General features: G+C 49.9%; 56 protein-coding genes and 2 pseudogenes. 22 read left to right on the top strand and 36 right to left on the bottom strand.

The features are described 5' to 3' along the window. The 8 genes from DI44_RS18650 to DI44_RS12310 all read right to left on the bottom strand — a co-directional run. Window positions 1-3,213: RHS repeat-associated core domain-containing protein (locus DI44_RS18650; protein ID WP_277813379.1), on the bottom strand; the 3,213-nt coding region annotated here is incomplete at its 3' end. Beyond that, the gene (locus DI44_RS17585; RefSeq protein ID WP_021321989.1) at window positions 3,210-6,599 is read right to left on the bottom strand and encodes a DNRLRE domain-containing protein; all 3,390 of its coding nucleotides are present in this window, start codon (window positions 6,597-6,599) and stop codon (window positions 3,210-3,212) included. The genes DI44_RS18650 and DI44_RS17585, both read right to left, overlap by 4 nt. Before the next feature lie 328 nt (window positions 6,600-6,927). Then, the gene (locus DI44_RS12285; protein ID WP_021321988.1) at window positions 6,928-7,656 is read right to left on the bottom strand and encodes a YwiC-like family protein; all 729 of its coding nucleotides are present in this window, start codon (window positions 7,654-7,656) and stop codon (window positions 6,928-6,930) included. 5 nt (window positions 7,657-7,661) lie between these two features. Continuing rightward, a complete protein-coding gene (gene moaD / locus DI44_RS12290; protein ID WP_021321987.1) occupies window positions 7,662-7,892 on the bottom strand; it encodes a molybdopterin converting factor subunit 1 in 231 nt (76 codons plus the stop codon). Further along, the gene (locus DI44_RS12295) at window positions 7,889-8,356 is read right to left on the bottom strand and encodes a molybdenum cofactor biosynthesis protein MoaE (RefSeq protein WP_021321986.1); all 468 of its coding nucleotides are present in this window, start codon (window positions 8,354-8,356) and stop codon (window positions 7,889-7,891) included. The genes moaD and DI44_RS12295 overlap by 4 nt, the downstream gene beginning before the upstream one ends. Continuing rightward, window positions 8,353-8,853 carry a molybdopterin-guanine dinucleotide biosynthesis protein B gene (mobB, locus tag DI44_RS12300; protein ID WP_021321985.1) on the bottom strand — a complete coding sequence of 167 codons (501 nt, stop codon included), beginning with the start codon at window positions 8,851-8,853 and terminating at the stop codon, window positions 8,353-8,355. Before mobB ends, DI44_RS12295 begins: the two co-directional genes overlap by 4 nt. Continuing rightward, window positions 8,850-10,109, bottom strand: coding sequence for a gephyrin-like molybdotransferase Glp (glp, locus tag DI44_RS12305; RefSeq protein WP_021321984.1), 1,260 nt, complete (start codon window positions 10,107-10,109; stop codon window positions 8,850-8,852). Before glp ends, mobB begins: the two co-directional genes overlap by 4 nt. A gap of 49 nt (window positions 10,110-10,158) precedes the next feature. Beyond that, window positions 10,159-11,115 carry a methyl-accepting chemotaxis protein gene (locus tag DI44_RS12310; protein WP_020279769.1) on the bottom strand — a complete coding sequence of 319 codons (957 nt, stop codon included), beginning with the start codon at window positions 11,113-11,115 and terminating at the stop codon, window positions 10,159-10,161. A gap of 287 nt (window positions 11,116-11,402) precedes the next feature. Between DI44_RS12310 and ric the strand changes: the two genes are divergently transcribed. After that, entirely contained in the window at window positions 11,403-12,110 is a 708-nt protein-coding gene (gene ric, locus DI44_RS12315) for an iron-sulfur cluster repair di-iron protein (RefSeq protein ID WP_033024873.1), read from the top strand. An 88-nt stretch (window positions 12,111-12,198) separates the two neighbouring features. Here ric and moaA read toward each other — a convergent pair whose 3' ends face one another. Continuing rightward, window positions 12,199-13,224, bottom strand: coding sequence for a GTP 3',8-cyclase MoaA (moaA, locus tag DI44_RS12320; protein ID WP_021322313.1), 1,026 nt, complete (start codon window positions 13,222-13,224; stop codon window positions 12,199-12,201). A 54-nt stretch (window positions 13,225-13,278) separates the two neighbouring features. Beyond that, entirely contained in the window at window positions 13,279-13,941 is a 663-nt protein-coding gene (modB, locus tag DI44_RS12325; protein ID WP_021322314.1) for a molybdate ABC transporter permease subunit, read from the bottom strand. A 217-nt stretch (window positions 13,942-14,158) separates the two neighbouring features. On the opposite strand from modB, the gene DI44_RS12330 reads away from it, so the two are divergent. After that, window positions 14,159-14,857 carry a Crp/Fnr family transcriptional regulator gene (locus DI44_RS12330; protein ID WP_021322315.1) on the top strand — a complete coding sequence of 233 codons (699 nt, stop codon included), beginning with the start codon at window positions 14,159-14,161 and terminating at the stop codon, window positions 14,855-14,857. A 316-nt stretch (window positions 14,858-15,173) separates the two neighbouring features. Here the strand turns inward: DI44_RS12330 and DI44_RS19380 are convergent, their stop codons facing one another. From DI44_RS19380 to DI44_RS12355, 5 genes are all read right to left on the bottom strand, one after another. Then, complete coding sequence (locus DI44_RS19380) at window positions 15,174-15,446, bottom strand: hypothetical protein (RefSeq protein ID WP_021322316.1); 273 nt, start codon at window positions 15,444-15,446, stop codon at window positions 15,174-15,176. Between the two features lie 245 nt (window positions 15,447-15,691). Continuing rightward, complete coding sequence (locus DI44_RS12340; protein WP_021322317.1) at window positions 15,692-16,867, bottom strand: nitrate/nitrite transporter; 1,176 nt, start codon at window positions 16,865-16,867, stop codon at window positions 15,692-15,694. Window positions 16,868-17,146: 279 nt separating this feature from the next. Beyond that, window positions 17,147-18,226 (bottom strand): ABC transporter permease, encoded by a 1,080-nt coding sequence (locus tag DI44_RS12345; protein ID WP_023633804.1) that lies wholly within the window; start codon window positions 18,224-18,226, stop codon window positions 17,147-17,149. Continuing rightward, window positions 18,213-19,169 (bottom strand): ABC transporter ATP-binding protein, encoded by a 957-nt coding sequence (locus tag DI44_RS12350; protein ID WP_023633803.1) that lies wholly within the window; start codon window positions 19,167-19,169, stop codon window positions 18,213-18,215. Before DI44_RS12350 ends, DI44_RS12345 begins: the two co-directional genes overlap by 14 nt. 2 nt (window positions 19,170-19,171) lie before the next feature. Further along, complete coding sequence (locus DI44_RS12355; protein ID WP_014195097.1) at window positions 19,172-20,338, bottom strand: NEW3 domain-containing protein; 1,167 nt, start codon at window positions 20,336-20,338, stop codon at window positions 19,172-19,174. A gap of 127 nt (window positions 20,339-20,465) precedes the next feature. Here DI44_RS12355 and DI44_RS12360 point away from each other — a divergent pair, with 127 nt between their 5' ends. Both DI44_RS12360 and DI44_RS12365 read left to right on the top strand, forming a co-directional pair. Continuing rightward, window positions 20,466-21,047, top strand: coding sequence for a sigma-70 family RNA polymerase sigma factor (locus DI44_RS12360; RefSeq protein ID WP_033024872.1), 582 nt, complete (start codon window positions 20,466-20,468; stop codon window positions 21,045-21,047). After that, window positions 21,037-21,786, top strand: a complete 750-nt coding sequence (locus DI44_RS12365) for an anti-sigma factor (protein ID WP_198527187.1) — start codon at window positions 21,037-21,039, stop codon at window positions 21,784-21,786. The genes DI44_RS12360 and DI44_RS12365 overlap by 11 nt, the downstream gene beginning before the upstream one ends. Window positions 21,787-22,146: 360 nt before the next feature. Here DI44_RS12365 and DI44_RS12370 read toward each other — a convergent pair whose 3' ends face one another. From DI44_RS12370 to DI44_RS12410, 10 genes and pseudogenes are all read right to left on the bottom strand, one after another. Then, a complete protein-coding gene (locus DI44_RS12370; RefSeq protein WP_033004621.1) occupies window positions 22,147-23,265 on the bottom strand; it encodes a TIGR04053 family radical SAM/SPASM domain-containing protein in 1,119 nt (372 codons plus the stop codon). 195 nt (window positions 23,266-23,460) lie between these two features. Further along, the gene (locus DI44_RS12375) at window positions 23,461-24,102 is read right to left on the bottom strand and encodes an ATP-binding cassette domain-containing protein (protein ID WP_033004622.1); all 642 of its coding nucleotides are present in this window, start codon (window positions 24,100-24,102) and stop codon (window positions 23,461-23,463) included. A gap of 15 nt (window positions 24,103-24,117) precedes the next feature. Then, the gene (locus DI44_RS12380; RefSeq protein ID WP_020753630.1) at window positions 24,118-25,611 is read right to left on the bottom strand and encodes a hypothetical protein; all 1,494 of its coding nucleotides are present in this window, start codon (window positions 25,609-25,611) and stop codon (window positions 24,118-24,120) included. After that, window positions 25,604-26,383 carry a hypothetical protein gene (locus DI44_RS12385; RefSeq protein WP_020753631.1) on the bottom strand — a complete coding sequence of 260 codons (780 nt, stop codon included), beginning with the start codon at window positions 26,381-26,383 and terminating at the stop codon, window positions 25,604-25,606. Before DI44_RS12385 ends, DI44_RS12380 begins: the two co-directional genes overlap by 8 nt. An 81-nt stretch (window positions 26,384-26,464) precedes the next feature. Continuing rightward, window positions 26,465-26,842, bottom strand: a complete 378-nt coding sequence (locus DI44_RS12390) for a hypothetical protein (RefSeq protein ID WP_020753632.1) — start codon at window positions 26,840-26,842, stop codon at window positions 26,465-26,467. Window positions 26,843-27,111: 269 nt separating this feature from the next. Continuing rightward, window positions 27,112-27,307 (bottom strand): annotated as a pseudogene (locus DI44_RS19375) (hypothetical protein); the annotation flags it as partial. Window positions 27,308-27,417: 110 nt separating this feature from the next. After that, window positions 27,418-27,786: a hypothetical protein gene (locus DI44_RS12395; RefSeq protein ID WP_033024870.1), complete on the bottom strand. Its 369-nt coding sequence runs from the start codon at window positions 27,784-27,786 to the stop codon at window positions 27,418-27,420. Window positions 27,787-27,805: 19 nt separating this feature from the next. Continuing rightward, entirely contained in the window at window positions 27,806-28,456 is a 651-nt protein-coding gene (locus tag DI44_RS12400) for an ATP-binding cassette domain-containing protein (RefSeq protein WP_033004627.1), read from the bottom strand. Between the two features lie 19 nt (window positions 28,457-28,475). Beyond that, window positions 28,476-30,458: a hypothetical protein gene (locus DI44_RS12405; RefSeq protein WP_033024869.1), complete on the bottom strand. Its 1,983-nt coding sequence runs from the start codon at window positions 30,456-30,458 to the stop codon at window positions 28,476-28,478. A gap of 98 nt (window positions 30,459-30,556) precedes the next feature. Beyond that, the gene (locus DI44_RS12410; protein ID WP_020753638.1) at window positions 30,557-30,928 is read right to left on the bottom strand and encodes a lactococcin 972 family bacteriocin; all 372 of its coding nucleotides are present in this window, start codon (window positions 30,926-30,928) and stop codon (window positions 30,557-30,559) included. A gap of 348 nt (window positions 30,929-31,276) precedes the next feature. Between DI44_RS12410 and DI44_RS12415 the strand changes: the two genes are divergently transcribed. Beyond that, window positions 31,277-31,879, top strand: a complete 603-nt coding sequence (locus DI44_RS12415) for a response regulator transcription factor (RefSeq protein ID WP_081823161.1) — start codon at window positions 31,277-31,279, stop codon at window positions 31,877-31,879. A 109-nt stretch (window positions 31,880-31,988) separates the two neighbouring features. Here the strand turns inward: DI44_RS12415 and DI44_RS12420 are convergent, their stop codons facing one another. Together DI44_RS12420 and DI44_RS12425 are read right to left on the bottom strand one after the other, a co-directional pair. After that, complete coding sequence (locus tag DI44_RS12420; RefSeq protein ID WP_020753641.1) at window positions 31,989-32,570, bottom strand: molybdenum cofactor guanylyltransferase; 582 nt, start codon at window positions 32,568-32,570, stop codon at window positions 31,989-31,991. 104 nt (window positions 32,571-32,674) lie between these two features. After that, window positions 32,675-32,908 (bottom strand): DUF2249 domain-containing protein, encoded by a 234-nt coding sequence (locus tag DI44_RS12425; RefSeq protein ID WP_011230264.1) that lies wholly within the window; start codon window positions 32,906-32,908, stop codon window positions 32,675-32,677. Between the two features lie 129 nt (window positions 32,909-33,037). Between DI44_RS12425 and DI44_RS19105 the strand changes: the two genes are divergently transcribed. Both DI44_RS19105 and DI44_RS12430 read left to right on the top strand, forming a co-directional pair. Continuing rightward, window positions 33,038-33,205, top strand: a complete 168-nt coding sequence (locus DI44_RS19105) for a hypothetical protein (RefSeq protein WP_011230263.1) — start codon at window positions 33,038-33,040, stop codon at window positions 33,203-33,205. 428 nt (window positions 33,206-33,633) lie between these two features. Next, entirely contained in the window at window positions 33,634-34,368 is a 735-nt protein-coding gene (locus tag DI44_RS12430; RefSeq protein WP_033024868.1) for a hypothetical protein, read from the top strand. Between the two features lie 337 nt (window positions 34,369-34,705). Here DI44_RS12430 and DI44_RS12435 read toward each other — a convergent pair whose 3' ends face one another. After that, window positions 34,706-37,069, bottom strand: coding sequence for a nitric-oxide reductase large subunit (locus DI44_RS12435; protein ID WP_033024867.1), 2,364 nt, complete (start codon window positions 37,067-37,069; stop codon window positions 34,706-34,708). Here DI44_RS12435 and DI44_RS12440 point away from each other — a divergent pair. From DI44_RS12440 to DI44_RS12465, 6 genes and pseudogenes are all read left to right on the top strand, one after another. Continuing rightward, a pseudogene (locus tag DI44_RS12440) lies at window positions 37,049-37,564 on the top strand (Crp/Fnr family transcriptional regulator); the annotation flags it as partial. The gene DI44_RS12435 and the pseudogene DI44_RS12440 sit on opposite strands and share 21 nt — an antisense overlap. 237 nt (window positions 37,565-37,801) lie before the next feature. After that, window positions 37,802-38,035: a DUF2249 domain-containing protein gene (locus DI44_RS12445; protein WP_033024866.1), complete on the top strand. Its 234-nt coding sequence runs from the start codon at window positions 37,802-37,804 to the stop codon at window positions 38,033-38,035. 3 nt (window positions 38,036-38,038) lie between these two features. Further along, window positions 38,039-38,248, top strand: a complete 210-nt coding sequence (locus tag DI44_RS12450; protein WP_013146125.1) for a DUF2249 domain-containing protein — start codon at window positions 38,039-38,041, stop codon at window positions 38,246-38,248. Further along, window positions 38,245-39,495, top strand: a complete 1,251-nt coding sequence (locus DI44_RS12455) for a membrane protein (RefSeq protein ID WP_033024865.1) — start codon at window positions 38,245-38,247, stop codon at window positions 39,493-39,495. The genes DI44_RS12450 and DI44_RS12455 overlap by 4 nt, the downstream gene beginning before the upstream one ends. A 22-nt stretch (window positions 39,496-39,517) precedes the next feature. Next, window positions 39,518-39,820 carry a metal-sulfur cluster assembly factor gene (locus DI44_RS12460; protein ID WP_033024863.1) on the top strand — a complete coding sequence of 101 codons (303 nt, stop codon included), beginning with the start codon at window positions 39,518-39,520 and terminating at the stop codon, window positions 39,818-39,820. Window positions 39,821-40,010: 190 nt separating this feature from the next. Further along, entirely contained in the window at window positions 40,011-40,760 is a 750-nt protein-coding gene (locus DI44_RS12465; protein WP_033005429.1) for a Fic family protein, read from the top strand. Window positions 40,761-40,840: 80 nt separating this feature from the next. On the opposite strand, the gene DI44_RS12470 is transcribed toward DI44_RS12465, so the two are convergent. The 4 genes from DI44_RS12470 to DI44_RS12485 all read right to left on the bottom strand — a co-directional run bounded on the left by DI44_RS12470 (window position 40,841) and on the right by DI44_RS12485 (window position 44,774). After that, entirely contained in the window at window positions 40,841-41,026 is a 186-nt protein-coding gene (locus DI44_RS12470; RefSeq protein ID WP_241766369.1) for a hypothetical protein, read from the bottom strand. A 290-nt stretch (window positions 41,027-41,316) separates the two neighbouring features. Beyond that, complete coding sequence (locus DI44_RS12475; protein WP_033024859.1) at window positions 41,317-43,443, bottom strand: heavy metal translocating P-type ATPase; 2,127 nt, start codon at window positions 43,441-43,443, stop codon at window positions 41,317-41,319. Beyond that, the gene (locus tag DI44_RS12480; RefSeq protein WP_033005425.1) at window positions 43,433-43,804 is read right to left on the bottom strand and encodes a metalloregulator ArsR/SmtB family transcription factor; all 372 of its coding nucleotides are present in this window, start codon (window positions 43,802-43,804) and stop codon (window positions 43,433-43,435) included. Before DI44_RS12480 ends, DI44_RS12475 begins: the two co-directional genes overlap by 11 nt. Window positions 43,805-44,006: 202 nt before the next feature. Next, entirely contained in the window at window positions 44,007-44,774 is a 768-nt protein-coding gene (locus DI44_RS12485) for an alpha/beta fold hydrolase (protein WP_011230250.1), read from the bottom strand. Between the two features lie 116 nt (window positions 44,775-44,890). On the opposite strand from DI44_RS12485, the gene DI44_RS12490 reads away from it, so the two are divergent. The 4 genes from DI44_RS12490 to DI44_RS12500 all read left to right on the top strand — a co-directional run bounded on the left by DI44_RS12490 (window position 44,891) and on the right by DI44_RS12500 (window position 47,438). Beyond that, window positions 44,891-45,697, top strand: coding sequence for a Cof-type HAD-IIB family hydrolase (locus DI44_RS12490; RefSeq protein ID WP_033024858.1), 807 nt, complete (start codon window positions 44,891-44,893; stop codon window positions 45,695-45,697). A gap of 345 nt (window positions 45,698-46,042) precedes the next feature. Continuing rightward, window positions 46,043-46,195 (top strand): hypothetical protein, encoded by a 153-nt coding sequence (locus tag DI44_RS19100; RefSeq protein WP_011230248.1) that lies wholly within the window; start codon window positions 46,043-46,045, stop codon window positions 46,193-46,195. Between the two features lie 2 nt (window positions 46,196-46,197). Then, window positions 46,198-46,398, top strand: a complete 201-nt coding sequence (locus DI44_RS12495; protein WP_033024857.1) for a DUF3813 domain-containing protein — start codon at window positions 46,198-46,200, stop codon at window positions 46,396-46,398. Between the two features lie 176 nt (window positions 46,399-46,574). Further along, a complete protein-coding gene (locus DI44_RS12500) occupies window positions 46,575-47,438 on the top strand; it encodes a DegV family protein (RefSeq protein WP_033024856.1) in 864 nt (287 codons plus the stop codon). A gap of 56 nt (window positions 47,439-47,494) precedes the next feature. Here the strand turns inward: DI44_RS12500 and DI44_RS12505 are convergent, their stop codons facing one another. Beyond that, the gene (locus tag DI44_RS12505) at window positions 47,495-48,589 is read right to left on the bottom strand and encodes a Fic/DOC family N-terminal domain-containing protein (RefSeq protein WP_013146137.1); all 1,095 of its coding nucleotides are present in this window, start codon (window positions 48,587-48,589) and stop codon (window positions 47,495-47,497) included. A gap of 237 nt (window positions 48,590-48,826) precedes the next feature. On the opposite strand from DI44_RS12505, the gene DI44_RS17800 reads away from it, so the two are divergent. The 3 genes from DI44_RS17800 (at window position 48,827) to DI44_RS19370 (ending at window position 51,472) form a co-directional block, all read left to right on the top strand. Next, on the top strand, window positions 48,827-48,958 hold the full coding sequence (locus DI44_RS17800; protein ID WP_008879040.1) for a DUF3941 domain-containing protein: 132 nt from the start codon (window positions 48,827-48,829) through the stop codon (window positions 48,956-48,958). Between the two features lie 201 nt (window positions 48,959-49,159). Then, window positions 49,160-49,651 (top strand): YajQ family cyclic di-GMP-binding protein, encoded by a 492-nt coding sequence (locus DI44_RS12510; RefSeq protein WP_014195072.1) that lies wholly within the window; start codon window positions 49,160-49,162, stop codon window positions 49,649-49,651. A 69-nt stretch (window positions 49,652-49,720) separates the two neighbouring features. Then, a complete protein-coding gene (locus tag DI44_RS19370) occupies window positions 49,721-51,472 on the top strand; it encodes a M56 family metallopeptidase (protein WP_241766368.1) in 1,752 nt (583 codons plus the stop codon). Window positions 51,473-51,790: 318 nt separating this feature from the next. Here DI44_RS19370 and DI44_RS19615 read toward each other — a convergent pair whose 3' ends face one another. The 3 genes from DI44_RS19615 to DI44_RS12525 are packed head-to-tail and all read right to left on the bottom strand — an operon-like array spanning window position 51,791 to window position 53,314. Beyond that, a complete protein-coding gene (locus DI44_RS19615; protein ID WP_255408631.1) occupies window positions 51,791-51,919 on the bottom strand; it encodes a hypothetical protein in 129 nt (42 codons plus the stop codon). Between the two features lie 22 nt (window positions 51,920-51,941). Then, complete coding sequence (locus tag DI44_RS12520; protein WP_014195069.1) at window positions 51,942-52,652, bottom strand: B3/4 domain-containing protein; 711 nt, start codon at window positions 52,650-52,652, stop codon at window positions 51,942-51,944. Window positions 52,653-52,705: 53 nt separating this feature from the next. Continuing rightward, window positions 52,706-53,314, bottom strand: coding sequence for an FMN-binding negative transcriptional regulator (locus DI44_RS12525; RefSeq protein ID WP_033024854.1), 609 nt, complete (start codon window positions 53,312-53,314; stop codon window positions 52,706-52,708). A 119-nt stretch (window positions 53,315-53,433) separates the two neighbouring features. Here DI44_RS12525 and DI44_RS12530 point away from each other — a divergent pair, with 119 nt between their 5' ends. Then, a complete protein-coding gene (locus tag DI44_RS12530; protein ID WP_033012131.1) occupies window positions 53,434-54,813 on the top strand; it encodes a PLP-dependent aminotransferase family protein in 1,380 nt (459 codons plus the stop codon). 429 nt (window positions 54,814-55,242) lie between these two features. Then, window positions 55,243-55,707 (top strand): ABC transporter ATP-binding protein (locus DI44_RS12535; RefSeq protein ID WP_033024853.1); only part of this gene is annotated, 465 nt, incomplete at its 3' end.

Here is a 55,707-nt window from a genome sequence, read left to right as displayed (position 1 = left end):
TTTATTTTGCAATAAACACGCAAACCCAGCGTTAACCGCAAACCAGAAGAAATGCCCATCCGGATCCACCAACATTACTGGGTTGTTGTTCGCGTACGTATAGCCGTTCTGTGTCAAGATGTCATCCGCATCGCCTGGGTCGGGGTCGAGCGACAAGAACACGCCATGCGTTGGATGATAGTACCGGGCGATCAGATAGTACAGACCCGTTTCTTGGTCATATTGGTACCCCGCATATCGGTATGGATTTTCGTCCGCCAATGCGCCGGATTGGGAAAGAATGTTCCCCCACGCATCGTATTGATAGCGGGCAACAATGTTTCCTTGTTCATCCGTCAGGGCGATCACGTCGCCATGGGCGTTATAGTGGTAAAAATACGTGGCGTTGCCTTTTTTCATGGCAAGGAGTTGCCCATTTTCTCCGTATATATATGATCTTACCACATTTCCACTCGCATCGGTTTCGTACAGAACGTTTAGGCTGTCGCCTTGGTAATGATAGTTCGTAACGACGCCATTGACAGTCTTTTGAATGCGCCGGCCGTCTTCATCGTATTGGTACGTCACAAACGGCGTGCTTTCGCCTTTTCTTGTGATGGAGACGAGCTGATCCGCTTCGTTCCATTCATATTGATACTGACCGTCTTCCAATCGGTTGCCGTTGGCATCATATGTGATCGATTCGTTTCCAAAACGAATGAGCTGATTGGCAGCGTTATAATCGGCATTGGTCGTCGTCGACTGCCCATCTTTCGTTTTCACGATTTGCTTCCGATTGCCGAATCCGTCATAGGCATATTCGATTTTCGTGCCATCTGGAAGCTGCTCTTCCACTAATTGGTCTAGGGTATCGTAACGGTAGACGGTCGTTTCCCCCGTTGGGGATTCCACTTTCGTCCGGTTGCCGTTTTCATCGTAACGGTACGTTTCCGATAAAATTTCTTTTCCGTCCGCCGTACCGATCGAAACGCTTTCCACTAAGCCGCGGTCATCATACGTAAAGGTTGAACCGGCCCCATTTCCTGTCGTGAAGGTGCGAACGTTTCCTCTCTCGTCATAGTCAAAGCGGTACGTATACGTTCCATCTTGGACGACCGTATTTTGATCCAATGCATTGTATTGGTAATTGATCGTTTGACTAAAGGACCCATGAGAGAACATGAACTGCTGCAATTTATCCGATGTGGTTGGGTACAGCCATTTTTGCAGCCCGCCACGGTCCGACAGTTCCACCAGCCGATTCGCTTTATCAAATGTTCTCGTTTTGGTGGTGCCGTCTTTTAAATATTTGACGGAAAGTTCGTTCCCATTTTTATCATAACTAAATTCGTAATACGGGACGTTGTTGTAGGAAACAGTTTTGACTCTTTCGGCCCCGTCATACGTCCATTGAATCGTGTTTCCTTTCGGCAAAACCGTTTTGATTTTATTTCCGTTGGCATCATATTCATTCGTTGTCACATCATTCAACGGACCGACGGTTTTAATGAGTTTACCGGTCGCATCATAAGAATAGGCAAATGTTTGAGACTGGCCGTCGCTGGTTTGAATGACTTTTGAAGTCATATTGCCATTTAAGTCATAATCGTAGTTGACGGAAGTACCGTTCGCTAACAACAGCTGTTTTAAACGATCCGATAAATCATACGTGTACTCTTTCTTGTTTCCTTTCTTATCGTACTCGCTTAACAGGTTTCCTACGGCATCATAATTCTTTTTCGCCACATAGCCTTCTTCATCCACTTCTTCCGTGACATAATTTCCGCTTGCATCATACTTGTTTTTCGTCACCACGTTTCCTTCCATTAAACGGATCGCGTCAAACCATACCGTTCCCGTGTAATTGCCACGGAAGACAGCGGATATGTCGATTTTATCAATTGGCTTGGAAGGTTGAATCGAAACGGCGGCACGGTTCCAATCTTGATTGCCAGTAGGGAAATCGGCGGTATACGTTTGGGTCGTTCCATCCACAAAGTATACTTTAGCCGTAATGGAATAATCGCTTGCGCTCACTGTGCCATTGGCTTTTACATTTTCAGCTTTCGAAACCCCAGTAAGCGTAAGGTTAATTGGTGCATCACCAGATGTTTGGCCAACGATGATGGTCTGCTTATACTCACTTGCCGATTGCGTGGTGCTTGTTCTAGATATTTTTAGTGAGTACCCTCCATCAAATGATTGTGTAGAATCTACGCTTCCTCCTGTTCCACTCCAATTCGTGGTGGTTCCTTCAAAACTACTATTTACAACTAGGTTGTAGCTGGAAGAAACCTGCGCTTCTTCCAATTGAACATTATCAAACCAGGCTTCTCCGGAAGCATCTGGAGACTTATGATCGACCTCTAAATAGACGCGAATTTTGGCTGCATTCGAAGGAGTAGTAAACGTAACTTGCCGCTCTGTCCAAGGTCTTGTGCCTGTAAGTTGGCTATAACGATTATCCGCCCAAGAAATCGTTTGATTTTGACTATTCATGAATTGAACATTGAAAAAGGCATTGGCTTTCGTTAAATTCGTTTTGATCTTCCCGCTTAACGTATACGTGGTATTTGGTTTCACTGTGATTTCTTGGGTAGCCGCTACATAGCCAAGTTCTGTATTAGGAGAAGTAGAGTCAGCGACGATTTTTAACGTTTTTCTCCCTGTCAATCCATTATATACATTCGTGTCTTCCAGTAATTGCCCAGAATCATAATGACTGAGAAGATTCCAAGCTGTGATTCCTTGTTCAAAGCCGCTATTAGAGAGCAAATTCGTGGCACTGCCTAATGTATCGCTTTCTTCAATGATATTCCCATAGGCATCGTACTTCGATACAGAAGACGTTTTTCCCGATTGATCCGTTTCGGATACAGGATTTAATCCATCATAGGCAATCGTGGTTGTATCGCCTTCCGTATCTGTCATGGAGATGACATCATTATTTTTGTTATACTCGTATGTTTCCGTACCATAACTATCTTTCGCCGTTAACACATTCCCCTTGGCGTCATACGTATATGATTCAGTAGGATTCGCTGCATTTTGATCATTCGGATCCCGTGATTCTACTAGATTATTTCCCTCATAAACATAGCTTGTCGTAATGTTTAAGCCATCTACGTCTTCGATAATTTGAATTGGGTTCGCTGCTTCATTAAATTTATACTGAATTTTACGGCCATTCGGTTGCGTTACGACAAGTTGTCGTTTTGTTTGGTCATAGTTCATCTATAGATGCGGTTTTCAGGATCAATCGCTTGGCTTAGCCTGTCGCCATTATAAATGAACTGATTAACGACCGTTTTTGCTTCCGTATGCGTCGGTTCCAATACTTTCTCTAATCGACCAAGTTCATTATATTGGTATCTCGTTACTTCCCCGCCCGTCTGGGTTACTTTTGTTAACAAGTCGTTGTTATACTCATACGTGATTGTCCGATTCATTGGGTCGGTAATTTTCTGGATTCTGCCGCTTGCGTTGTACTCCATACTCAGTTTTCTGCCCGACGCATCGGTAATCGACACGAGCTTTCCGTTAGAATAACTGTAGGTAGTGGCATTCCCATGTCCATCTACGATTTTAGTTAACTTGCCGTTACTTTTTTGAAAGTGGATTTTCGTTTGATCTTTTGTCGTCAGTATATATTCATCGGTTGTTTCGCTTAACTCCAAGTAAACACCTGTCGGGGCTTTATACGTGCCGTCGGATAATTTCGTGAATATATGGAGCGTGCCATCTTCATCCGTAAATCTTGCTTCATTTCCTTGGGCCACGATGTTCATTTCCGCATCGCTATGCCATCCTTTTCCAAACAATCCAACCGATGTGGATAAACTATTGTAAGTTCTTGTGATTTCAAGCCCCGGTCCTCTTCCGGAAATCGAAACATCGTCTTCGTCTATAATCAGATTACCGGTAGCGGCATTCACGCTGCCATACGGAACATCAATGATGGACCAGTACTCTTCTTTTCCTAAATACTCATTCGCCTCCGGAATTTTCACCGTCAATGCATTGCTGGAAAATACTGTTTCCCCATCCGCATTGTATGCACTGAGTCGGAAGTAGTAATTGGTGCTTGTGGCGTATTTTGTCCCCATTTTCGCATACATTGGGGAAGGATCTTTCGGAAGTTCCAATCCTTTTCCATCATGATGCAACGTTAAGGTGCTGGAATCCCCCTGTTGGATTTCCTCCGGAGTTGGCCAAATTCCTTTGTTTTGTGTCGTCCAATGGTCCACGTCTCCTACATCAAATGCTTCATAGTAAAGTCCATTGAAAATCCACACTTTATACCCTGTCGCTCCAGGAATCTTATCCCAGTTTAACATGACATAGCCAGAGTTGCTCCCCGATTGATTGCTGTAAGCAAATCCGGAAGGCGCTGATGGCACTGGCAAATCTGGAATACTAGGCATATACGCATCAGAAAAGACGGTTTCCCCTTGAGAGTTATAGGCACTTACTCGAATCCAGTAGTTGGTAGCCGTTGCGTATTTTGTTCCTGCATTGGCATAGACCGGAGACGGGTCAACGGCTAATTCTGCGCCAAGACCATCGTTTACATGCAACTTATATCTACCTGCTTGAATTTCCGTGGAGGTTGGCCAATACTTTTTGTTTTTCGTTGTCCAAGAAGTGACGTTCCCGACATCTAGCGATTCATAGTAGGAGCCATTAAAAATCCAAATTTTATACCCCGTCGCTCCACTCACAGGATTCCATTTGAAATCGATATATCCTGTTCCATTTCCGTTTGTATAACTTACCCCCGTCGGAGCAGATGGTTTTGCCAAATTCGGAATGGTCGGCATATACGCGCCTGACATGGCGCTTTCGCCTTGAGGAAAAATCGCACTGACTCGGAACCAGTAGTTCTTGCTATTCGGATAACTTCCTCCTGAATTTCGATAGACCGGGGAAGGATCGACAGCAAGCTCCGTCCCTAACTGATCTTGGTGCAAGTCGTATCTTCCAGCGCTAATTTCAGAAGGGGTCGGCCAGATTTTTTTCCCCTTTGTACTCCAGGAAGTGACATTGCCTACATCAAACGCTTCATATGATTTCCCGTTATAAATCCAAACTTTATAACCCGTAGCACCAGGAACCGGATCCCATGATAAATTTATATATCCTGTGCCATCCCCATTACTGAAGGCCGTTCCTGTCGGCGTATTTGGAACTGGTATCGTATACGTAACAGACAAATATGGTTTATAACTGCTATTCGTGGTGGAGACAACCTTTTTCCAATACGTTTGTCCATTACCATTCGTATGAAGTTTAAATCCGTAATTTGGCTTTGTCCCGGATGCCCATTCTTTTACCGTATTCGTTACATCAAATTGCGCCCATTGGTCTCTTGCGACATCAACCTTGCCAATGTTGGTGGAGGAAGGTTTATTATTCCACGTTAACGTGCTCGCGGACCATGGACCGTTGACAACATCTAGCCATAGACCTGTTGGTGTTGTTGCATAATACGAATGGGTGACATATACATTGAATGTGGCACTCGTCACATTCATATTTTTGATGCTCGATAGATCTTGATTCAAAAAGCCATAGCAAGTGCCTGTTGTTCCATCATAATACCCCACCTTTAAAACGTATTGTCCCTGCGCCGAATCCCACTTACTTGATGAGGAACTATAGTTGGTTGTCGGATAGGCGCTCATTACAAATGCATCGGTAGACACCTGAATGGAAGTGCTCGGATCAATATAAACAGGGTATACACGTTTAGGGTCTTTCAGCCATTCGGGATCGGCTTTAACTGTTAAAATGTATCCTTCATCATCTTTTTGCAATTCATAACTTACATTCTCCGACCGTTGAGCTTCTCCAGAATGCTCATCAACATGGGAATCCACCATAAAAGGCTTCGGCAACTCAAACACCTTTTCATGTTTTTTATTTGTCAATAAAATGGAGCCATCGTCTTGAATGTCTGCTTGTAAATCCGTTTTCAGACGAAATTTGAAAATATGATAGCCAGTAAACGAATGAAGAACCAAATCTTCTTTTGTTGACTCGTTAAATGTAATATTTTGTAGGTCTATGCTCGGAAAAATGTTTTTGTGAAGAATTTTGTTGTCTTTTTTCTTATAGACGGCGGCAACATCCTTCGCTTTTATCGGTTGTACGTCATTACCTGCTGCCTCTAAAATAGAATAGGAAATCGAATATCCATTGTAATGGAAATTGGCGTATTCTCCATCGACCATCTTTTTATAAAAGTTTGTCTCCAAAATGGTATTCTGTGTTTCAACGTAATTCGTATTATTGGTGCTATCCGTTAGGCTAGAAGATACTTCCTCAAATCGTTTTTGATTCTTTTTCTTAATATGAATAGGTTCAAAGTAGATCTTCTTGGTAAACGTGCCATCACCGTTGTAGTAAACCTTTGTATTCTCAGTTCTTTCTTCTATGATTTCCCCTGGCTTGAGATCACGTTTCGGGGCTTCCGGCACCTTTGGCGGCTCCTCTTTTGGCGCCACACGGCCAACTCCTGATTGGATCGTTTCGGCGAATCCCTTTGTCGGGATGCTTGACATCATCAAAGCCCATACGACCATCCAAACCAACCATCGTCGCAAACGAATGTTTCTCATATGCTCTCCTTCCCCATTTCCATTACTTTTACAAAAAAATTGTATCTTTCCTCCTCCCTGCCATCCACCGTTTTCGACAGACAAAGTTCGACATGACTTTGGGATGGAACGTATACAACCCTATAACGAATGGTGAAATGCTGCCCTTCTTTTCATTTGAGAACGAGCATGGAAGAAGAGGAGGTGAGCCTTTGAAACGATCCTTTGCAAAACCGTTACAAGGAATTCATGCCCATTTCACATCATGCTTGTGCAATGGAAAAGCAATACCGCCTAACCAAAAGAAAAAACCCCAAACGGTCATGGATGCCTCCCGTTTGGGGTTCGCTCAAGAGTAGAGCACGATCATCGCGATGAAAAAGTACGCCGCGTTGGCGATTTCCAGCATGCCAAGTTTCATGATCGGCAGCGACTTGCCATATAAATAGACGGCGCGGATGACGCTCGGGGCGTAGGCCAAAACGGCGAACGGCTCGCCGATGGCGATGAGGCCGACGATCAACAAGGCGTGGTAGCCCCATGACAGCCATTTGTACCGCTCGTTTTTCTTTTCCCGAATCATCGTTTTGACGTAAAACGTGCTGCCGATGAAAAAGAGGAAGGAAAACAGGGCGAGTTCAAACGCTTCGATCGTCAACGCCCCGCGTCCGGCGTAAAAGGCGGCGAGGCCGCCGATGCAAAACGCCGCGATGGCCGCTGCATCATTCCAAAAGGCGCGCTCATTCTTTTTCTTGCTGTAGTACGTGTTCACCAAGAAAAACGGCACCATGGCGAGCCCGAAGTAGAAAAGCGCCGGCTGTTGCCAAAGAGAGACGGCAAGCGCCGCGGCGGCGATGGCGCCATAGCGGGCGGCGGCGGGCACGTACGGCTCTTTCCGCTTCGTTTTCACCGCCATCAAGAGCGGATACGTCGCCAAATAGAGCGCAAGCCAGGCGACAAAGAGCGGCGCGTGAATCCACGAAAGCCCACCGGCGTACGCCCCGAGCCAAAACGGGATGATGAGCATCGCCCAGGCGCCGTGTTGTTTTGGCATCACCCATTTGCTTTTGTTCGCCATCCGTCTCATCCTCCGCTTACCGGTGGAATAAAGGCGACCGTGTCGCCGGCATGAAGCGGCGACTCGTCGCGGACATACTCCTCGTTGACCGCTGTCATGACGCGCCCGAGCGAGATGCCGTAGCGCTCTTCCACTTCGTCTTTCAGTTTTTTCACCGTTTCCGGAACATTCGGCCACATCACTTCCCGCTCGCCGATTTGCTCGCCCAAATGGGCGAAAAACAATAGACGGATCATTCCTCTTTCACCTCCGGTTTTCCGGACGGATACGCCGTTGTTTCAAGCTGGTCGCCCACCCAGGCGCTTCCGTCCTCCCATTGCTCTTTTTTCCAAATCGGCACGATTTGCTTGATCCGCTCAATGGCATAGCGGTTCGCCTCATACGCTTCGGCGCGGTGCGGCGAGGAAACCGCGATGACGACGGCGATGTCGCTGATCTTAAGCCGCCCGATCCGGTGGGTGATGGCGGTTTTCGCCCCTGGCCATTTCTCCGCAATTTCCGCCCCGATTTGCGCGAGCATTTTCTCGGCCATCGACACGTACGCCTCATATTGCAAAAAGAGCGTCCTCTTGCCGTTCGTCCATTCGCGCACCGTGCCGGCAAAGACAGCGACCGCCCCCGCTTCCGGACGCATCACTTTTTTCATCACATCCTCGACCGAAATCGGCCGGTCGGTAATGGCAAACAACGGTTCTGTCATGTTCGTGTTCTCACCTCGTTCATGAGCCATGGAATATATTCGTCATCATCGGCCAGCGAAAACACCGGGTGCGCTAGCGGCCCTTCGAGCGGCTCCCAGGCGATGACGGCGCGGATGTTGGCGAGGTGCTGAAGCGACGCCCAATCTTCCCAAGTGCGGACGAGCACGACTTTCGGGTGCCGCTCTTGTTTGTAGCCTTCGACCAACACGAGATCGAGCCGAAGCGGCGCATAAAGCGCCAACACATCATCCAACCGCCACAACGGGCGGCGGAGATGAAGCTGCAAAAGCCCGTCCCCTTCCACCGCCGTTGCCACCGCCCCGGCCCGCTCATGGCGGACGGAATCGACGCCTTCCGGCCGCGCGGGCTCGCCGCCATGGCCGTGGTGCTTCACCGTCCCGACGCGCCATCCTTCCCGGACAGCGGCCGCCACCCATTTTTCCATAAGCGTCGTTTTGCCGCTATGTTTATAGCCGACGACTTGCCAGACGTTCATTCGCTTGACCCCTCATCGTCATCCAAAAGCCACACTTCCACCTCATCGCCAACCGCAAACCCTCTCGTTCCGCCCGGCAGCACCATCAAGGCGTTCGCAAAGGCAAGCGAGGTGACGATGTTCGACTTGTCCATGCCGACCGGCTTCACGACAAGCCGACCGTCAACCGCCTCGACCCGGCTGCGCACGAAGCGGGTGAACGGGTTCGGCTTCGGAAAATCGGCGCCAAGGGTGGCTTTCGCTTTTTTCAAATACGGCTTGACCGAAAACAGCCGCGTGCGCACGACCGGGCGGACGAACAGCTCATACCCGACGTAGCACGCCGACGGGTTTCCGGATAGACCGAACAGCAGCTTGCCATCAATCTCGGCGACGGTCGTCACGCTCCCCGGGCGCATGGCGATTTTGTTAAACAACACGTTCGCTCCGAGCCGCTTGTAAATGGCGGGCAAATAATCAAAATCCCCGACCGAGACGCCGCCGGTCGTAATGAGCATGTCCACTTGATCGAGCGCCTGGCGCACAGCGTGAAAACACGCATCGAGGTCGTCGGCGAGCTGGCCCAAATAAATCGGCTCGGCGCCGCTTTTGAACACCTGCGCCTCGATCATGTAGGCGTTGCTGTTGCGGATTTTTCCCGGCACAAGCGGTTCAGAGACGTCAAGCAGTTCGCTTCCGGTCGCAAAAATGCCAATCCGCGGCTTTTTCGCCACCTTCACTTCGGCGTAGCCGAACGTCGCCAAGAGCGCCGCCACCCCGGGATTGATGCGCGTTCCTTTTTCGACAAGCGGCTGCCCTTTTTTCGCATCTTCCCCTTGAAACGAAATATTGTCGCCAGGGCGGAACGGGCGTTTAATGGCCATATACGTTTTTCCATCCCGCTCGTACTGTTTGGCGAGCTCGAGCATGACGACCGCATCGCATCCTTGGGGAATTTGCGCCCCGGTCATCAAGCGCACCGCTTGAAACGGGCCGACGGGCTGCTTCGCCACTTGCCCGGCGCCGATCGTTTCAATGACTTCAAACTCGACCGGATGGTCAAGTCCCGCTCCTTCCGAGTCGGCGGCGCGAATGGCAAATCCGTCATACGGCGAGCGGTCAAACGGCGGCACGTCATGGTCAGCACGCAAATCTTCGGCCAAATAGCGGCCATACGACTGGCGAAGCGGCACCGTTTCCTCTTCTCCCACTCCGGCATAACGCATCACCCGATCGATCGCTTCCGCTACAGGAATCGGGGTTCGTCTTTCGACCATCTCTCTCTCTCCTTTCGATCATACGGCTGGCGGCAACCATATCGTTCTTTCAACGTTGTTGCCATTGTTGCAGCTGTTTTATGCCTTCTGCCAACTTTTCATCAACGACGCTCGCATCGGCAATATGCCGCAAAATCATCTCCCGCGTTTCGCCAAACAAAGCGGCGGACTGTTCGAGCTCTTTCCTCACTTTATCCGCATAGCGGTATTGTTCCTGAATATAGTTTAGCACGTCTTGGGCTCGATTTTCGACTTGATCGATCAGCTCCATCATCGCCGACCATTTGCGAGCTGTATGGATGCTCATTTGGACAACCGTTTCGATCAAAGATGAAATGGCTTCCGTTTGCTCTAGCGACCGCTCGATTTCCTGCTGCACGGCATCGGTTAGCTGGTGAATCGTTTCCGTGCTGTCCGCCGTATGCTCAGCCAATTTCCTCACTTCAGCGGCGACGACGGAAAACCCTTTGCCATGCTCCCCGGCGCGAGCGGCTTCGATCGAGGCGTTTAACGCGATCAAATTCGTCTGGCCAGCGATTTCTTTGATCACTTTCACAATTTGTTCAATTTCTTGCGAGCGGCCGCGCAACCGATGCATCGCGGCCGATGTCGTTTCCATCTCACTGCCGAGCCGCCCCATCGCCTGCTCCATTTCTTCCGACATGCGGATACCTTCTTTTGCGGCTGCGACCATCTGACCCGCCGTCTCCACCAACGCGTTCCCTTGTTCGCATAAACGATCGGAAATCGCATATGATGACTTGCTGAGCGTACTGACATTATCAACCTTTTCTTTCGTTCGGTCAACCAGCTGGCCTAATACATGGTGTTGTCCGTTGACCACCTCATGCTGGTGAACGATTTCCTGCAACTCCCCGAGCAAGCCGGCCACCGTCTCATGAATGGCTTCCTTTTGTCTCGTGAGCTCTTCTTTCATCTCAGCGAGTTGCCGCTCCAGTTCTGTTTTTTCCTCCTCCCACTGCCTTCCCTTCACCAACGCCCACATATCCGTCTCCCCTTTTCCTTCTCTTGATTGGCTTCTGTTGTCAACACGTTGTATGTTATCTGCTGAACATGTCCGTTCTCATCCACGAAAGCAGACACCGCCTCTGCAAAGAGTCAGCAGAAGTCTGCTTTTTTTCATTGTACGATAAAGAAGAAACGTGCTGTTGTGACGTTTATCACATGGATCGATGTCCACTTTTTTTTACGTATGTGAGATCCGTCACAACACCTTCGCGGAAAACACGGTATGCTGAAGCTGTAACGATTGGATCAATGGAGGGATGATGAATGGAACAGCGGTTTACTGAACAATCATTGATTGGCGATATTGTTACTCAATTTCCGAAAGCAGCTGATTTGTTTAAAGCGCGGCGCATCGATTTTTGCTGCGGCGGACAGCGTCCGTTAAAAGAAGCGATTGAAGAGCTCGGACTTGATGGCGAAGCGCTTCTTCGCGAGCTGAACACCCTTTACGCGGAAGCGCAAAACAAGCCGACCGGAAATTGGAGTGAAGCGCCGCTAGCCGACTTGGTCGATCATATCATCAACACGCACCACCGCTATTTGAACGAGGAACTGCCGCAGCTCAGCCCGTATGTCACGAAAGTATTGCGCGTACACGGCATGCACCATCCGCATCTTTCCCGCGTGCATAAACTGTTTCATGAGTTAAAAACAGAACTCGAGCAGCATCTCATTAAAGAGGAAACGGGAGCGTTCCCGCTCATTTTGCAATTTGCCGACAACCCATCGCCGGAGAACCGGGAGGCGGTCGAGCGGGCCGTTCGCGAACTGGTCAATGAGCATGATGTCGCCGGTGATTTGATGAAAGAAATTCGTGAAATCACAAACGACTTCACCCCGCCAGAAGACGCGTGCGGCACGTATCGCCTCGTCTACAACCGGCTGGCCGCGCTTGAAGACGATTTGTTTACCCACATCCATTTGGAAAACAACATCCTCTTCCCGCGCGTGTTGGCGGCGGTGAAGGTTTAAAGGAAGAAAGACGCCGATTCGCACTTCCGAAAACATAAACCAAAAACGGGATCGCTTCTTCTATGAAAAAGAGCGCTCCCGTTTTTCTTCATCCCCCAATATACGACATTTCAATTTTCGGGCGCTGTTTCGCTGTCTCTGCCGTCCGTTCTTCTGAATAGCGGTCTGTCCGCTCGCTCCAGATGGCGGCGATCAGCGCCTTCAGCTCTTCTTTCCCCGCGCCGGCGCGCAGTTTGTCTTTCAACGACACGCCCTCAGAAGCAAACAAACACGTGTACAGCTTGCCATCGGCGGAAATGCGCGCCCTCGTGCAGCTCCGGCAAAACGTTTCCGTCACCGAGGCGATAAAGCCGACTTCTACGTTCGTGCCCGCGTACCGGTAGCGGCTCGCCACTTCGCCGAAGTACGCTTTTTCAACCGGTTCAAGAGGGTGCATGGCGTTGATTTGTTCATACATCTCTTTTTTCGTCACGACATGGGAGTAATCCCAGCCGTTCGTGGTGCCGACATCCATAAACTCAATCAAGCGGAGCGGAATGCCTTGTTCTTTGAAATAGGCCGCCATTGGCACGATTTGCGAGTCGTTCCACCCTTTTTTGACGACCATGTTCACCTTGACGCCGAGCCCCGCCGCCCGGGCGGCTTCGATGCCTTTTAACACCGGGGTGACGCCGACGCCGATGCCGTTCATTTTTCGGAAAATGTCATCATCCAACGCATCCAAGCTGACGTTGACGCGCTTCAACCCGGCTTCTTTCAGCCGCTGCGCCCATTTCACTAAATGGACGCCATTGGTCGTCAAGCCGATATCGCGCAGGCCAGGGAGCGCGGACAGCCGCTCAATGAGCGCATCGAGGTCGCGCCGAAGCAACGGCTCGCCGCCGGTCAGGCGGATTTTTTCAACGCCAAGCTCGACAAAACATTCCGCTAAAAGCGCCATTTCCTCAACCGTCAACAGTTGGTCTTCCGCCAAAAAGCGAAAATTCGGCCCGAACACTTCCGCAGGCATGCAATAGACGCAGCGAAAATTGCATTGGTCGATGACCGACAACCGCAAATCGCGAAGCGGGCGGGCGAGGCGGTCGGTGATCTTCACCCGGTCGCGCTCTTCCATGTCGCTCCCTCCTTTCCCTTTCATGGGCCGCGTGATGTTCCAACGGCCTGCTCCTTATCGCTGCCAACGGCCTAGTTTCGCCGCACAGGACAACAAACTAAATGACAATCCAATGGTGACCGCCACCCATGCCCACGCCAACTCCATCCGCCCCGACTCCATCGCCATATAGACAGCGGTGGGGATCGTTTGCGTTTTTCCCGGAATATTCCCGGCAAACATGAGCGTTGCGCCAAACTCCCCCAGGCTGCGGGCAAACGACAGCACCGCCCCGGACAACAAGGCGTTTCTGGCCAGCGGCAGCGAAATATGCCAAAACACTTGGCGCTCATTCGCCCCATCGATGCGCGCCGCTCCTTCAACGGTTGGATCAACGGCTTCCAGACCCGCTTTGGCCGCCTGGTACATGAGCGGAAACGACACAACAACCGCCGCCATCACCGCCGCGCCGGGTGTAAACAGTACGGTCGTATGAAACGACGCCTCGATCCACTGGCCGATGGGGCTATGTCGGCCAAACAAGACGACGAGCAAAAAACCGACGACCGACGGCGGCAGCACGAGCGGCAACATAAACACCGTCTCCACGATCGTCTTCCCACGAAACCGGCGGCGCGCCATCCACCTCGCCGCCGCTGTTCCAAGGATTGCGACGATCACTCCGGCAAGAAGCGATACGTTTATCGATAACCATACCGGTGACCAAAACTCTTCCATCGACGAACCTCTCTCTGTTCCGTCTCCCTTTTACCATACGAAAACAAACAGTAGAATGCTGTGATGCTACTCACATTGTAACATAGAAAAAGGAAAAACCAATTTAGAAAAAATTGTGACGCCTCGCACAAAAAACAGTAACCGGTGATTTTTTTCACTCTCTCCCGCTGTGATGATTTTTACAATAGAAATAGCTGAATGAATGGAGGTGCTATCGATGGAAGCTGCAGTGAATGGATATTTTCCCCATTTACGTTCTTTGTTGCAATCGTCGAAAAAAGTGATTCCGTTGCGCAAGCACTCCTTTTTGTTCCAAGAAGGGATGCCGGCCAATGAATTGTATTTGATCCTCTCTGGCAAAGTGCAAGTAAGCAAAATTTGTCCGGACGGAAAAGAAATGTGCTTCCGCATTTGCGGAAGCGGGGAAATCGTTGGTGAATTGACGCTGTTTACGAACGATGCACACTACTTGTTGACGGCCAAGGTAATAGAGCCAGGCGAAGCGGCAGTCGTAAACAAAGAGGAACTGGAACAGCAGCTGCTTATCAATCCGACCCTTACTCTTGAATATATGCGCTGGATGAGCAAGCATGTCCGGCGGACACAGACGAAATTCCGCGATTTGATTATGAACGGAAAAAAAGGGGCGCTCTATTCGACGCTCATTCGCCTATGCAACAGCTATGGCGTCCCGCTTGAAGATGGAAGCATTTTGATCGACGTCGCATTGAAAAACCAAGATTTAGCCAACTTTTGCGGCACAACGCGCGAAAGCGTTAATCGGATGCTCAATGCATTAAAACAACAAGGGATCATCTCGACAAAACGGGGGAAAATTACGGTTCATGATTTAAACTATTTGAAAACGGAAATTCAATGCGAAGACTGTCCGCCGGATATTTGTTGCATTGAGTGAGCGGTGCACCGTAGTTAGGGGTCTGTCTGATCGTTCCCCTTCGATACACAGCAACGACCAAGCCATTTTGGCGCGCTGATTAGAAGAACGCCCGACCGACCGTTGTTCGCGGCCTGCCGGACGCTCTCTTTTTTTCGATTGTGATGCGAATCACTTCTTTTTCTTTTCACCGCCGTATAATAAGAGCTATAGGGCTTTAGGCGGCTATCTCCCGTTTAGGGAAATGGGGAAACATTAATGTCCGCTTGTTTCTGAGCCGTCGTCTTCGCCCGTTTCGGTCACTTTCAGCATGGCGACGGCTCCTTTTTGTGCATGGTTAAACTGATGAGTGACGATCGGGTATATTCCCGATTTGCGCCGTCATTTCAACGCGGACGTCATGCGGTCCGATCCGCTCCATTTTCAACGGCACCGGTGCTTGGTTCAATCCTTTATGCGCCGCTAACATGTTCGTAGCAGACTGTTGCGTAGTTGCCGCTGTTCCGTTTTTATTTTCCGCCTTTGCCTCTCCTCCTCCCCCGTTGCTGCATGCGGCCAAAAGCGATGCAACCAACGCAACTGACAACAACGTAGACACATTTCGTTTCACTGTTTTCTCCCCCTTCAGTTGATTTGATTTACACCTTCAGCGTACGCCATTTCTGCCTTTCCCCTAGTGATTTGTATCACCAAGGAGCGGCCATGTTTGAAGGGTTCGTGAAATAATGAGCAATATATTTTAATCATGTAACAATAGTGAAACGCATACTCACATTGAATAACAGAAAAACACGCCCAAACAAAAAAAGAGGCTAAAAGCGAACAAGCTTTCAGCCTCTCTATACGGTATTCCATTCAAGAAGCGAACCGCTTCGCCGGTTCGCCGGCTTTTTTGCCAAATACGAGCCGGTTCAGCAAGAAGCAAATAAGGGTAAACAAACTAAGGAGCAGAAAACCGAGCACGTACGAACCTGTTGCATCTTTAATGATCCCCATGACAATCGGCGGAAAAAAGCCGCCAAGTCCGCCCCAGGCGCCGACAAGGCCGGTGACGGCGCCCGTTTCGGCTGGGAACAGCTGCGGCACGAGTTTGAACACCGCACCGTTGCCCAGCCCAGACATCACGGCCACAAACAAACAAGCCGCTGTCATCACCCAAATATTTTCCATTCCAAACGCGATCACCAACGCGCCGATTGTCATTCCAGCGTAGACGAACGTCAACACCCGTTCAGCTCCGATTTTATCGCCAAGATAGCCGCCGACTGGCCGCGCGAGCGTAGCGAGTACAGTAAACCCAGCCGCGCGCATCCCAGCATCCACTGGCGTCAACCCATACAAGTCAACGAGCAGCGACGGCAAGTAAATGCCGAAAGCGACAAACGCCCCGAACGTAACGAAGTAAAAGAGCGACAACGTCCACGTATGTTTATATTTCAATACCGACAGCGATTCACGCACCGTTTTTTGTTGTTTCGGCTTCGGCATATCCGGTGTGAAAAACCAAACGAAAACGAGCATGACGACAACCGGAATGATCATCCCCCAAAAAGCCCAAGGCACACCAAACGCTGCGGCAATCGATGGAACGGAAAACGCAGCAACCGCCGTGCCGAAGTTGCCCATCGCGTTAATCCCAAGCGCCGTCCCTTGCTTTTCCGGCGGAGTCAAGCGGGAAACGAACGTCACCGAAATGGCGAACGACGTTCCGGCCATGCCGATGAAAAACGCCCAAAACAGAAGCATCGCATACGAATCTGCAAACCCTGCGCCAACAAGCGGAATGACAAGAAACAAGAGCAGCAGCGAAAACAGCCTGCGCCCGCCGATCCGGTCCGTCCAAATGCCAAGCGGCAAACGCATGATCGAGCCAAGCAGCACCGGAATGGCGACCAAAATGCTTTTTTGCGTCGATGTCAGCCCGTACATTTGCTGAAACGTACTCGCAAGCGGCGAAAACACGGCCCACACGGCGAATGAAAACATCATGGCGAACGTCGTAATCGGCAGCAGCGCCTTTTGTTTATTCATGAAAAGCCCCTCCCAAACTTTCAAAATTTGTGACGTTGTTTGTACTTCCATCATACGCAGGAGAAGGAAACGGATTTGTGAGGTTGATCACATTCTTGCCTGTTGTCACCATTTTGCCACAAGCGTTGTCACGGTTTTGTCACATCCAAAAAAAGAAAAAGCCCGTCCCCAAAAGGAACGGACACGATTTGGCAGAACGTTTTTCACATACGAACGATAAGAAACGCTGTTGGGCGCACACATCTCTTCCGCCCCGTCTACGGCAAACAACTTGTTTTCTCACCCACTCGCCCGTATCTCCTGCCTCATAAACAACCAATACGCGATCGCAAAGCAGATGAGGGTGGCGGCAATGAGCGCGGTCGCCTGCGGCCAAATGAGCAGCAAACTTTGCGAGAACGGCAAGGGGGCCGCAACAGCGCCGGCCGTTTGCTCCACCGTGACGATCCCTAGCGTTCGGACGTCCGGCGAAAGCAAGGCGGTTGTTGATTCATTGAACAAGTAGCTCGGCGACAATCTCATGAGACCAAGCACCAACTCTTGACGGCCGACCGCCTGCTCGACGGACGTAATGGCGTCAGACTGCAAAAACGATTTCGCAAATACTTCCACGATCATCGAGTAGAAAAGATTGAAAAACAGCCAAACGGCCATCGACGACAACGCGGATGTCGCCGCCTGGCGGAAGACGACGGAAAACAAAATGCCGAGATTCAGCCAAAAGGCGATATACACAAGACATAACAACAAAAAGCAGACCATGCGGGCAAACTCTTCGAAAGTAGGCGGAATCCCCAAGACCAAAATGCCCAACGCCATCACGAGCAGGCCGAGCGAAAGAAACAAAACAGCATTCAACAACAGCGCAGCGACAAACTTGCCGTTGATCACATAATCGCGCGGAATCGGCTGGGCCATGAGCCGGCTTAACGTCCCCCGATTCCGCTCCGAATTGATGGCGTCAAATCCAAGGGCGATGCCGAGCAGCGGCCCGAGAAAGCTGACAAACGTCAGAAACGAAGGCAACGTTCCGTCCGAGACGGTGAATAATTTTAGAAACAAGTAGGCGCCTTTCGCGATTTCCTTGGCCTCTTCCGAGGAATCCAACGCGTCCCGGATTGTCGTCATCGCCGTATACAGCGAGCCGAAGCAAGTAAGCAAGATGAGGGCGATTAAAATGATCATGCGCCAACTCGTCAAATAATCGGCCAGTTCTTTTTTGACAATGGCCGAAAAGGCGCTGTTTGCCCCTCTTGCTCGTTTCTTCTCATCAAGCGCACCCACCTTCAGCCGTTCGCTCCATCTTTTCACATATGAAAAAACATCGTTTGCCCATCGCTCTTCCTTACTGGCCTTCACGTACATCCCTCCCTTCAAAATAGCGGTGATAAATCTCATCAAGTCCAAAATCCCGCCGGCTGAGATGGAACAGCGAAGATCCTGATTCGATGATCGTCTGGCTGATGGCGGCGCTCACATCCGTTTGGCAATACACATCCCATCCATCTTCCGTTTGCTCCACTTTATTGACGCCCGGAATCGCCTCGATTTTGGACCGTAAGGAAGCGTCAAGCGGCGAAGCAACCACATGGATGACATAGGCATCCTGCAAAAACAGCTGTTGCGCCAGGCGTTCGATATTCCCTTCGGCCAACAATCGGCCGCCCACGAACAAGCCGACTCGGTCGCAAATTTTCTGCACATGGTGCAATTGGTGCGAGGACAGCAGGACCGTGATGCCTTCATGGCGGCTCAAATCGCGGATCAGCCGAAGCAGCTCGCGCACTCCCTCAGGGTCGATGCCCAACGTCGGCTCATCCAAAATGATCACTTCCGGGCGCTTCATCAACACATCGGCCAAGCCGAGCCGCTGCCTCATTCCCCGCGAGTATTTCCCCGCTTTTTTATGGGCCGCATCGGTCAAATTCACCTTCTCGAGCAGCTCCCACGCTCGCTTTTCCGCCTCGGCGCGAGGAATGCCGTTTAACGCCGCCGTATACAGCAAGTTCTCCAACCCTGTCATGTGATGGTAAAAGCCGACATCATCCGGCAAGTACCCGACTTTCCGTTTAACGTCAATGGGATTTCGCACTGGATCGATCCCGCATACCCTAACCATGCCGGACGTCGGCTCGGTGAGCCCGAGCATCATCAAAATCGTCGTCGTCTTTCCGGCCCCGTTCGGGCCAAGAAGCCCAAAAATTTCCCCTTTTTGAATGGAAAGCGACAAATGGTCAACCGCCCGATGGTCGCCATACGTTTTGCACAAGTTGTCAAGCTCGATGACAGCGGGTGCTGCCATGCTTACCTCCTCCCGTATGTTTTGATCAAATAGTATAGCCCTCCGGCCACCCCGAGAATGATCAACACCGCCACCACTCCCCAAACGGTCGACGTTTTGACCGAGACGCGGAACGCCGCCTCCGCCGACGTTTCCGCCGTTTGCGCCTGGAAGTTGACAACATAATCCCCAGCGATCGCTTCATCCGACGCTTTCACTTTCGCCTTGACTGTTTTGGAATCGCCCGGGTTCAGCTGGGCGATCGTGCTTTGATCGAATTCCACTTCCCAATCAGGCGGAGCGTCAGCCGTCATATTGATGTTCAAAAGTGGAGCGCTTCCGGTGTTTTTGACAACAAGATCGATCACCCGTTCATGCCCCGCCGTCACATCGGTGCTTAAGTTTCCTGACGGCGTCGTCAGTTTGAGCGCATACGTGCCCGTAATGACCGCTTCTAACGTCAGCTCAGCCGACGTATCGCTCGTTTGCGCTTTGATCGGGATTTTGTACGTGCCCGCTTTCACATTTTCCGGCGGTTTAACCTCTACGGTAATGTCTCTTGATTCATTCGGCTCGAGCTTCACCGACGTAACGGAATTGCCTTCCGATTTGAACGTGACTTGCCAACCTTTTTCCGCCGCCGAACTTAACGCGTAATTTTGCGTCTTGGCAGTTCGATTTTTCAGCGTGACATCATACGTGAAGCTCGAATCCGCGTGCCCCTCGAGGTTCGTTTGTTCCGACGTCAGTTCCGTTTTAAACGATCCTTGTTCCGTCACGCGGACAAGCAGCGGCAATTTCGATGAACCACTGTCCCCTTTCGCGACGAGCCAAAAGCGGTAATCCCCCTTGTCGACATCCAGCGGCACGGTCACTTCCAACGTGACCTCTTCTTCTTTTCCGCCTCGGACGGACAGCTGCTCAATCGTTCTCCCCTCAGCGGTAATCGAAGTCGACCATCCTTTCGGCAGGTGGTCAAACGAGAAGGTGACGTTTTCAATGTTGGAACCGTTGTTGATGACATTGACCGTATAGTCGATTGTTTCCCCCGGCGTCACGGAAAGCCCGGTGTATGGCGTGAAGAGAACAACACCGCTTGCCGCCGATGCCGGGCGGATCGGAAGAAGAAGCGAAAAGAGAGTCAAGATCATGGCGAACATCATGATGATCCTGCTTTGCACGACATTCACTCCCTCCTTCTGTTTTCACTTCGTATACGCCAGAAATGGATCAATGGATTTGTTTTGCAGGAGAAAAATTCAGTTGTAGAATAGATGCAGAGCAACCATTCCAAGCATGCGTCGGGAGGTGGGCAAGATGGAAGACCGACGGGAAGACCTCGAACTGCTCGAGAAGATCGCCGAAGGCTCGCGCGCCGCCTTTGACCGTTTTTACGAAAAATACGCTCCGATGGTCTATCATATCGCTCTTCGGATCGTCGGCGACGAGGTGGAGGCGGAAGATGTCAGCCACGATGTGTTTCTCGAAATCTTGCAAAAACCGCATCAATTCGACCCGAAACGGGGAAGCGTTCAAGCCTTTCTTGCCGTGAAAACGAAAAGCCGGTCGCTCGACCGCCTGCGCAAGAAACGGGACCTTTTAGTGAGCCGCCTTGAGGAAGCAGCTTTAACAGAAAAGGGGGCGGAATTTGATTTTCTCCGCCAACTGGAACAACAAGTCATCATAGACGCTTTAACCCATCTCCCCGAGGAGCAGCGGCAAGCCATCATTCACTTTTACTTTCATGGGGAAACACAGCGGGAAATCGCCGCCGCGATGAACAAGCCGCTGGGCTCCGTCAAGTCGCTCATCCGCTACGGCTTGCGCAATTTGCGGAAACAAAAAGAGCTGTTCCACTGGATGGGGGCTGGCAGAGGTGAAGAACAGCATGAAGCATAGCCATATTTCGGAAGCAAAAATCGTGGACTGGCTGTTAGGCATGCTGCCAGAGCAAGAAAAAGAAGACGTGTCCAACCATCTTAAGTACTGCCTTGAATGCCAACGCCTGCTTGAAGCGTGGAAAGACATTGGGCTTAAAGAGGCAGCCCAATATGAAGCACCGCCCCTTTCTCACAAAGAGCGAATTTGGGCCCAAGCGGAAGCGCAAAGACAAACAGCGCGCGCGCAGCGAAAGGTCCGCATCGCTTCGGGATGGATCGGTGCCGCTTTGGCCGTCTTCCTTTTCGCCTTGTGCCTTTCCGCTTCGAACGACGGGCCGACCGCTTCCCATGGCGGATCGGATGAGCCATATCGATACCAGATTGTCAAACAACATACCGACATTCCAATTGAGCGAATCATCCGTAATCCCAAAACGAAACAAATTCCGATTGAGCCATCGGCGCTCTTTCAACAGATGGACGGCACAATTTGGCTCAATGACGATACGAAGGAAATGTTGATGGAAATTGAAGGGCTGCCGCCGTTTGCGGCCCGCGATTATCAATTGTGGATCATTTACACCAACAACGAGGTCAAAGGGGAACTGTTGACGATCCGCCACGGAGCGGCGCGCATTTTGATCACCGGCGAGGATGTCAAACAGTTCAAGCAAATTAAAGCGAGCCTCGAACCAAAGGGAGGAAGCGCGGCGCCGACCGGGCCGGAGACATTTATTGTCGATTTGGACCACGAATGATATTTCAACATTGAACGCTCTCCCACCTACGCTTGAGCTTTGAGGTGGGAGATTCTTGGGAACACCCGCCCCACAGCAGGCTGTCCACCAAGCCATCCCCGTGCGTCCCACGTTTCTTTACCCCTTCTGTTCTGTGGAAGCAAGAGGAAGAGTGACGGCAAATCCCGATTCATCCCCCACTTACGCTCACGCGTGGAAGTGGGGGATCTTCTCGGTTCAGGATGATAAAAACGGGGAAGGGCGCCTGCTCCTTCCCCGTATGTTTTGGACACATCACCAACGTCCGCCGCATGCGCCCGGGCAACCGTCTCACGAACGCCGCAGCGCCGTCATTTTAAGCGGCCGTTTTTCACCGCTCTCTTACCGTTGGCTTCGCTCTTTTGTCCGCAGCGCCTTTGGAATGTAAACACAATACGGCTCGCTTTCCAAATAGTCTCCCGTCACCGCGTACGCCCGCGAGCGTGAGCCGCCGCACACATATCGGAACTCGCAGACGCCGCATTTTCCTTTATATTTGTCCGGATTGCGCAAGTCTTGGAAAATCGGCGAGTGTCGGTAAATGTCCGCCAGCGGCGTTTCCCGGACGTTCCCTGCCTTCACCGGCAGCAGCCCGCTTGGGTAGACATCGCCGATATGGGAGATAAAAACAAAGCCGTTGCCGTCGTTTACTCCTTTCGGCGCGCGGCCGAGCCCGTCGACTTGTCCGGTTAAGCCTTTGTTCAACACGTCTTCGTAACGGATGCCGCCTTTTGCCGCTTTTCCTTCACGCATTTTCGCCTGCAGCACGACGCGGCGGTAATGCTGACCCGCCGTTGTTTTGATGTCAAACGGGACGCGCTTGCTCGTCTCATACAGCCAGCGGAACACCCGCTCATGCTCGATGGGGGAAATCATATCCTCCTCTTTTCCCCTGCCTGTCGGCACAAGGAAAAAGACGCTCCAAAGGACGCATTTCAGCTTCTCCACCAACGCCGCCATCTCGTCAAGCACATGAACGTTGTATCGCGAAATGACGGTGTTGATTTGCACGGGAATGTCGAGCTCATGCAAGTAGTGAATCGCACGGATCGTCAAATCAAACGAGCCGCTCACGCCGCGGAAATGGTCGTGAATCTCGGCGTTTGGCCCGTCAAGGCTAAACGCCCAGCGCGACAGGCCGACCTCTTTTGCTTTGCGGATCGCCTCTTTCGTCACGTTCGGCGTCGCGCTCGGCGTCATGGACACGCGCAATCCTTTATCGATCGCATATTTCGCTAAATCGTACACATCCGGGCGCATGAGCGGATCGCCGCCCGTAAAGACGAGCATCGGCTGATCCATCTCGTAAATCTCATCGATCAGTTTTTTCCCTTCCTCAAACGTCAACTCGCGCGGATCGCGATGGTATTGCGCTTCGGCGCGGCAATGAAGGCACTTGAGTTGACAAGCTCTCGTCAATTCCCAAATCACAATAAACGGATTTTCATTAAAATCGCGCATGGCGGCCCCCTCCTTGGCCTCCATTGTACCGCAACATTCAGGCGCGTTATGTGATATGGATCACATTTAGACCTCAACGCTAATTCCATCTTATCTTTCGATTAGCTCAACTGAAACTCCGAAACTGTGGTCAGCCAAAATGGAGGAGACCTTTATTTCAATTTATATATGAATGTGAGCTTATAACATCGCGTTCTACTTTTTTACTTTTTCAAGTCTGAAACGATTGATTCTGTACACTTCATCACAAAGAACATCAATATCCTCTTGATTATGGCTAGTGAGCAAAATCGTCCTCCCTTCTTCCTTGAATTTCCGAAGCAAGTTTCGGATATTTTCAACGCTGTCAGCATCTAAAGCATTGAATGGTTCATCTAAAATAAGCGTTTGTTGATCCTCCATAATGGCTTGAGCAATAGCAAGCTTTTGTTTCATTCCAAGTGAGTAATGTTTGACCTTTTGCGTCGATTCTGGATCTAAACCGACCAACCTCATCGTTTGCTTTATTTTGTCATCACTGATTTTGTTTCGAATGAGAGCCAATGCTTTTAGATTATCAAACCCTGTCTTTCCCGCTATATATCCAGGCCGATCAATGATAATTCCAAAATCACTGGGAAATCGTTTATTGACCCCTAACTCTTCCCCGTCCACGATCACCCTACCGTGATTAGGGAATAGAAATCCACATATGAGTTTGAATAAGACAGACTTTCCTGAACCGTTAGGACCAATAATTCCATAAATTTTCCCCTTTTCCACTGCAAAATTCACGTTTTCAAAAATCGTTGCTCCTTTAAATGATTTACTGACTTGATCTAACAGGATATGCGGCAACTTACTCACTCCTTTTTAGAAATCGAGATCTTGTTTGGAAAAGACATACAGCAAGAAAACAATGGCGAAAACATTCCATAAGAATAGAACGGTGCTGATGCGGTAAATCGAATCATTTGTCAATAAATACGCCATGCTATTCAATCCAGATGGAATAATCCCCCAGTTATTAAAACCCGGGAACATAAAAAATGAAAGTATAGCGATCCCTACGAAACTATAAAATGTTTCTTTGCTCAGCCAAGAGATCAGAAACACAAATAGGACATAAAACGAAACTTGAAGGTAGCCGTTGACCAAAAAATGATAAAACATATCAAGCAATGTAACTGAACGGTCAATAGAAACATGGAAATCAAAAGAAAAACGTTTCAACGACAAAATGAACAAAGCGAGCAATGCTAAAGCGAATAAATATAATCCAATGTATAGCATGATCTTATGATACCACGCCCAAAACCATCGGCTGATCGACTGATAACGTACTAACTTGTAATACCCCATTTCCGACAATTCCGTCTGCAAATGCAATTGGACCAAATAGATGACCCCAAAATAAAGAACCCAATAACATAAAAACGACTTGAAATAAAACGCTTGTTTGGAACCGCCTATAAACATGAAAAGAAACTGGTCCCAAACAGTTTGTCCCACGTTCTCTCGCATTCCAGACCATAATGCTAGAACAACCAAGACAATAAAAGCGGTATATTTCCAATTGTACCCTTTCACATTCAAATCCAGTCGATTGACAATCCATATGAGCAGGATCATCCATCCTATAACCACCGAAAACGATCCCCATATATTGCTGAACTGAGCAACCCCCGAATGCAAAATCAAGTAATGGCACAAATTAAACAGGGAATGAGGAGAAAGAAGTTTAAATGACACTACGCCATACACCCATATGAACACCGCAACAAACACGACAATGTCCTTGTTTTTCCACTTTACATAAAGGATGGCCAAAACAAGGTGAATACAGCTGACACTGAAAACAAGCAAAGCTAAATGCAACACCAACGCTAAAATGGGACTGTTTATAAATTTTTGCAATATTTGCGTTTCGCTTAGAGAAGCATTCAGCCTACTAAACGGACTCCAGCCAGCAAAAGAAGGGGCGCCGATTGACAAAACGAGGCTCACTGCTCCCCAAACGATTATCGATATGCTGGCACTTTGCATCAATCGAACTAGTGTCGCATACACCCAACTTCGATAAGAACCCAACCGTATCAAAACTGCATAATCAAAATCAGACATCATAATTGAAATAGAACGGTATAGAAAGACCGGCAAGATAAAATATAAGATAAGGTAAATATCACCAAAAAACTTATGCAACAAATCCCATTTATTCAACAATAATTTTGTTTGCAACGAAGCAACATACATATGCTCTTTAGCACTTAATCCATATATGTAAATCACTACTCCGAAGAGAATCCATTTGAATGCCAATAGTTCATCCACAAAATCCTTCCATTTGTTTACTACCCTAGTCATGGTGCTTATGCAACCTTTCCTTTAAATAGAACATCAATACCATCACCACAAAACATAAGAAGAGGAATGGCACGAATACTGTCCATAAAGGTTGTTGCGATATACTGAAAGGAAAAATCGTAAAGGTAGGGGAAAATTGGTCATACCCCAAAACTTGAGTAATAAAGTTTCCCAACAAGTAATAAACAAATGGAATGGAAAGCGCTATAAAAGGCTTCTCCAAAATCATGACGAGCAATAATCCCATTGTCGCATACATCATTCCATTCAGCCCTACCCATAGTGAGTAAAGAACTCCATATGGCAGCGTGCCAAGGACAAGCAACTGCTCAAACGTTGTATAAGGGATAGGATTCCCATTAGTTGGATAGAAACGAACAATTCCTAAATAAGGTTCAATATACATAGAAAATATAAAAGGGACGAATACGATCAAAAAGGCAATCAAAAAAGATAGAATCGCATTGACGATCAATTTGCTCAAGAAGTAAGTCGTCAAAGGGATGCGGATACGTACATATGGGATAAAATGGTTTTTTTGTTCACTTGGGAAGGAAATCGAATACACAAGAACCATGATAATGGGAAACAACAGCGGCACAAAATTCGAATTCAAGCGGAGAAAAAGATCCAATTGCCTATAGTAAACGTAGCCATCCTTGATTAGCATAAATTGGATGACAGGCAGAACCAACACCAATGCAGCCCAAACAATGCACTGACGCCACGTAAAGACTCTCACAAATTCCACTTTCACTTGATGCCCCAACATGCTTTACACCCTTTCCCAAGCTTGTTTTCATGTTCAAAGAGAATGGACCATCCAAACGGTTTGGTCCATTCTCATGATAAATCAATTGCTTCTCCACTCCCCTTTTACCCTGACATCTACTAATTGAGTAAGATCCGAGCTAAACTCCACTCTCGCATCCTTGCCTGCTTTGATCGAATTAGGCAGTTTGAATGGTCCCCCAACCGTTTCGATACGGACCCAAGGTCCAGTTCCTCCGCTATAAGAATACACTCTTGCATCCAGTGCTTTCCCCAGTATCGATACTTTCAAATCTGCTGACGCGCCGGTAGTCGACTTCGTTTGCTGAGGAGTAAACGCATTATCATTGAATCTTGGAACAATCACGTCATAATCATCATACGTCGTTCCCGCCTGAGCTACTCCTCCTGCGGCCAGAAGCCCTGCTGCTAAAGCAAGCACGGCAAATTTCTTCTTCATTGAGCATCATCCTCCTCATTATTTCAGAGATCACCGGCCGGCTTCACCCTTACTGTACCAAAATAACATTAAAAAAACATCCGTATTTTCCGCAAATTTCATGGCGGAAAATACCTATTTTTGAAATTTCGTTTACAGAGATTGATCGATATTGTAAAATTTTAACGAATGAAGTTGAGAGAAATGGCCTCATGGATCAAAACAGCACATCACTTATCCCCTGTAAAACTCCATGTTTCACCGCAACGTGTGTTCCAACCAAATCAGTGTTCGACATCCAGCAGCACCAGGATATCCGTTTGGCGGCGGAATTCATCGACAAGCGACGGGTGGCTGAACGATATACAATTCATCGGCGACCGGATCAAGCGCCGCGACCGACCAAGTGAAAAACGGAGCTCCTTCGTATAGCGCAAACGCCTTTGGCCGCCAGATAAAAGACACAAAGTAATTAAAAACGTTCACAAATGAAAAAGGGGCTGATCCAAAACTCTCTCGTGTTCTGGGTCAGCCCTATTGCCATGAAAAAGCAGCTCAACCACGTCCTTTTTCAAACTTGAGAAATGAGCACCTTCTCATCTTTTGATCAGTTCAACCGGAACCCCGAAACTGTGATTGGTCAAAATGGAAGAAACAGCATCCCGTTCCTTTTTTGTATGATAAACAATGTGAATAAGCGCTTCATCCGCTTGATCTCCGCACGGTGCCCCCACTCTCACGCTGACGCCCTCTCCGATGTTCTCTAAGCGAGCGACAAGATCCCGGTGCTGACTCAATGCACGTTTCACTTCGGATTGGCTCGGCAGCTTTCCGCATTCAGGTCGAGAGAATTCTTGTTTGCCCGGAAACGGGATAAGCGACAACCCTATCCCTCCTCCTGCCACCAAAAGCCCTCCGCCCAACACTACGGCAATGCCAATGGCCCACCATCTTTTTTTCGTCATCTTGATTTGCCCTCCCTCCTTAACCATGACGAATCCCTTTTAGCGCGTGCATGGCATGAGCAGCTTGCATCATTTTCTCATCATGAGTGGCGACGATAACCGTTCTTCCTTGCTTCGCCAATAATTGAAGCAGCTCGATGACGCGATCACCGTTGGCCTCATCAAGAGAGGCCGTCGGCTCATCAGCAAAAATGACTTGTGCATCTTTATAGAGAGCGCGGGCAATGGCCAAACGTCGCTTTTCACCTCCGCTTAGCCGAGCGGCCAATTCTCGTTCTCTTCCATCCAATCCCGTTTCCGATAACACTTTGCGCACCTTCTCCTTGTCGCCAACGACTTTCGAACGAAACAAACTCGAAGCCATTGTGACATTAAACGCAACCGATTCTTCCTCAATGATTCCGTAATCTTGGAGAACGAATGCCGCATGGTGTTTCCAAAACAGACGGCGTTGCTTCGCTCCCCAATTGGTTGTGTCGACACCATCCATCAATACCCGTCCGCTTGTCGGCCGCAAAAGCAAGCCAAGCACATGGAGAAGCGTCGTTTTGCCCGCTCCGCTTGGACCGACAAGCGCCGTCAAAGCTCCAGGGGAGCATACGACACTTTCGTTCTCCATAATCGTTCGCTCATTAATCATCATCGTCACTTGATCGGCCTCAATTCTCATGGAGCCTTCCTCCTTCTTTCTACAACTGGCGCAGGGAGTTTTTCGCAAACACCCAAGCTGCCGCGCCAATATGTATGAACGGCAAAGCAAGCAGTACAAGCGCCCCTGTTAAACCGACTGGCAACCAGCTGTTTGTTCCTTGAAATAGCATGATCACCATGACCATGATCCCCCCTAAAAACCACTCTTTCACGATTCGCCCGCGCAACACCGCCCACCAAGATGCCCCAGCAAGGCGAAGAGGAAAATCGCGTTTTGCTTTTAACACAGCCATAATAAACGCACTAATGGCGGAGGCAATAGCCAAGGCCGCTAAAAGACCAACAATCGATCCAATTCTAAGCCACACGAAATAGGCATAAAGCTGCGCGCGCAAAATTCCTTCCTCCGCCATATAGTTGACGCGGATCCGGTTCTGAAGGCCGCGTTCAGATACGAGTTTCTGTGTTTCCTCTAGTCCGACAAAACTCAACTCCGACGAAGAAGCGACAGAGATCAAAAAGTTGTCATTGAATAATGAATGGACATGAGGGGCAACCAACAATAACACCTCCTTCGGCCGGGCAAACTCAAGCTGTCCGCCAAAGCGGACAAATGGAAAAGGGGACGATCCGGTCAAACGACACATCTTGACCTCATGCCATATGGCTTGAGCCTGTTGCTGGTTTCTTACATATAACGGGATGGAGAGTTCGACAAATTGTCTCACGTCCTTTGGAATCTGTTCCAGCGCAAGAGGAACCAAAGATAGCCCTTTGTTCTTTTTGCGAACGATATCCAACCATCGCTCATTCACGATAACCATGTAACGATACGGCGCAATGGTCATGCCATCGATGGCGAAATCGTCTTCCGTCCACGCTTTCGATAACACTACGCGATCGTCGGCCTCCGCTTGTCGAACCATGTCCCCCACCGATGGTTGCAACATCTGAAACAACTGCTCGATTTCCGCTCCCCCCGCTCTTCCTGGACGGGACGGGAACACCAACACCGCTTGATCAGCCAACGACTTCCACATGATTTGTTCCTGTGCTGTTTTTCTAGCATTCGTATAAGCTGAAACCGCCGGTGAGACAGCGGAAAGGACGAAAGCAAATACAGCGAGTTTCAATACAGCCGAACTTCTGGCCAAACGCTTGACAGCAGGTTCGCGCATCGCCAACATCTCTGGATTCGGCCATGAGGCAACAGAAAAAATCAACGCGCAAGCCATTGTCAAAGAGATCACCATCGCCTCAGCCAAAAGCAACACTTTACTATAGTAAGGCACGAATCCCCATCCATAGACAAAGCCGACATAAAGAGCGGCCAAGACGTCCAATATAGCGGCGGCCAAAACCATAGCCAGCAAAAAGTGGCTGAAATCCTCGCATTGGATGCGCGACGTCGGAACTCCCGCCAACACACGCAACGCGCGCCCTTTCGCTTTGACCGCCAGCCAGTATAAAGCTAATGACACCATCAGCGCCGAAACAGCCAACAGCGCCACACCAAAATCGCTTTGCACGATCAAAAATTGGAGAATGGTCAACAGAGTCTCTTCGTTCCACTTCTGATCGACCCGATGCGACGCCAGCCAATGTTTCAACTCGTCTATATGATCGGTTTTCCCTGTCACCAAATAATCGCCATTGGCAAACGAATGGGCCAACGCGCGGCGATCGCGGATCTCCGCATCTGGCTCATGGCCAAAGCGCTGAATTCTCTTTGGAAAATCCCCTTTCTCCCCCACTTGAACAAAGATCTGTCCCGACTGATCCCCCCATAAATCTGGCGCGATTTTCATCAATCCTAGTTCCCATCGATCGCTCATCGCCCCCAACTGTTGAAACACATCTTCCTGACGCAAATCAGACTGGCTAAAATCCAATGTCACTTTCGCTTTCACATCCAGCTGTTCCGGAAAAAAGCGGTCATGGACATCCGAAACAACAATCGCTACGAAAGCTAAGAGAAGAAACTGCACAGCGGAAACAGCGACCACGATTTTTTTATGCATGAGCCTCATTCCTTCCCTAATCCATCATCCCCCGGAAGAGAAAGATCCCATCCCGCTCGGGAAGGGGTGAAAGAAAAGCTTCCAGTCAAACAGATTCATTATTTGCAAATTCTATAGTAATAGGCGTCATCAGACCATGGGAAATTTAGAGCCCCTTTCTCAGCAGCAGAGGTCAATCCTGCAGGGGTATCGACACTTCTTAACATCTCACCATTGTATACAACTGTTGAACCGTGGCACGAAGTTGGATGATAGTAATAGGAGCGAACCATAGCATTCCAGAAGCCATATGTCCATTTTCCTCCCTCACTTGGATATTGGACGGTAGGACCTGGATGCAGCCACGCTCCAGCTTGATTTGGGTTTGCCAAGCCAAAAGCGATGATGGAAAGCACCAACACACCAGCCAATGCCATGACCTTTCGCAACAATACATGGACGGTTTTAGGCGAAGCAAGAATCCCAAACATCAGTAATCCCCCTTTTTATACTTCATGCTTTGATCCAAAATACATCACCAATGATTGAGAACACAGGAATTAGCCGGCCGGCTTCACCCTTACTGTACCAAAATAAAATCGAAAAAACATCCGTATTTTCCGCAAATTTCATTGCGGAAAATACCTATTTTTTGAAGCTTCGTTTACAGAGATTGATCTATATTGTAAAATTTTAACGAATGGAGTTGAGAGAAATGGCCTTATGGATCAAAACAGCACATCACTCATCCCATGTAAAACTCCATGTTTCACCGCAACGTGTGTTCCAACCAAATGCGTCGCTACTCGCTGCGTTTTACGGGGGAGGGGGAAGAGACAATGGTGAAAATCAACATTTTGATCATAGGGGATCATGGCCTTGTCATGGATAGCATCCGTCAGCTTTTGGAACGCGAGCCCGACTTGGAAGTAGTGGGAGCCGTCTTCTCTCCAGCCGAACTAGAGAAGGAGATCGCTCACTTCCAGCCTGATATCATTGTCATCGATGCTCCGAACCAAAGGCAGAACAACCTCATTTGGACAAAGAACATCTCATCACGATTCCCTGCAAGCAAAGTGGTCATGTTATCGGGGGATGCCAGCGCAGAATATGTACATGCCGTCCATGAGGCAGGCGCCTATGCTTTTGTATCCAAATGCGATTCTGCCGAAACCCTGATTCACGCCATTCGGGAAAGCTATCGCGGGGTGAAATCGTTTCCGGCCGATCTTGCTTTCTATGATGGTTCGCCCTTGACCGACATGGAATTGGCCGTTCTCGATCTCATTGCTAGAGACAAAACAAACAGCGAAATCGGCGAACAACTGAACATCAGTAAACGAACCGTGGAACACCACGTGTCTTCCATTTTGCGAAAACTTCACGTCAAATCGCGGGCGGGAGCAGTCGGAAAAGCGTTTAGGCTCGGATTGCTTGAGTAACCCTGTTTAGTGGTGGGCGATTCAGGCAGCTGAACCATTCCATGGTCAAGGATGGCTCTTCTGATTGAAAAAAGTGTATGCTGTGTCTGCTTCGGCCACAATTCCCCCTTCACCGGTACTCTTCCTCCGTATTGACATTGCGCCATACGGTTTCATCCGCGGCAAGCTGTTGGGCGTCAACATAGCGGACGCGGGCGCGGTCAAGGAGCGCCGCCATCCTCCGTTCGCCGTCATCAAGCAGTTCAGCAATCACGAGGCTGATCCGCCGGTGGTATAAGGCGACCAATGGCTCGGGGCGGCCGCCATGGAGCGGGACGATGGCATCAACCATCGGATCGATATGAGAAGCAAGCCGCTCTGTCACTTCCCTCCGCATGTACGGCATGTCGCACGGCAAGACGAATACCCAGTCGGCTCGGCTCTGTTCCATGACGGTGTAAAGGCCGGCCAGCGGCCCAGAACCACGGTAACGCTCCACATCAAGCAGCACCGGGATGTCCGTTTGCCGGCGGAATTCATCGACAAGCGACGGGTGGCTGACGATGTACAATTCATCCGCGATCGGATCGAGCGCCGCGACCGACCAAGTGAAAAACGGAGCTCCTTCGTGCAGCGCAAACGCCTTCGGCCGCCCGAACCGGCGCGACTGGCCGCCGGCGAGCACCGCTCCGGCAATCGTTTGTTTCATCATGCTTCCCCTTTCCGGACATCCATCGTTTGTTTTTACCGTACCATACCAACCGGCGAAAAAAAAGATTTCCGCCTGCAGACGGAAATCCCAATGGAGCGGATGATTTATTTTTTGCCGATGGCGACCCGCCAGACGTCCGGCCCTTCCTCTAAGTACTCCCATGTAAACTGATCCGGACGCTCCATCATAAATTGGTATTGCAACGGACGCGGATCATGGTCATTGACAAGCTCCATTACTTCCCCCGGCTTCAAATTGTCAAACAGCCGAAAAATTGCCGGATGGCGATCCCGCGGCGGATAGTCCGGGGCGTGGATTTTGGCAGCAAATTGGTTCATAACATTGGCCTCCTTTGTAGTATAATGAATTATATACTTTATCATAACCGCTTGAGCCTTGGGCGGTAGTGACGAGCGTCACAGCCCGAAGGTGAACATGTTCAATCCCCATGAAAGGAGAAATGGCGGTTGGAAGAGCTTGTTGGCTTTTGCGCGCAATGCGGCAAGCCGATCCATTGTCTGCATGGTTTTTTAAACGGCGTCGTCAGCCGAGAAACAGAGACGTTGTACTGCTTTCCATGCCATGACAAGCAAAAGGAAACCGAACACACCACGCCGGACAAATGCCACAAGTGATTGAAAACGTTCACAAACGAAAGGGGGCTGACCCAAAAATCCGCTAAAAAGCGGACTTTTGGAGCCAGCTCTTTCTTTATTAAGTAAGCCGTGTATTGATCATGAACGATTCTGAATCAAACCCTTTTATTTATAATTTTCGTCAAAACAATGTCGCTGCCGGGATTAACATGACCGTACGGGCTAAAACGCACTCCTTTTCCTGGACGGATACAAAGCGACAATGACACAAAACGTTATGTTCAAATTTCTACGAATCATTTATAATATGAATGGGGAACGATTGTCCTCATTTGTTCTGCGCTACAATCCCATCCCTTTCCTCAACCACTTACTCTACACGCTCGTTTCCCCAGTCCTCAAAAGAAAGGAGCGATTCATCATCACCCACTTTTCCATGGCTACTATATAAGAAGGGAGGATTTTCCTTGGAAGCGATATTGAACCAAATTTTGGACAAGCTCCAAATGATCGAACATGAAGTAAGCGATATCAAAACAAACATGGCAACGAAACAGGAACTCGAAGAAGTAAAGCAAAACTTCTCAACAGAGCTTGAGGATATTAAAGCCAACATGGCAACGAAACGAGAACTTGAAGAAGTGAGGAATCGTTTCACAAAAGAGTTCGAAGATATTAGAACCAACATGGCCACTAAACAAGAACTCGAAGAAGTGAAGCATAGTTTCACAAAAGAGATCGAAGACATCAAAGCCAACATGGCTACCAAGCAGGAGCTTGAAGACATCAAAGCCAACATGGCTACCAAGCAAGAGCTTGAAGACATTAAAGCCAACATGGCTACCAAGCAAGAACTTGAAGACATCAAAGCCAACATGGCTACCAAGCAGGAGCTTGAAGACATCAAAGCCAACATGGCTACCAAGCAAGAGCTTGAAGACATTAAAGCCAACATGGCTACCAAGCAAGAACTTGAGGACGTAAAGAACAACCTAATGAAAGAATTAGATCATGTCAAAGCCAATATGGTCACGAAGCAAGAGTTTGTTCTCGTCCAACAAGCAGTGCTTGAAACAAATGAAATCGTTAAGAAAATAGAACAAAACATGGAAAAGCACGAACGGATTTTAGATCTTCTTTCTAGGCGTTCGATTGAACAAGAAGCGGCAATTTCCAGCATTCGTCTTATTAAGGCACCATAAGCAAGGAGAGAGCATCCCTCCCTACCTTTCTTAGGTGCGGCCGCCTTTATAGTATTTATAGTAAAGGAAGAAACATCTCCATTGGAATGCGTTCGACCATTTCGTGAACTACATGAGCCATATGATCCAGTGGAATGATATCGCCTGGCAACGTGAGATGATTCATGGTACACTCTTCAAAAATTATGATGATGTTTCATAAACAAATCGCTCCTTTTCCGGCGATAGCGGTTATGATAACTCTATTCTGCCAGAAAACGAACGATTCTCTTCTATTTTCGTGTAAAAACGGGCTAATCCCAAAACGCATTCGCGTTTTGGGTCAGCCCCGTTTTGGTTATTCTTCCTCCGCCAAATTCGCCGCCGGCAGCTCTTCCCCTTCGCCGTGCGTTGGCTTGCGCAAATGGAACAGCACCTTGATGGCGAAAACAAGCAACGCAACGACGCCGATCAAAAAGATCGTATCCGGAACGAAGCGGACAAGCAGCAAATTTTGTACGACATCTTGTTGCAAAAACGAAGGCGAACGAGACGCCCAATAGCCGTGTTCAAACGCTTCTTTGATTTGCAGCACCCCAACCGGGAGAAGCGTGATGAGAACCATGCCAGCCAGGCCGATGTTCAGCATCCAGCAAGAGAATTTCAGCCATTTGTCGTTCCATGCTTCCGGTTTGACGATGTTGCGCAGCGAGTAAAGAAGCACGGCGATCGCAAACATGCCGTACACGCCCATCATCGCCGCATGGCCGTGGGTCGGCGTTAAGAATTGCCCGTGTTCAAAGTAGCTGACCGCCGGCAAATTGATGAGAAAGCCGAACACCCCGGCGCCGACCAAGTTCCAGATCGCTGTGGAGATCAAAAACCAGAATGTTGCTTTATACGGGAAGTTGACTCCGCCGTCGCGCATCATTTTGTATTGCTCGTACGCTTCCAAAATAAGGAGCGTGAGCGGAATCACTTCGAGCGCCGAGAACACGGCGCCAAGGGCGATCCAGATTTCCGGTGAACCGTTGTAGTAATAGTGGTGGCCGATGCCGATCACACCGCTGCCCAATAAAATCGTAAATTGGAAATAAAGCGCCCGGACGGTCGATGTTTTCGTCACAAGCCGCAGCTGGACGAGCAAAAACCCGATGACGACAACGGCGAACACTTCGAAAATGCCTTCGACCCATAAGTGGATGATCCACCAGCGCCAAAAATCCGCCATCGTAAAGTTCGTATCCGGCTCGATAAAGAACGCGAAGATGTAAAAGAACGGAACGGCGATGGCTGAGTAAAACAGCAAGTGGATGAGCCCGCCTTTGTCGCTTTCTTGCTTCAGCCCTCGTTTGATGCCGCGAAAGACGATGAACAGCCAAAGCAGCATGCCCACGACTAAAATGATTTGCCAAACGCGGCCGAGCTCAATGTATTCCCATCCTTGATGGCCAAACAGAAACCATTCGTTCCCTAAGTAGCCGTTGACGCCTAGCCATTGGCCGATCATGCTGCCGGCGACAAGGACAACAAGCGCCCAGAAGAGCAGATCGACGAGCAGCCCTTGCTTTTTCGGCTCTTGCCCACCGACAAGCGGCGCGATGAAAATCCCCATGCCAAGCCAAGCGGTGGCAATCCAGAAAATCGCCAGCTGCAAGTGATACCCTTTGGCGATGTTAAACGGCAATAGGTCATGGATCCATTTGATGCCGAAGAAGCTGTCCGGTTCCGTATAGTAGTGGGCGAGCAACGCCCCGAACATCGTTTGGACGAAAAAGAGCGCCGATACGACGACGAAATATTTGCCCGCTTTCACTTGCGACGGAGTCAGCGGCTGCCGCCGCAAGTCGATGACCGGAAACTTCCCTTCTGCATACGCTTCTTGCATGCTTAGTTGATAACGGTGGAAGACGTACAAAATGATCCCGATAAACAAAATCAAAATCGTGACGCTGACGCCGCTCCACCATACCGCGGAAAACGACATCGTATTGCCGGCGTCCTCATAGTACGGCCAGTTGTTCGTATACGTAATCTCGTCGCCAATTCTCAACGTGCTCGACAGCCAAGCCGTCCAGAAGAAAAAGTCGGCAATTTGCTTGATTTGGTCGCCATCCGCCACCCAGGCACGGTTCGATTTTGGCATGTCGCTTTCTTTGATCAATCCTTTTTTCAATCCCCAACCGTCGCCATTGGTGAACACGTCACGGTAATAGTCGCGCACTTTTTCCAACCCGTATACTTGCGCATCCGTCAGGACGAGAACATCTGTAACCGGATTGTAGCGGTTTTTTCGCATTTCCTTGATGACTTGTTCGCGGATGATCGTTTTCTCATCGTCGGTTAAATCGGCAAACGGTTTGTGATACCGCTCTTTTGCTTTGTAATCTTGCATGCCTTCCGTATAAATTTTCAACGCTTCCGCCGTATAGTCCGGCCCCATATACGACCCGTGTCCAAGCACGGTTCCGTAATCCATCAGCCCGTATTTTTGGAAGACGGCCTGCCCGCCGATGATCGTTTCTTTCGTCATCAGCACTTGGCCGTCTTCACTGCGCACTTCCTTCGGCCTTGGCGCCATTTCTTTAAAAATCCAATACCCGCCGACAAGCAGGACGGTAAAGCTGATCACAATAGTGAAAATGAGAATCGATTTGAGAAAACTGTTGGTCGTTTGCCGCCCCGTCCGCATGTTGGGGCGAACGGATCGATGAACTTCCATATAAGCGGAAAAGAACAAATCATCTCGATTTTGCAGACGGGAGAAATGTTTCCGCATGCCGGCTTTTTCTTAAAAGGCACCTATCCGGCCCACGCCGAAGTGGTCGAGGAAGCGACATTGATCGCGATCCCAATCCACGATTTCGAACAAGTGCTGATGGCGAGCCCTGAACTTTGCATAAAACTGTTCCGCGTCATGGGCGAAAAAATCGTCGACTTGCAAAACCGGCTTGAGGCGCAAGTGCTCCATAATACGTACGAACAAATCGTGCTGCTTTTGTTGCGGTTGACGCGCACGAACGCCGTCAAGCAAGGGAAATGGCATCGGCTCACCGCCCATGTGACGAACCGCGAGCTGGCCAACATGATCGGCACCGCCCGGGAAACGGTGAGCCGCACGTTGAGCCAGCTGAAACGGAAAGGGCTGATTGACGTCGACGAACACGGCTTTTATTTGATTGACCGCGAAGGGCTCGAACAAGAAATCTTTTTCTAACTCCTTTTTCCCCATCGTCCGGCACCGGTCGGGATGCGCAATGGAGCTGATGGGGTTTCCTTTCAAACACTTGGGCAAGCCCATCTTTCTGAAACATGCTATTCCGCCCTTTCAAACGAAGACGAAACCTTTTTTCCAAAGTGGAATATGTCATGTTTCGGCCGAAAGATGTGAGCTATATCACAACATTCCGCAGTGAAAATGATTATCATGATAGTCAAAAAGGAGGGAAAGCGCATGGGTGTGACGATTGAACTCGATGTGCGCGAAGATTTGCGGCAGAAGCGGGAACCTTTTGAAAAAATTATGAACGCCATTAAGCCACTCAAACCGGGCGATACGTTCATTTTGCACGCCCCGTTCAAGCCGCTGCCGTTGTTTCCGATTATGAAAGCGAAAGGATTTACGTATGAAGTGGAACAAATCGAAAAAAAACATTGGAAAGTAACGTTTGTGAAGCAGGGGGGATGACCGATGATCCTCGATAACCGCGGACTCGAGCCGCCGCAACCGATGATGCGGACGCTAGCCGCCCTCGCGAAGCTGAATCCTGGGGAGACGCTGACGATCATTAACGACCGCCGCCCGATGTTTTTGTACGAGCAGCTTGATGAGCTCGGCTACCGGCACGAGACGGTCGCACGCGAAGACGGCAGTTTTGAAATCCGCATTACGAAAGGATGAGCAACGTGTTTCCTACTCGCACGGGGACAGAAACAGACGTCCGTCTTCCGTTCTCGTTTATCATGTTCGCCGTGTTGGCGTTCGCCGCGTCGCAGCTTATGTTGCTTGGAGCGATTCCCTCACTTAGCAGCGGCGCGTTCCGGTTGCCGTTCGTCTGGGCGGCGGCCCACCTGGCGTTGCTTGGCTTTGCGTTGATGACGGCCATGGGGGCGATGTATCAGCTCGTTCCGGTCGCCTTTTTGACGCCGATTTGGAGCGAGCGGCTCGGCTTTTGGCAATTTGCAGTGACAGCGGCCGGAATTGTCGCATTTGCCGTAAGCCTGGCGGCGGCGCCAAACCGGGCGTTTCTTCCCAGCTTGTTGCTTTTGCTTGGCATCATCCTATTCGTCTGGCAAATGGCGATGACGTTAAGAAAACAAGAAACGAAAAATATCATGACGCTCTTTGTCGCCACGTCACTGTTGTTTTTGCTGCTGACGGCGGCCGCCGGGGGGCTCTTGGCGTTTCACTTTTTCGCCGCCAAAGGCGCTAACAGTCATGAAGTGGTGTTCGGCTTGCATGTGCTGTTCGGGCTGTGCGGCTGGTTCACACTGCTCATCATAGGCTTTTCGTACAAAATGGCGCCGATGTTCTCGCTCGCCCACGGCTTTTCGCTGCGGCCGGCGCGTTACGTCTATGCGCTGTACATCAGCGGGATTGCGGTGGCGTTCGCCAGCTTATTCTTGCGAAGCCACGCATGGCTTATAGCCGGTGCAGCCTTGCTCATGAGCGGATTCGTTGTTTTCGCCTGGCATATCCGCGCCATTTTGCAAAAGCGGATGAAAAAAACGCTTGACCGCCCGTTCCGCTTTTCTCTTTCGGCCATCGTCATCGGCCTCGGGCTGCACGTTGCCGCCTTTGCCGCCATCGTTGTCGGCAGCGGACGGCTGCTTGGCATCATTGTTTATCTATTCATTGTTGGCTGGATCCTGTTTAGCATCATCGGCTATTTGCTCAAAATCGTGCCGTTTTTATGGTGGACGCATCGCTACAGCGAAAAAGTCGGCCAACAACACGTGCCGACGTTAAGGCAAATGATGAATGAGCGAGCCGTCACCGTCCAATGCCGCCTATGGCTTTTCGCCCTCGCGCTGGCGGCTGTGGCGCTTGCTGTCGCGAGCGTGCCGCTGTTCGCCATCACTCAAGTGCTGTTGGCTGGATTAAGCGTTGCCTTTGCCGGAACGATTTTAACGGTCTTCCGAAAATAAGCGAATGAGGAGGAAAAGAACGATGGATGTCCGCAAACTTGCCATTCAACAGCTGAAAACGGTCCTTGATCCGGAGCTCGGCATTAACGTCGTCGATTTAGGGTTGATTTATGACTTAAAAATCGAAGATGGGCATATCAATGTCCTGATGACGCTCACGACCCCGGGCTGCCCGCTTCACGACTCGATCGCCGGCGGCGTCAAACGGGCGCTCGAGCAAATCGACGGCATCCGCGACGTGCGCGTCCAAGTGACATGGAACCCGCCATGGACGCCGGAGCGAATGAGCGAAGAAGCGCTCCGGCAGCTTGGGCATTTTTCCTGAAACGGTCCACTTTTCCATCCCTTTTCGCCGTTCGCCCGTGTTGGGCGGACGGTTGTTTCATTGTCCTGCAACTGCTGAACACTCCCCGCCCTTTATTTTTGTATCGTATAGAAAAAACGAGAGCCATCGCTTGGCTATTTAAAGGAAAAACGAATCGAGGCCGCGAATCATATACCAAGAGGTGAGAGCGATGTTTGCTAAAATCGACGAGCTGAAACAACGGTTGGATGCGTTGCGCCCTTTGCCTCCAGGGTTGGTGAAAAACTTGCGGGAATCATTTCGGATCGAATGGACATACCATTCTAACGCCATCGAAGGCAATACGTTAACCTTGTTAGAAACAAAGCTAGTCGTAGAAGAAGGGATTACCATTGGTGGAAAACGACTCAAGGAACATTTGGAAGCGATTAACCATGCGGAGGCGATTGACTTTATTGAAGAGTTAGTCGCAAACAAAGAACATTTGACCGAGCACGTGTTGAAACAGGTCCATTATTTAGTATTAAAGAGCATTGACAATGAAAATGCCGGGAAATATCGAACATACAATGTGCGCATTTCCGGCAGCTCGTACACCCCCCCTCACTTTTTGCATGTACAAGATGAAATGAATCGATTGTTTTCTTGGTATGAAACGAATCAATATGCTCTTCATCCAATCGAACTGGCGGCTCGTTTCCATTTTCAGCTCGTATCCATTCATCCATTTGCTGACGGAAATGGACGAACTGCCCGCTTAATGATGAATTTCATTTTAATGCAGCATGGCTATCCGCCCGCTATTGTGAAAGCAAATCCAGAGCAGCGCCGGAAGTATTACGAAACGCTGGAAAAAGCGAGCGTCGAAGGCGAGGTCACTCCGTTCATTCAATTGATCGCCGCATGTGTCGAAGAAAGCTTGCGCCACTATTTGTACGCGTTAGGGATGGAAGACGAATGAAACAGTACAAGAAAAAGACACGGAAGTGGACATGATTCCGTGTCTTTCTTGCTCCAATTCTAAGGTTGGCATTTGATCGGCTATTCAAGCAACACGTTCCACAACCATGCCATCAAAGGAACGATGACAAAAAAGGCCAAGGCGATGCATCCGACATATTGAATCCACCGGGGAAATCCTCGCCAATCGAGGGCTTCCCGCTTCATCGCCCCTCCCGCAGCGATCCGATCCAACTCTTCGGTCGGCGAAAACACCCGGTCGTCCACCCGTTGAACCTCTTCTATCCGTTGTGTTTCATGCCTCTCTTCTTCTCGAGATCCCTTCATGCCGCCCCCTCTTCCCCATGATTTTCCTGAACAGGCCAAAACGTTTAACAACTGCCATCCCAAACGTTCGACCTAATCAGCGGTTGGCATTTTCCTCTTTCATTATACCGTCTCTCATCGTCAGAAAGCACCCATATTTTCCACGCCTTTCATGAGGGAAGACCAATGCACTCCTTCGAAGTTGAGAGAGGCGCCGAAGCAGTCCTTTCCTCGCTGCCCGCAGCCCCGTCTCATTCTTTCACCCGCAGCAGGCGCATGCTGTTGAATGTCACGAGCAGCGTCGCGCCCATATCGGCGAACACCGCGAGCCAAAGGGTGAGCCAGCCCGGGACGGCGGCGGCGAGCGCCAACGCTTTGAGTCCTAAGGCGACGGCGATGTTTTGCCGGATGACGGCAAGCGTTCGGCGCCCAAGGTGGACGGTGTACGGCAACTGGCGCAAATCATCGGCCATGAGCACAACATCGGCTGTTTCCAAGGCGGCATCCGTCCCCGCCCCGCCCATCGCCACACCAATATCGGCCGCGGCCAAGGCAGGGGCGTCATTCACCCCGTCGCCGACCATGGCGGTCATGCCGCAACGTTCTTTCAGCTCGCGGATCGCCGCCAGCTTCTGTTCCGGAAGGAGCTCGGCGCGAATATCAGATACACCCGCTTGACGACCGATGGCCTGTGCGGTTTGCTCGTGGTCGCCCGTCACCATCACCACTTCCGCCACTCCAAGGCGCCGCAGCGCGGCGACCGTTTCCGATGCGGACGGCCGCAGTGGATCGGCCGCGGCGATAAGACCCAACAGCCGATCGGCGGTGCCAACGGCCATCACCGTTTTTCCTTCGCTGCGGAAAACAGCGATTTGTTGTTCCACTTCATCCGGCCACTCCCCGATCAAGCGGGTGAACAAGGCCGGGCTGCCGATATAATACGTTTCGTTTCCGACAGCGGCCTTGACTCCTTTTCCGGTCAACGACTGAAACGCATCAACTGGCGCGCCAAGAAACGGCGCTCCCTCCTCTTCCGCTTGGCGGACGATGGCTGAAGCGAGTGGATGCTGCGATCGTTTTTCGATCGCCGCCGCCACCGCCAGCAGTTGTTCACGGCTCCCTTCATACACGACGACATCGGTCACGGCTGGTCTCCCTTCCGTCAACGTCCCGGTTTTATCAAAGGCAATCGCCCGCAGCCGGCCGATTTGTTCGAGATATACCCCGCCTTTGATGAGCACGCCGCGCCGAGCCGCGTTTCCGATGGCCGTCACAATCGCCACCGGGGTGGAGATGACGAGCGCGCACGGGCAGCCGATGACAAGAACGGCAAGACCGCGGTAAATCCAATCAAGCCACTCCCCGCCCATCACGAGCGGCGGCACAAGAGCGATCAGAAGCGCGGTCACGATAATAAACGGCGTATAATAGCGAGCAAACCGGTCGACGAACGCTTGCGACGGCGCCCGCTCCGCTTGCGCCTCTTCTACAAGATCAATCATTTTCGCCAATGTCGTTTCATCCGCCCGCTTTGTCACTTCAACTTCGAGGAATCCTTCTCCATTCAGCGTCCCGGCAAACACTGCATCCCCCACTGCTTTTTCCACCGGCAGACTTTCGCCGGTGATCGCCGCTTCATTCACTGTGGAGGCGCCGCTTATGACAATGCCGTCCAAAGCGATTTTTCCACCCGGCTTGACGATCATGACATCCCCGACGCGAACGTCTTCGACCGGAACGGTCACCTCCTCCGCACCGCGCCGAATCGTCGCTGCAGCGGGCGCCATCTCCATCAACGAGGCGATCGACCGCCGTGCTCGATCCATCGAGTAGCTCTCGAGCGCTTCGCTGATGGCAAATAAAATGACAACGACTGCTCCCTCTTGCCATTCGCCGATCGCCGCCGCACCGAGAATAGCGATCGTCATTAATGTTTTCATATCAAACTGCCAGCGGGCCAGATTCCGGAGCCCCGTCCAGAACAGGGAGTAGCCGCCGATCACGATCGCCGCCAAATACATCGCAATCGCCAGCATCCCCTTGTCCGCCGCATCGGCCGCAATGCCAATCAGAAGCAATACAGCAGAGACAAGGACGTTCCTGTTCTCTTTCTTCTTCCAAAACGGCTCCCGCCGGATGGTGCGCTCGCGTTCTTCACGAATTTTCAGGCGTTCAAACGCTCCCGCTTGTTCAAGCTCATCAATCGTCGCCTCGCCCCAAACGGTGAGCTTGGCGGCGCCGAAATTCACTTTCGCCTCTTTCACGCCGGGCAAGGATTTCACGTTTTGCTCAAACTTAGCTGCGCAGTTTGTGCACGTCAGTCCTTGCACGCGGTATGTTTTGGCCTCGAGCCGATCTAATGTTTGTTCATTCCCCACGGCCGTCCCCCTCTTTCCGATGGGCGAGCGCGACAAGCAGCAGCTCGCGAATATGGTCGTCATCCAGCGAGTAAAAGGCCAGTTTCCCCTCTTTTCGATATTTCACAATTCCTTGCTTATACAAAATGCGCAAATGATGTGATGCCGTCGCCACTGTCGCCCCAATCACGTTTGCGAGGTCACAGACGCACAGCTCCTCTTCACCGCAAAGCGCATACACGATCTTCGCCCGGTTTTCATCGGCAAGCGCCTTAAAAAAAGGGACAATCTCGGCAATTGGTTCATCGCGAAGCCGCCGCTGAACCCGCTCGACCTTCTCGTCGTCATAACAGTAAACGTCGCACACATCATGACGGTGCATTCCTTCTCGCTCCTTGTCAATATTCAAATATTCACTTGAATATAGAATAGCATATCTCCCCCTTATATTCAAATATTCATTTGAACAAAAAATGTGCTCAAACGAAAAATCCGCCTTTTTTGTTTTTAAAAGGCGGATTCCCTCTTGTGAAGCACGCTTTAGCTGACCACAAACATGTTCGTTTCCTCATTGCCGATTTTGCTTACACATGCTCGCGAAACCAGCGCACCGTCTCCAAAAACGCTTCACGCGTCACTTTATGGCCGGCGTGCGGGTCGGCGATGAATTGCAGCCGGTCTTCGTTTCCTTCATAAAGTGGTTTAATTTGCTTGTAAAACTCATATGTATAAGCATACGGGACGACTTGGTCGGCTTTCCCGTGCCAGATGAACAGCGGCCGGCCGTCGAGTTTTTCCGGCTGCTTGGATAAATCGTAGCGGGCGAGCTTTTCTTTTTCGAGCGCAAGCAGCGTCGGTGGCAGCGGAATGTCGATTTGGCGCCGCTTTCCTTCTTCAATCATCTCATCAAAAAAGGCGCTGTAGTTCGGGCAGCCCATGAGCGCCACCGCCGCCCTCACCCACGGATAGACGGCGAGCGCGCCGAACGTGACGATTCCGCCCATCGATGTCCCAGCGAGCCCAATCCGTTCTCGGTCAGCCAGCCCGCGGCTTACAAGGTCGTTTTTCATCTCCTCGATTTCGGTGATCGTGCGCACAACAATGTCCCAAAACGACAGCTGCAATTTCCGTTCGCTCAAGCCTTCGTCCCGTTCACCGTGAAACAGCGCGTCGGGAAGCACAGCGCGGTAGCCCGCCTCGGCGAGCAAGTAGCCGAAATGCAAATTATGTTCTTTGGCGCTCGTAAAGCCGTGGATAAAGAAAATCAGCGGCAGCCGTTCGTCCCGCTTTTCCGGCTTGACAACGTGAAGAACCGGCACGCCGGCCAACTGTTCCTGTTCAATGATCACCATGGTTGCACAAACCCCTTTTCTTTTTCCATCGCTGTATAGTTTACCATATGGACAGCGATTTTGGAAAAGAGTTACACTATGTAGTGTAAAGAATAACGAGGGCAAAGGAGTCGGACATGAAGCCGTATTTAATCGCGTTGGATTTGGATGGAACGTTGCTCAAAGGGGATAAAACGATTTCTCCATTTACCAAAGACGTCATCCGCCGCGCCATCGACACCGGCCATTTTGTTGTCATCGCCACCGGCCGCCCGTACCGGGCAAGCTCCATGTACTACGAAGAACTTGGCCTTGCAACGCCGATCGTCAATTTCAACGGCGCGTTTGTCCACCATCCGCGCCAGCCGTCGTGGGGCATGCACCATTACCCGCTGCCGCTTGCGATCGTCAAAGACATTGTTGAAATCAGCGAATCCTATGGAATCAAGAATATGATGGCCGAAGTGTTAGACGATGTCTATTTCCACCAACATGACGACGTCTTGCTTGACATCGTCCGCCTCGGCAACCCGACCGTGAAAATCGGCGATTTGCGCCGTTCGCTTGGCAAAGACCCGACGAGCGTGCTCGTGTACACGGACGATGATCATATCGAGCGGATTCAATCACACTTAGCGAATGTGTACGCCAACGTCATCCACCAACGGCGCTGGAGCGAACCGTGGCATGTCATTGAAATCATCCGCCATGGCGTCCATAAGGCTGCAGGCTTAAAACAAGTCGCCGACTATTTCGGCATCCCAAGGGAGCGCGTCATTGCTTTTGGCGATGAAGACAACGACCTCGAGATGATCGACTGGGCCGGCCTCGGTGTTGCGATGGGCAACGCCATCGAACCGTTGAAAACCATTGCCGACGATGTGGCAAAAACCAATGAAGAAGACGGCGTCGGTGCATATTTGCAGGATTTGCTTCGTTTGTAGTTTCCATCGCGGCGGCTTCCGAGCCGCCTTTTTTGGCGCCGTCCATTAAGATGGATGAAAAAGCGCGTTTCTCCAAAATGTTCATGAACAGAAAAAAGAACTGTTTCGATGCTGCTCCGTTGGCGAACGCTTTGCTGGAGCGTTTTCCGCGTTCCATCACCAGCCTTATCTGCTTCCTACAATCTAAACGCTGGCTGATGCTTCTCTTTTCACCTTGCTCCAACCGCCTTGCCGCTTTGTAGAGCGACTTGTGTTGTAACGAATTTCCTTACTACTGTTCCCCCCGTGCGGTTACACTATACGTGACGCAACGCGCGTCTTCATATTTTAAAGGGGGAATCCGTCATGGGCAAACGAAACAAATCGAAGCGTTTCGTCCAACAAAGCGTCGATGCGGTTGAACGGCATGACAAGCGAATCCCTTATCATTTAACGTACGCCGAGGCGGAAGCGCGCAAAGCGGAAAAAGCGATGGAAACGTCGCTTGGAGGAGCGTAGCGATGGGCAACCGCCTGTTCCAAGAGGCGCGCAAAGCGGTCGCGCAGGCCAAACAAGCGGCTAACGGCGAAATCGACATGAACGTCGACCGCGCCATTGCCATCGCCAAAAACGCCTTGTCATCTGCCTATGCGCATTCCAACACGGCGGAAAAAGCGCAGTTGCGTCAATTTCAAGCCGAGCTTGATGAGCTCACTCAATAACCGCTGCGGGCTTCCCGCAGCTCTTTTTTTCGCCCGCTCCCGATTTTCCGTTGTATTCCGAGCTAAAAACCGCTACACTGAACATAGAAACATGAATCACCGTTCACCTGCGAAAACGGTTGGTTCATCCGACCGAGCCGTGGGGAACACGGAAGGAGAAAAGAGGAGGACGAAAGATGTCCATTCAAATCATTACCGACAGCGGCGCGGATTTGCCGCAAGCATACATCCGCGAACATCACATCGCCTTTTTGCCGCTTGTCGTCCATTGGAACGGCCAAGACTACGAAGATGGGGTGACGATCGAGCCGAAGCAAGTATATGACGCCATGCGCCAAGGGCATACGGTGAAAACGGCACAGCCAAGCCCGCTGGCGATGAAGGAGCTGTTTTTGCCATACGCCAAAGAAAACCGGCCATGCCTTTACATCGCCTTTTCATCGAAATTATCCGGTACATACCAAACGGCGATGGCCGTGCGCAGCGAACTGCTTGGTGAATATCCGGAATTTCGCCTGACAATCATCGACTCGAAATGCGCCTCTCTTGGCCAAGGGCTCGCCGTCATGAAGGCAGTCGAGCTGGCGAAACAAAACACACCGTACAACTTGCTTTGTGAAACGATCGAGGCGTATTGCCGCCATATGGAACACATTTTCACCGTTGACAACTTGGATTACTTGGCGCGCGGCGGCCGCATCAGCAAAGCCGCCGCGGCCTTCGGGGGCTTGCTCAACATCAAGCCGCTTCTCCATGTCGAAGACGGCGCGCTTGTCCCACTTGAGAAGCTGCGTGGGCGGAAAAAAGTGTTGAAACGCATGGTCGAGTTGATGGGAGAGCGCGGCGATGATCTGCAAAAGCAAACGATCGGCATCAGCCACGCCGATGACGAAGAAACGGCGCTTGAGCTGAAGCGGATGATCGAAGAAACACACGGCTGCACGCGCTTTTTCCTCTCCGACATCGGCAGCGTCATCGGCGCACACGCCGGACCGGGGACGATTGCCCTCTTTTTTCTGAACAAATATATTGAGATCTGACGCCTTTCCCGCCGGACGAAACACGGGCGCCTGCACAACACAGGCGCCTGTCCTCATTACCGAAGTTGATCAAGAAGATTGTAGTAGTAGTACGTTTTGGACCGCATCCGGCCATCCGAGAAAATGAGTTGCTGTTCCTCAAACCGATTCAAATAGCGCCGAACCGTCGCTTCCGGCAAACCGGTCAACTCCGCCATCATGTTCGCGGTAAAAATCGGGTGCTGGAACATGACATTGACAACGGTTCGAATATTATGGCTGTTCACAAGCGCACTTGCCTTTTCCAAATCCTCTTCATACAAATCGTTTACTTTTTGAATCAAGCGAACATTTTGTTTCGCTTGTAAATGGACGCATTGCAAGAAAAACTGAATCCATTGCGTCCAGTCGCCTTTGTAGCGGGTATCATTCAAATAGCGGTAATACTTGTGCTTATCCCGTTCAAGCACATCGCTGACAAAAAAGTTCGGGTAATCGATGACACCTTTACTATACAAATAGAGCGGAATCAAAATTCTTCCAATCCGACCGTTTCCGTCCAGAAATGGATGAATCGTTTCGAACTGCGCATGAATTATGGCTACTCTCACTAATTCATCATAATCATCGTTCGGTTCATGAATGTATTTCTCTAAATTTGACATATACTCATTGACAAGATGCGGCTCCGGAGGAATGTAAGTGGCGGTTTCAATCGTGCATCCTTCCGGACCGAGGAAATTTTGCACCCTTCGGAATTCCCCTGGCGACCGATGGGATCCGCGTACATCGTTTGACAACAAAATTCGATGCAACTGCTTAAACAACCGAGTCGAAATGGGGATCTCTTTCAGCGCATCCATCCCTGCCACTAATGCTTCATAATAGTTTAATGCTTCTCGCACATCGCTGTTCGCTTTTCTGCTTTGTGCTTCAGTCTCCATCACTTCATCCAATGTCACTTGTGTCCCTTCAATTTTCGTCGACTGCACCGCCTCCTTCAGCATGATCGGCCTGAGCAGAAATCGCGGATGCAGCTTTGAATGCCGCAGCATCGTTTGATACTCAACCATCGCCTTATTCGCTTCGATCAATTCGCGAAGAAAACGCATTTGATTCACGACATCTTCGCTAAGAGGAAGCTTGAAGGGGACAAACGGTTTTCGTTTCATTTTTCATTCCCCTTTACGAACATTTTAGATAAAAAATGATCGTTAAACACCTATATTTACCCTATTACAAACATTTATCTCTATTTTTGTACTTAATTATACTCTAAAGCGAACCATTTGTTAAGAAAAATTCTCCATTTATCTTTCCACAAACTACCTTCCCCTATTTCCATATAGTTCATTTCCATTTACCGCATACTAATGATGGACGATCGAAACAAAAGGAGGGGGCTGCCGATGCCAAACACAAGCGACAATGACAAAAAAGCGCGCGACAACCAAGCGAAGCGCCATGAGAAAAACATGATGCGCGAAAAAAACCGCGAAGCCGGGAAGTTCGCGTATTCGAAGAAGACGGATCATTTGTGAGCAAAATGACAAAAAAGGCGGCCGAAACACCGCCTTTTTCACATTGTTCCCCTGCATCAAGTCCCGCTTTCAGCATGGTGCTACATGCCGGCCTCTTCCGGCTAAAGGACGAAACTAACCTTCTTGCCCCTTTGATCATTGTTGTCTTTCCTCCCACCTTTTTCTATAATGAAAGTACATCACACGCCCGGGAGGTCACGTATGTCAAAAGAAAGTTCGTTCGATATCGTATCCAAAGTCGATTTGTCGGAAGTGGCAAACGCCATCAACATCGCCATGAAAGAAATCAAGACGCGCTACGACTTCAAAGGAAGCAAAAGCGACATTTCGCTCGAGAAAGACGAGCTCGTTCTCATCTCCGACGACGAGTTTAAGCTTGAGCAGCTGAAAGATGTGCTCATCGGCAAGCTCATTAAGCGCGGGGTGGCGACGAAAAACATCCAATACGGCAAAATCGAGCCGGCATCAGGCGGCACGGTGCGCCAGCGCGCCAAGCTTGTCCAAGGGATCGACAAAGAAAACGCGAAAAAAATCACCACGATCATCAAAAACACCGGCTTGAAAGTGAAAAGCCAAGTGCAAGATGACCAAATTCGCGTCAGCGGCAAAAGCAAAGACGACTTGCAAAAGGTGATCGCCGCCATTCGCGAAGCCGATTTGCCGATTGACGTGCAGTTTGTGAACTACCGCTGAAACAGGCAGAAGCGCGCTGCCTGTTTTTTCATAAATAGAAGAGTGATGTTTATAGGGGAGGAAGCAAGTGTGTCTGATTGGGGGATGATCGTTTCGTTTCTTCTCGGTTTTTCCTTCCAATGGGTAGCCAAAAAGTTAGAAAAACGGAACGCAGCCTTATACGGCCGCCTATTCGCTGCATTGATTGGAGCTGTTTGGGCATGGTGTGGTTTTGTTCAAGGCGGATTGCTGCAGTCTGTTTCGATGCTCGGCGCGTTTTGGCTCAGTTACGAAGTCATCCCGCTGCCGAAACGAAACCGCGTGCCAACATATGACATCATTGCCGAACTGCAAGCGAAAGGGGCAAAAGAAATTGTTGTTCCACGCGAAAAAAAGCGAGCGTTGCTTGACATCGGCTTCTCCGCCTTATTCATCGGCATCGCCATTCCTTATTTTTGGATTGGCTCTCCATCTCCCGTTGTGGAGCTGTTTCTCTTATACGGCTTTTTATCGATGGCGGCGGGACTTTTCAAACGCATGGCGCTTTTTCGTTCGCTCCACCTGTTTTATGACCAAAACGATCATGCGCTCTATCTCATCTCTTCCGTTGAGGCGAAGCGATATCCATTGGATCAGTGCGTTGACATCCAAGTGCATACAGCCCCCGATATTTTGCAGCTATTCCATCTGTTTCACTTGTTCTCCCCTCATGCCGACTATACGGTCAACATGGGAAAAACGTGGAAGCTGTCGTTTGACGGGGAACGAGTGTATCTCAATCCTGGATCGCTGGCATCAATGAACATCCTTCCAAAACCGTTGTCTTCGCAGAGAGAGATTCACATCCAGCCATTTTATCATCCAAGCAATTGGAAGCGGCTGCTTGGAAAAGCGTACTTCTCCGCGGCCGTCAAAGGGGTGGGGGCTTACGCCGCCCTTCTTGCCTTGCTGGCGTATTGGAAAATCGATTCCATCACCATGATCGCCGCCATTCTCTTTTTTTGGACAATCAACCTATTCATTTCTGATCGAGTTTTGAAAATTGCTCTCGATATGAAACCGGTCACGAATCCACCTATCCAGCACATCATTCGGACCATTTGCGCACGGGCCGGCTTGCCCCATCTTGCAGTTTATACAACAGAGTCAAGCGACTACAACGGCTTTGCGGCAGGCCCTTACATCGGTCGATCGCTGATCGCCTTGACATCGGAAACGTTGAAACTTCCGCACGATGCGTTGGCAGGAGTCATCGCCCACGAAGCCGTCCATGTCAAAAAGCGGGACGTTTTAACTGCGCAGCTGTTGCAGTTTGCCTTCATCATGGTGATTTCCTCCATCATCGCCGGCGTGTACGAAGCAGCCGCCCATTGGTTGGAAACACATCGCGCCGCAACGTTTTTGATCGGTTGGACGCTCATCGTTCTATTGTATCCCGCTTTCCGTTCATGGCTTGTGCAGTGGATGGAAGTGCGCGCTGATCATCTCGGAGCGACGCTGCTTGATGGCGGCAACGACCAGATGGCCAACGCCTTAGCCATTCTTTCAAAAAATCAAGACCAAGCCATCGAGCAAGCACATAGCTACCACATCGATGCGAAGGAAAAAGACGATGAGGAGGAAGATGCATTTGCCGAGGACGGTTCTTTCACTTTCGAGAGAGAGGACTGGTTTTCACGCTTTTCCAAATTTCAACTATCCCCCCATCCGCCGATGTATTGGCGCATTCATTCGCTCCGCACGACCGAAACCGGATGGAGCACGCAAAAACTTCGATTATGGTGGCGCGACTGTTGGCGCGAATCGCTTCCTGATTTTGTGAAAGAGTGGTTGCATATATAGATGCAATGAAATCGTTTCACATATCTTTGACGGAAGACCGAACAACAACCTGGAAGCGGCGTTGTTCGGCCACCCGACAGCCGGGTGCAATGACCAGCAAAATCGATAAATGTTAAAGTTTTAGATTGCATCTATATTATTATGATGAAATCCGCTACTGCCGCGCCCTGCCAAGCTTGGGGCGGACAAGCTCGGCAACAGTTTATTGCCGTTTTTGGAAAGAGGGGGGCTCTTCTTTTTTCTTCCCCTCCATGCACCCCTTTCTCTAAATCGTCGGGCATCGTCCGCCCGCGAACACCTTTAAACAGGCAACCATCATCAGACGCCAACCACCCTTCCGACCAGAACACCGGCAACAATGATCACCAATGTCGCCCCGACAATCGGCTCGGCGAGTCGCATCGCTTCTCCTTCCCCGCCGAGGCGGCCGATCGCGGCAGCAACCAAAGCAAGACTGATGAAGGGATCCTTAATCTGTTATCGATATTTCCGAATGATGGGCATCCAATATGTGCATCTTCACCGTGCCGCCAAGATAGTGCCGTACCGAATAAGCCAGTTCCTCTAATGCTTGATGAAGCGCCTCATGCCTCGTATCATCAATCGATTCGATGCAAAGGAAGGCGTGCTTCGTCTGTTCGGTGAGCATCGTTCGTTGGGCTTCCCGCCAATTCCAGCAGCGGCATATGGCGCCCACGTCATCTTTATACACGATTTCTCCTTCATACGGCGGGTCGTTTTCCTCGCCTCCCAACGGGATGAACGGTTCATGACCATCCGCCAGCGCCAGCCGGATGTCGCCGACAAACGTGTCGATATCCTCCCCTCCGCATGGAAGCCCGTAACGCAATGAAACAGAATTATAAATATCCACAAGCGGGTTGATCGTTCGGATGTGCTGACCGTTTTTCACTCGTTTCAGCAGCGCTTCAACCGAACAACGCGCCCCTTTTTTCGTTTTGAATCGCCGAAACGCCTCTCGCCAAACAACGATGACGGGGTTGCGGCTCAATTCTTCAAACTCCAGGAATTTCCGCGCCTCTTTCTCCGCCTCTCGCAGCATTTGTTCGTAAACGCTGGCATTCTTGATGCCGTTGTCAATCCCTTGGGCAACGACCACACCGATTTTGGCGTGGGGAAATATGGCCCAAACATCGTCTTCAACAACAAAACGTGTCATCATCCACTCCTCCATTCTCTTACGGTTTTGAAGGGCTCGCCAAGGCGGAGATTTCACTGCTGTTGCTTTTTCATCAGGGAAGCGATTCGCTTTTCGTTTTCAAATGGCATTTGCTCGAGCTGCTTGATGATCCTCTCTTGCCGATGTACAGAATGGTTTTGACTTAATTTGGCTTTTCCCTCTATTCGCTCGATATGGATTTTAAAAGCTTGAATTCCGCTTCTCATCTTGGAAAGCAACTTAGCATCGACCTCTGACAGCTGGTAACGGCTGTCCGGCGCTTCGTACTTTTCTACCATATCGTGCAGCGACCGCATGATTTCCCCTTCATCATGGATAAGCTCCACATTGCCATACACATGGACGACCACATAATTCCATGTCGGCACTGCTTGGTTCGTTTCATACCAGGAAGGAGAAATATAACAATGCGGACCGTGGAAAATCGCCAAGACCGTCTGACGTTGAATGTCGTTCCATTGCGGATTAGAACGGGCAAAATGGCCGTACAAACACGCTTTCTCCCGATCGAGCAGCAGCGGCAAATGGGTGGCAAACAACTCCCTTTGATGCACAGACACCAAGGTGGCAAAACTGTTCTCCTTAATTACTTGATAGGCGACATCCACATCGTTGATGGCAAAATCCTTCGGAATATACATTAAATCCCCCCTTCACTTTTTCCAACTTAACAATCGAATCTTTACGATGTATCATATAACTAAATTTGACATAGAAAAAGGGACAATAACAAAAAAATAAACATGTCAGAGGGATGGACATGAAAACGATCATTTTTGCTCTACATGACCGCTTGCCTAAATACAAACAAATCTACGAAAAGTTAAAATCGATGATTGAACAAGGCGACATCCAGGCGAATGAACCACTTCCCTCGATCCGTCAACTTGCTGAATCGTTGAATGTGAGCCGCAACACCACCTTAATGGCCTACGAACAGCTTGTTGCTGAAGGATATATTCGTGCGGAAAAACGAAAAGGGTATTTTGTCAATGAGGTGGAACCACTTTTCATTCCAAAAATCCAGGTTTCCTTGCGCCAATCGAAAAATAAACCGACATCGACTGTTGTTGTCGATTTTCGTGCTGATGCAGTCGATGCTGCTCATTTCCCTCTTAAAGCATGGAGACGAATTTCGAATCAAGTCTTTACTTCAGCACACTGCTTTCGCTATGGAGACCCGTTCGGGGAATTATGTTTGCGCGAACAAATCTCTGTCTATCTTTTGGAATCCCGTGGAGTAAATGCAGAGCCAAATGCCATTATCATCGGGAGCAGCACTCAACAAATGCTCCTCTCTCTCGGTCATATTCTCAAAGAGGAATTCCAGAGCATCATCATCGAGGATCCCGGCTACGATGGTGCTAGGGAAGCGTTTCAGTTTCATCACTTCCGATTGGAGACAGTGCCCGTTTCCGAAACGAGCGTGGACCTTTCGTCACTGAGGGAGATGTCATCGCGGCTCATCTATGTGACCCCTTCACACCAAAGTCCCATGGGAGTCAGCATGCCGATCCAGCAGCGATTCCTGCTCATCCAATGGGCCAACGAGGTGAATGGCTATATTATTGAGGATGATTATGACAGCGAATTTCGCTATACGCAAAAACCGTTTCCGGCTCTTGCCTCCATTGATTCCACAAAAGTCATTTATCTGGGCAATTTCTCAAAATCGTTTCTGCCTGGGATTCGCTTAAGCTACATGGTGTTGCCGCCGTCGCTTTTGTACCGTTATCAGCAGCAGTTTCGCCTTTTCGAAAGCACTGCGTCCATCCTCAGCCAATTGGCGATGGCCAAATTTATGGAGGAGGGGGAATGGGGCCGCCATATTAAACGCATGCGCCTCGTGTACAAACGAAAAATGGAGCATTTAACATCACTACTGCGAAAAGCATTTGGGGATATGATCTCCATTATTGGCGAACAGTCCGGTTTATACGTGTTAATCAAAGTTCATTCCGATTGTTCAGAAGAACAGCTACTTCAACGCGCCCTATCGTGTGGGGTAAAAGTGTATCCCACTTCGCGCTATTTTGTGAACCAACGGCCAGACCGACCCATGATCAAGCTCGGTTTTAGCGGCTTGTCGCTCGAGGATATTGAGCTTGGAGTAAAACTGCTCAAAAAAGCATGGTGTTGACGACGACTTCACGGAAAACGCCCCTCTTTTTACACAAGCTCACGGAATCCCTGTCTTGGCGTGTATTTTTGATCGGTTTCTAATGTCACGTTAATTTTAAATATTTACATTTTTTTGTTTTTTTGTATAATACACTTAAGTTTGAAAAAGAAAGGGAAAAGAGAATATGGGTGGAAAAAATCATAGACCATTTAATATGTGGTGCAAAATTGATATAGCTATTGAACTTTCCACCAGTATTTCTACAGAGCTTTTCTATCGACTGGAAGGACATGGTTCTCTTACTGTGGTCCCTCCTATTCCAACAAGTGACGACATACTAAAACATGCTCCGTCTCAAGTCCCAGCGAGTTGGTAATAATCCTTTCGGGTGGTCCTCAAGATTTTTCAAGACCACCCTAGCTTATTAAATGGAAAGGGTAGAAAAAAATGATTGCCGTGCAAGACGTAAACAAAATCTATCCGCCAAACCGCCAAGTATTACATAATGTTTCCCTTGAACTGGTTGAAGGGGATCGACTTATTCTTTTAGGGCCGAATGGAGCCGGAAAAACTACTTTAATAAGATGCATCATCGGGCTTACTGCACCAGACAGCGGCAGCATCTATGTCAATGGAGTAGATGTTGTCCGCCATCCAGATGAAGCGCGCGAGTCGATTGCGGTCGTATTTGAAGAAGCTGACAACTCCTATTCTTATTTAACTGTTTTGGAAAATCTCTTATACTTCGGCTTGCTGAACAAATGGAGTCGTGCTGAAGCAAAACGAAGAGCCGAACGAATGATGGCCGTGTTGAATCTAACCCCATACGCTGAGCGTCTTACCCAAACCCTTTCACGTGGGATGAAACAAAAACTGGCATTTGCGATCGCCTTAGTCAACTACCCCCACTTC

It is taken from the genome of Geobacillus sp. CAMR5420 (genome assembly GCF_000691465.1).
Classification (GTDB): Bacteria; Bacillota; Bacilli; order Bacillales; family Anoxybacillaceae; genus Geobacillus; species Geobacillus thermoleovorans.
Note: the sequence above shows the minus strand (reverse complement) of the source record. Positions and strands in the feature narration are given on the sequence as shown.

Bases quoted from the DNA above. Each gene is read 5' to 3' on its own strand.
- DI44_RS17585 (WP_021321989.1), bottom strand. From the start codon at position 6,599: ATGAGAAACATTCGTTTGCGACGATGGTTGGTTTGGATGGTCGTATGG.
- DI44_RS12285 (WP_021321988.1), bottom strand. From the start codon at position 7,656: ATGGCGAACAAAAGCAAATGGGTGATGCCAAAACAACACGGCGCCTGG.
- moaD (WP_021321987.1), bottom strand. From the start codon at position 7,892: ATGATCCGTCTATTGTTTTTCGCCCATTTGGGCGAGCAAATCGGCGAG.
- DI44_RS12295 (WP_021321986.1), bottom strand. From the start codon at position 8,356: ATGACAGAACCGTTGTTTGCCATTACCGACCGGCCGATTTCGGTCGAG.
- mobB (WP_021321985.1), bottom strand. From the start codon at position 8,853: ATGAACGTCTGGCAAGTCGTCGGCTATAAACATAGCGGCAAAACGACG.
- glp (WP_021321984.1), bottom strand. From the start codon at position 10,109: ATGGTCGAAAGACGAACCCCGATTCCTGTAGCGGAAGCGATCGATCGG.
- DI44_RS12310 (WP_020279769.1), bottom strand. From the start codon at position 11,115: ATGTGGGCGTTGGTGAAGGGAAGGCAGTGGGAGGAGGAAAAAACAGAA.
- ric (WP_033024873.1), top strand. From the start codon at position 11,403: ATGGAACAGCGGTTTACTGAACAATCATTGATTGGCGATATTGTTACT.
- moaA (WP_021322313.1), bottom strand. From the start codon at position 13,224: ATGGAAGAGCGCGACCGGGTGAAGATCACCGACCGCCTCGCCCGCCCG.
- modB (WP_021322314.1), bottom strand. From the start codon at position 13,941: ATGGAAGAGTTTTGGTCACCGGTATGGTTATCGATAAACGTATCGCTT.
- DI44_RS12330 (WP_021322315.1), top strand. From the start codon at position 14,159: ATGGAAGCTGCAGTGAATGGATATTTTCCCCATTTACGTTCTTTGTTG.
- DI44_RS12340 (WP_021322317.1), bottom strand. From the start codon at position 16,867: ATGAATAAACAAAAGGCGCTGCTGCCGATTACGACGTTCGCCATGATG.
- DI44_RS12350 (WP_023633803.1), bottom strand. From the start codon at position 19,169: ATGGCAGCACCCGCTGTCATCGAGCTTGACAACTTGTGCAAAACGTAT.
- DI44_RS12360 (WP_033024872.1), top strand. From the start codon at position 20,466: ATGGAAGACCGACGGGAAGACCTCGAACTGCTCGAGAAGATCGCCGAA.
- DI44_RS12365 (WP_198527187.1), top strand. From the start codon at position 21,037: ATGAAGCATAGCCATATTTCGGAAGCAAAAATCGTGGACTGGCTGTTA.
- DI44_RS12370 (WP_033004621.1), bottom strand. From the start codon at position 23,265: ATGCGCGATTTTAATGAAAATCCGTTTATTGTGATTTGGGAATTGACG.
- DI44_RS12380 (WP_020753630.1), bottom strand. From the start codon at position 25,611: ATGACTAGGGTAGTAAACAAATGGAAGGATTTTGTGGATGAACTATTG.
- DI44_RS12385 (WP_020753631.1), bottom strand. From the start codon at position 26,383: ATGTTGGGGCATCAAGTGAAAGTGGAATTTGTGAGAGTCTTTACGTGG.
- DI44_RS12390 (WP_020753632.1), bottom strand. From the start codon at position 26,842: ATGAAGAAGAAATTTGCCGTGCTTGCTTTAGCAGCAGGGCTTCTGGCC.
- DI44_RS12395 (WP_033024870.1), bottom strand. From the start codon at position 27,786: ATGACGAAAAAAAGATGGTGGGCCATTGGCATTGCCGTAGTGTTGGGC.
- DI44_RS12400 (WP_033004627.1), bottom strand. From the start codon at position 28,456: ATGAGAATTGAGGCCGATCAAGTGACGATGATGATTAATGAGCGAACG.
- DI44_RS12405 (WP_033024869.1), bottom strand. From the start codon at position 30,458: ATGCATAAAAAAATCGTGGTCGCTGTTTCCGCTGTGCAGTTTCTTCTC.
- DI44_RS12410 (WP_020753638.1), bottom strand. From the start codon at position 30,928: ATGTTTGGGATTCTTGCTTCGCCTAAAACCGTCCATGTATTGTTGCGA.
- DI44_RS12415 (WP_081823161.1), top strand. From the start codon at position 31,277: ATGGTGAAAATCAACATTTTGATCATAGGGGATCATGGCCTTGTCATG.
- DI44_RS12420 (WP_020753641.1), bottom strand. From the start codon at position 32,570: ATGATGAAACAAACGATTGCCGGAGCGGTGCTCGCCGGCGGCCAGTCG.
- DI44_RS12425 (WP_011230264.1), bottom strand. From the start codon at position 32,908: ATGAACCAATTTGCTGCCAAAATCCACGCCCCGGACTATCCGCCGCGG.
- DI44_RS12435 (WP_033024867.1), bottom strand. From the start codon at position 37,069: ATGGAAGTTCATCGATCCGTTCGCCCCAACATGCGGACGGGGCGGCAA.
- DI44_RS12445 (WP_033024866.1), top strand. From the start codon at position 37,802: ATGGGTGTGACGATTGAACTCGATGTGCGCGAAGATTTGCGGCAGAAG.
- DI44_RS12450 (WP_013146125.1), top strand. From the start codon at position 38,039: ATGATCCTCGATAACCGCGGACTCGAGCCGCCGCAACCGATGATGCGG.
- DI44_RS12455 (WP_033024865.1), top strand. From the start codon at position 38,245: ATGAGCAACGTGTTTCCTACTCGCACGGGGACAGAAACAGACGTCCGT.
- DI44_RS12460 (WP_033024863.1), top strand. From the start codon at position 39,518: ATGGATGTCCGCAAACTTGCCATTCAACAGCTGAAAACGGTCCTTGAT.
- DI44_RS12465 (WP_033005429.1), top strand. From the start codon at position 40,011: ATGTTTGCTAAAATCGACGAGCTGAAACAACGGTTGGATGCGTTGCGC.
- DI44_RS12480 (WP_033005425.1), bottom strand. From the start codon at position 43,804: ATGCACCGTCATGATGTGTGCGACGTTTACTGTTATGACGACGAGAAG.
- DI44_RS12485 (WP_011230250.1), bottom strand. From the start codon at position 44,774: ATGGTGATCATTGAACAGGAACAGTTGGCCGGCGTGCCGGTTCTTCAC.
- DI44_RS12490 (WP_033024858.1), top strand. From the start codon at position 44,891: ATGAAGCCGTATTTAATCGCGTTGGATTTGGATGGAACGTTGCTCAAA.
- DI44_RS19100 (WP_011230248.1), top strand. From the start codon at position 46,043: ATGGGCAAACGAAACAAATCGAAGCGTTTCGTCCAACAAAGCGTCGAT.
- DI44_RS12495 (WP_033024857.1), top strand. From the start codon at position 46,198: ATGGGCAACCGCCTGTTCCAAGAGGCGCGCAAAGCGGTCGCGCAGGCC.
- DI44_RS12500 (WP_033024856.1), top strand. From the start codon at position 46,575: ATGTCCATTCAAATCATTACCGACAGCGGCGCGGATTTGCCGCAAGCA.
- DI44_RS12505 (WP_013146137.1), bottom strand. From the start codon at position 48,589: ATGAAACGAAAACCGTTTGTCCCCTTCAAGCTTCCTCTTAGCGAAGAT.
- DI44_RS17800 (WP_008879040.1), top strand. From the start codon at position 48,827: ATGCCAAACACAAGCGACAATGACAAAAAAGCGCGCGACAACCAAGCG.
- DI44_RS12510 (WP_014195072.1), top strand. From the start codon at position 49,160: ATGTCAAAAGAAAGTTCGTTCGATATCGTATCCAAAGTCGATTTGTCG.
- DI44_RS12520 (WP_014195069.1), bottom strand. From the start codon at position 52,652: ATGACACGTTTTGTTGTTGAAGACGATGTTTGGGCCATATTTCCCCAC.
- DI44_RS12525 (WP_033024854.1), bottom strand. From the start codon at position 53,314: ATGTATATTCCGAAGGATTTTGCCATCAACGATGTGGATGTCGCCTAT.
- DI44_RS12530 (WP_033012131.1), top strand. From the start codon at position 53,434: ATGAAAACGATCATTTTTGCTCTACATGACCGCTTGCCTAAATACAAA.